The following is a 41,514-nucleotide window of genomic DNA, read 5'->3' as shown; positions in this document are numbered from 1 at the left end:
GGCGCGCAGGGGCGGCGGGGGTAGGTGCGGGTCGTGATGCCTGTGCCGGCTTCACGCCGGGGCGGCTGCCCGCCACGTCCAGCACCCGCTCCACCAGGATTTTCTGTAACTGACTGGAATCCCGCGCGATCTCTTCAAAGTTCTTGGGAAGGAAATCAACGGCGCCGGCCTCAAGCGCATCAAGGGTCACGCGGGCGCCTTCGTAAGTCAGCGACGAGAACATCAACACCGGCACCGGGTGCCGCTTCATGATCTCCCGCACCGCAGAAATGCCGTCCAGAATGGGCATTTCATAATCCATGGTGATGACGTCGGGTCGCAGCTTTTCCGCCAACTCGACCCCTTCCCGGCCGTTGGTGGCAACACCCACAACCTTGATCTGACCGGATGCCGTCAGGATTTCCATCAGACGCTTACGGAAAAATCCGGAGTCATCAACAACCAGGACAGAAACTGTCATCCAATTCTCCTAAACCTTGGTCGCTCCGCGCGCTTCACCCGTAGTGCTGAAGCAGGCTGGGCACATCAATAATCAGGGCAATGCGCCCGTCCCCGGTTATCGTCGCCCCGGCCATGCCCGGCGTACCTTGCAATGCGCGCCCCAGTGGCTTGATAACCACCTCTTCCTGGCCGACTAGTTGATCCACCACGAAGCCGACCTGGCGGGTTCCCATGGCCACAATGACCACATGCGCGTTCTCGGACTCGGCTTCGGACTGGGCGTCTTTGACCAGCCACCGCTTGATGTGGAACAGGGGAAACACCTTGTCGCGAACCACGATGCATTCGCGGCCGTCGACAATGTTGGTTTTGCTCAGGTCGAGGTGGAAGATCTCCACCACATTGACCAGCGGCAGCGCAAACGACTGATCGCCCAGCATGATCATCAGCGTCGGCATGATGGCCAGCGTCAGCGGGACCTTGATGACAATGCGCGAGCCTTTGCCCAACTCCGATTCAACACTGAGCTGGCCATTGAGCTGGCCAATCTTGGTCTTGACCACGTCCATGCCAACCCCGCGGCCGGACACGTCGGAAATCTGGTCTTTGGTGGAGAAGCCCGCCGCGAAAATCAGGTTATAACACTCGCTTTCGGTGAGCCGGTCGGCGGCGTCCTGATCGTAGATGCCTTTCTCCACGGCTTTGCGCCGCAGCACCTCCGGATCCATGCCGGCGCCGTCGTCTTCGATGGACAGCAGGATGTGATCCCCCTCCTGCTCGGCATTCAGGGTCACCGTGCCGCCGCGGGGCTTGCCGGCCTTCTCACGGACATCCGGGGCTTCAATGCCGTGGTCCACCGAGTTCCGCACCAGGTGAACCAGTGGATCGGACAACGCCTCCACCAGATTCTTGTCGAGGTCGGTTTCTTCCCCGTGCATCACCAGGTTCACTTCTTTTTTCAGGTTGCGGGCCAGGTCACGGACCACCCGCGGGAACCGGCCAAAGACTTTCTTGATCGGTTGCATCCGCGTTTTCATCACCGCGGCCTGCAGATCGGTGGTCACCACGTCCAGGTTGGAGACCGCTTTGTGCATGTGCTCGTCTTCACTGGCCGCGCCGAGGCGCTGCATGCGGTTGCGTACCAGTACCAGCTCGCCCACCATGTTCATGATGTCGTCCAGGCGTTTGGTATCCACCCGCACGGTGGTCTCGGCGGCGGGCGCGCTGTCTTTGGCAGCGCCACTGGCCGCCGGCGCTTTCACTTCGGCTTTGGCCGGTTCCGCTGCGGGCGCGGGCTTGCCAGCATCGGCTTTCGGCTGCGCCGCCGCTTCAGCTGGCTTATTGACCTCTGCGGTGGGGCTACCACCCTTGCCATGCAACTGATCCAGCAGGTTCTCGAATTCGTCATCGGAGATCAGGTCATTGCCTTCCGCTGCAGAGGCGGGCTCGGCGCCTGCCGCTTCCTCGTCCGCCGGGGCGCCGGCAAACTGCCCCTTACCGTGAAGCTGATCCAGCAGCGCTTCAAATTCATCGTCGCTAATCTCATCATCACCGGAACTGTCGCCGGCCCGGGGCTGGTCAGCGGACGCCTGATCGTCCTGGGATTGCTTACCCGCCTGGTCATCCCCCAGCGCATCCAGCAGTTGCTCGAACTCGTCGTCGGTAATGTCGCCGTGGTCGGCGTTTGCAGACGATTCCGGTGCGGTGGACGGGGACGGCTCAGACGCCACCCCTGCCCCGCTGTCCGGCCGGGCCAGGGCATCCAGCGCCGCAATCAGTTCGTCCGGGGCCGGCGTCGGGTCTTCGTGATTGCGGACCTGCTCGAACATGGCGTTAACGTGGTCGAGGGCCTCGAGCACCACGTCCATCAGTTCCGCATCCACCTTGCGCTTGTGGTTCCGGAGAATATCGAACACGTTTTCCGCCGAGTGGCAGCAATTCACCAGGGCATCAAGCTGCAGGAACCCGGCACCGCCCTTGACCGTATGAAAACCGCGGAAAATGGCGTTGAGGAGATCGCTTTCGTCCGGGTGTCGTTCCAGATCGACCAACTGCTCGGACAGCTTTTCGAGTATCTCGCCTGCTTCGACCAGAAAGTCCTGCAGGATCTCTTCATCGGCATCAAACGCCATGGGTTACCCTCTTGATTCAGAATCCGAGACTGGACAGAAGATCATCAACATCGTCCTGACCCGCTACTACATCTTCACGCTCTTCCGCCTTGATCTGCGGACCCACGCCCTGTTCGGCCGATATTTCTTTCGCCTCAAGCTCGTGCACGGTGCCGGTAAGCTGGTCCACGTGGCTGGCCATAACCACCAGGCTCAACAAGTGTTCCTCGACTTCCTTGACCAGTGCCGTGACTTTCTGGATCACCTGGCCGGTCAGATCCTGAAAATCCTGTGCCAGCAGGATCTCGGACAGGTTGCCGCAGATGAGATCGGCGTCGCCGGCCAGGGTAACGAAGAAGTTATCGATCCGGCCGTACAGATCCCGAAATTCCGCCGGCTGCATCTCGCGACGACGCAGGCGCTGCCATTCGTCCCGCAGCAGCGCGGCCTCGTCTCGCATGGCGTGGGCACGCGGCATGGCGTCTTCGGCCAGGTCCATGGTGCGGTTGGCCGCCTGCCCGGTTTTCTGAACCACGTATTCCAGGCGGTCGGAGGCGTCCGTCATCATCGACAGCGCTTCCTGCTGCTCGGCGTTACGGGGGTCGATCTGGAAATTGCGAATCGCTTCGTGAAGGCTCCGGGTCAACCGGCCGACTTCCCGGTACAGGCTCTGATCGCGGACCTCACTCAGGTCATTGATCAACGTCATCGCCTGGCCGTATTCGCCGGCATCGATCTGTTCCACCAGGGCATTGGCCTGGGCGCGGAGCTTTTCCTTCACCTCCGGATCAAGATCCTGGGGGTTGTTTTTGCTATCGCTCATGAGAGCCCATCCGACCTCGGGTTACTGAATTCGTTCGAAGATTTTCTCAATCTTCTCTTTAAGCACCGCGGCAGTGAACGGCTTGACCACATAGCCGTTGACGCCGGCCTGGGCGGCCGCCACGATCTGGTCGCGCTTCGCTTCGGCGGTGACCATGAGTACCGGCAGGGTCTTCAGGTTTTCATCGGCGCGTACAGCCTTGAGCAGGTCGAACCCGGACATGCCCGGCATGTTCCAGTCGGTTACCAGAAAATCGTACTTGCCGCTGCGCAGCATCGGCAGCGCGGTGTTACCGTCGTCGGCTTCGTCGGTGTTGGTGAAACCCAGATCACGCAGCAGGTTTTTAATGATCCGTCGCATCGTAGAAAAGTCATCCACAATGAGGATTTTCATGTTTTTGTCCAAAGGGACCTCCAGTTTGTAACACCCGGAATACGTTTTATCTTTCTGCCACAATTGCGGCAGGCCGGCGGTTTAACCGCTTATTGTGTGGTGTTTGGTCCGGTTGTAAAGCGCCGGTTACCAAAAGCTACAGAGCGCCAACCTGAGCACACGTTGGCGCTCTCCGTGATGACGGGTAACAGGGGCGGACCTACGCACCGGAATCCTGCCGCCAACCTGCCAGGCGCCCCTTGAGACGAAGCGCGGCCTGGCTGTGAATCTGGCTGACCCGGCTTTCGCTGACCCCAAGGACCGCACCGATCTCCTTGAGGTTGAGCTCCTCCTGGTAATACAGGCTGAGTACAAGCTTTTCCCGTTCCGGCAACTCGCCGATGGCCTCCGCCAGACTGCGCCGGAATGCATCAGACGTGATGCCATCCAGCGGATTATCACTGGCTTCTGTTTCTTCTATCGGCAGGTCGCCGGATTCATTGAGCTCATCGAGGCTAAAAAGACGACCACTGTTGGCATCGCTGAGGCTGGAATGGTATTCGTCGAGGCTGATGCCCAGCTCCTCCGCAACCTCCTGGTCCTGAGCCTCGCGGCCACAACGGTCTTCGACGGCCTTGATGGCCTGGGATATTCGGCGGGCATTGCGATGGACCGAGCGGGGAACCCAGTCGCCTTTGCGAATCTCGTCCACCATGGCACCGCGGATACGGATACCGGCGTAGGTTTCGAAGGTGGCGCCCTTCGCGGAGGTGTAGCGCTGAGCGGCTTCCAGCAGGCCGATCATCCCCGCCTGCATAAGGTCATCGAGCTGAACCGAGGCCGGCAGGCGGGCCATCAGGTGCAGCGCGATCTTCTTGACCAGTGGCGCGTGCTCCTCCACCAGGCGGGAGGCGCCGCTTTCACCGGTGTTCTGGTAGATTCCGAGGTTTTTCGCCAATGCCATGTGTCCAGCTTTTCGGTGACAGGATCTAACTCAGACTTCGACGAGTCGCTCCACAAAGAACTCGAGATGGCCGCGGGGAGACGTCGGCAATGGCCAATTGTCGACCTTGTCCGCCAGCGCCTTGATCGCCAGCGACGCTTTGGCGCGCGGGTACACCTCCAGCACGGCCTTTTGCCTCTGCACCGCTTTTTTCACCGCTTCGTCGTAGGGCACCATGCCTACATATTGTAGCGCGACATCGAGAAACCGCTCGGTCACCCGGGTCAGCTTTTCGTAGAGGTGACGACCTTCCTGCTCGTTGCGCACCTGATTGGCGAGAATGCGGAAACGGCTGGTGCCGTAATCACGGTTCATCAGCTTGATCAGCGCGTAGCAGTCGGTGATGGATGTGGGTTCGTCACACACCACCAGCAGGAGTTCCTGGGAGGCCCGCAGAAAACTGACCACCGATTCGGAGATGCCGGCTGCGGTATCGACAATCAGCACATCGATCTGATCGCCCAGATCACTGAACGCATTGATCAGACCCGCATGCTCCATGGCGGTCAGCTGGGTCATGCGCTGGGTGCCTGAGGAGGCGGGCACGATCTTGATGCCGCCCGGCCCCGTGACCAGCACATCCCGCAGTTCACATTCACCGGCGAGCACGTCAGAGAGGTTGCGATTGGCGGTGATGCCCAGCAGCACGTCAATGTTGGCCAGACCGAGGTCAGCATCCAGCAACACGACGCGCCGGCCCTTCTGCGCCAGCGCAATACCGAGGTTGACCGACACGTTACTCTTGCCAACGCCGCCCTTGCCGCCGGAGACTGCAATCACCTGTACCGGATGTGGTTTTGTCATACTTGATTATTCTCTCGCCACGTTTGACCGAAGGCTCAGTTGTTATTCAACGGCGCATGCTGCAATGCGGATACGACGTCCTCCGGACTGTCCGGGACCCGGATCAGGCACCCTCTGCTACCGCCTGTTGTTGCTGGAGTGTTTTCAGCCGCTCCACGGCCAGCCGAACCAGCGGTACCGCTTCGGCGTGGTGCAGGTCTTCGGGGATCTTCTGTCCGTCGGTGTAATAGGCTACCGGCAGGCCAGACTCCATGACAAACCCCAGAGACTCACCCAGTGTCAGGGCTTCGTCGATTTTTGTCATCACGCAACCCGCAAGATTTGCCATCTTATAGCAATGCCAGACGGATTTCATGATGCGCGGCTGACTGGTTGCAGAAACCACCAGATGGGTACGAATCCGATGATGGCTGCGGGCCAGCTCGGACAGTTGCTGCTCATAGCCTTTATCGGAGCTGGTCAGGCCGGCCGTATCGATCAGCACCAGGTGGCGATCTGACAGTTCGTCGAGAATATCGTCGAGTGAATGGCTCTCATCCACCACCCGCACCGGCACGTTAAGAATGCGACCGAACACGAACAGCTGCTCGTGGGCGGCGACGCGGTAACGGTCAGTGGTCACCAGGGCCAGGGAATCTGCACCGTGGCGCAACACGTGGCGGGCAGCCAGTTTGCCGATGGTGGTGGTCTTGCCGGAACCGGTCGGCCCTACCAAGGCAAAGACCCCGCCCTGATCCAGCCACTCCTGACGGGCGGTTTTCACGCCGGTGGCAAGCATTTTCAGGGACTGTTTCCAGCCATCTTCCAGGCGACCCCCGTTGTGCCGGCGCGACAGGGAATTGGCCAGTTCGAGACCAAGACCGAATTCCTGCAGACGCTCGGACAGTCGCTGCTGTACCGCATTGGACGCCGGCTTGGCGGGCTCAGGCCGTTGCGCTCCCATCAGATCACGCAGTGAGCTGATTTCAGCACGCATCTGTGCCAGCTCATCCGAGTAGCCGCCACCCGCCACGGCGGACCGGCCGATCTCCAGCTCGGGCTCTGGCGAGGCATCCTCGATCAGCGCCGCGCCGCCGGTATAGCCCGCTCCCACGCTGGCGCGCTTTTCACGCACCTCGCGGATGCGGTCACGGGAACGGCCCAGCTCCTGCTCCAGTCGGCGATGCTGTTCCACCTGCATTTCCGCCAGCCGGGACCCGTTGGTGGCCTCCCGGGCCTGGTCACCCAGGCGCTGGCGCGCCATGTTTTCGTCATAATCCAGTGCCGTCACAATTTCGACGCCACCGTCCACCCGGCGGTTGGAGAGAATCACGGCGTCCGGGCCCATCTGTTCCCGCACCTGTTTCAGGGCTTCTGCCATGCTCTGTGCAAAAAAACGTTTTACTTTCATGATGCCTCGTCCTCCACCGGCAACGCCGTGCCTGCGTTGTCCGCTTTGTCATCCGTTACCGTTACTGGCCCACGGACGCCACAATGGTGATCTGTTTGTTGTCCGGAATCTCCTGGTAGGAAAGCACGTGCAGCCTTTCCACCCCGAAACTGGCGAACTTCGCCAGCACCGGCCTCAGCGGGCCCGACACCAGCAGGATCGCTGGCTTTCCGAGCATCTCCTGGCGCTGGACGCTTTCCTGCAACGAGCGTTGCAGCTTCTCCACCATGTTCGGTTCCAGCACCAGCCCGATGTCTTCCTGACCGCCGGATTGTTGACTCTGTTGCATGGACTTCAGCAATAACTGTTCCAAGTCCGGATCAAGGGTGATAACCGGGATCTCCTGCTCGTTGCCACAGATGCTTTGCACAATCATCCGCCGCAGTGACTGACGGGCCACCGTGGTGAGCAACTTGGGGTCCTGGCTGCGCGGGTGCACATTGACGATGGCCTCGGCAATCGAGCGCATATCGCGGATCGGCACCTCTTCCTTCAACAGGTTCTGCAACACCTTCAGCAGAAGGCTGATGGAAATGGTGGTGGGCACCAGCTCTTCCGCCAGCTTGGGCGACACCTTCTCCAGCTGGTCCAGCCACTTCTGGGTTTCCTCATGGCCGAGCAGTTCGTGGGCGTGCTTCTGCAACACCTGGTTAAGATGCGTCGCCACCACGGTACTGGCATCCACCACGGTGTACCCAAGGGTCTGGGCCTGATCCTTCCGGTCCGGTTCGATCCAGCAGGCGTCCAGACCAAAGGCCGGGTCTTTGCCTTCAATTCCTTCGATCTTGCCGAACACCTGACCCGGATCGATGGCCAGCTCCCGGTCCGGGTGAATCTCCGCCTCGGCCAGGGTGACCCCCATCAGGGTGATGCGATACACGTTGGGCATCAGATCCAGGTTGTCGCGAATGTGTACCGACGGCATCAGAAAACCCAGGTCCTGGGACAGCTTCTTGCGGACACCCTTGATGCGACTCAACAGCTGACCACCCTGGGACTTGTCCACCAGCGGGATCAGCCGGTAGCCCACTTCCAACCCGACGATGTCCACCGTGGCCACATCGTCCCAGCCCAGTTCCCGGTTCTCTCCGGGTGCTGGCAGCGCCTGCCCCTGCTCTGCACCTTCCACCCCGGGCGGCACATCGCGGCCGGCCGGTCGGGCACCGCCACTGCGCACCGGGAAGGCGCCGTCTTCCTCAACGGTCTGCCGCTCCTGCTTCCAGATCAGGTAGGCCGCACCCGCAGCGATTCCGCCCAGACCAAGAAACGCCAGGTGCGGCATGCCCGGAATCAGGCCGAGGATGATCAGAATGACCGCCGCAATACCCAGTGCCTTGGGGGCGCTGAACATCTGCTGCAGAATCTGCCCGCCCATGTCCTGACTGGAGGTTACCCGGGTGACCATGATCGCAGCGGAGGTGGACAGCAGCAGCGAAGGAATCTGCGCCACCAGGCCGTCACCAATGGTCAGCAGGGCGTAGTTCTGCATGGCGGTGCCGAAATCCAGGCCATGCTGCAACATGCCGATGGCCACGCCGCCAATGATGTTGATGGCGAGAATCAACAGCCCGGCCACCGCGTCGCCCTTGACGAATTTGCTGGCACCGTCCATGGAACCGTAGAAGTCAGCCTCCTGGGCGATCTCGCCACGGCGGTGCTTGGCCTCTTCCTGGTTGATCAGGCCGGCGTTCAGGTCGGCATCAATGGCCATCTGCTTGCCGGGCATGGCGTCCAGCGTAAAGCGGGCGCTGACCTCGGAAACACGGCCGGCACCCTTGGTAACCACCAGAAAGTTAATGATCATCAGGATCGCGAACACCACCAGGCCCACGGCGTAGTTACCGCCGATCAGCACCGCACCGAACGATTCGATCACCTTACCGGCGGCGTCTCCGCCTTCGTGCCCGTTGAGCAGTACAATGCGGGTGGACGCCACGTTCAGCGCCAGCCGCAGCAGCGTGGCGACCAGCAGCACCGTCGGAAACGAGGCAAACTCCATCGGCCGCAGGGCGTAGACACACACCAGCAGAATGACGATGGACAGGGTGATGTTGAAGGTGAAGAACACGTCCAGCATGAACGCCGGCATGGGCAGGATCATCATACCCAGCAGCCCCATCAGCATGATGGGAATGCCCAGGTTTCCCCGCGTCAGGGATTTGACGTTATTCAGGACTAAAGCTCTGTCCATGCCTGGAATGTCTCCGCGTGCCTTGCCTGCCGGCAGTCGTTTGGTCGAAATTATGACGCTGACGCATCGTATGCAGGAGTATGGGCAAGATCCGTACCAGCCCTTACGGGATTTCACTTTTCAGTGCCTGACGCGACCTTCCAGATACGGTATCCTTGCGCCATTTACTCCGACACAGCAGACAGACAAAAGGTGACGCCATGCCCATCCACGAGGTCAAACACCCTCTGATCCGCCACAAACTCGGTCTGATGCGCCGCGCGGACATCAGCACCAAGAATTTTCGCGAATTGGCACAGGAAGTTGGCGCGCTGCTGACCTACGAAGCCACCAAGGATTTTTCGCTGCAGGAAAAGACCATCGAGGGCTGGGCCGGCCCGGTGAAGATCGAGCAGATCCAGGGCAAGAAAGTGACCATCGTGCCGATCCTCCGTGCCGGCATGGGTATGCTCGATGGCGTGCTCAGCCTGATCCCCGGCGCGCGCGTCAGCGTGGTGGGACAAATCCGCAACGAGGAGACCCTGGAAGCCAGCACCTACCTTGAGAAGCTGGTGGGCGAACTGGACCAGCGGCTGGCCATGATCATCGACCCGATGCTCGCCACCGGCGGCTCACTGATCTCCACCATTGATCTGCTCAAGAAGGCCGGCAGCACCGAAATCCGAGCGCTGATTCTGGTGGCCGCCCCCGAGGGTGTGGAGAAAGTACTGGAAGCGCATCCGGACGTGTCCATCTATACGGCCTCAATTGACGAGCGCCTGAACGAGAAAGGCTATATCCTTCCCGGACTTGGTGATGCCGGCGACAAAATCTTCGGCACCAAGCAGAAGGACGTCTGAACATGCAGGACCACACCAACGACCCGATCTGGAAACAGGCTGTCGCGGGCTCGCAGATGCTGCTGGTGGCCTTTGGCGCACTGGTGCTGATGCCGCTGATCACAGGGCTTGATCCCAATGTCGCGCTGTTTACCGCCGGTCTGGGTACGCTGATTTTCCACATCGTCACCGGTGGCCAGATTCCCATTTTCCTGGCCTCTTCCTTTGCCTTCATCGCCCCGGTGATTGCCGCCAAGGGCCGTTTCGGCCTGGAAGAAACCCTGGGCGGCCTGATGGCCGCGGGTATTCTCTACATCATCCTCAGTGGCGCCGTGCGACTGCGGGGCACCGGCTTCATCACCCGGTTGTTGCCTCCCGTGGTTATCGGCCCGGTGATCATGGTGATCGGCCTGGGGCTGGCGCCGGTCGCCGTGCACATGGCCTCCGGCCGCACCGGAGACGGCGCAGCGGAACTGGTGCCCTACGACACCGCCATCTGGATCGCCATGATCTCCTTGGTGGTAACAGTGATTATGTCAGTGTGGGCGAAAGGCATTTTCCGCCTGATCCCGATCATGTTCGGTGTGGTTGTCGGCTATGTACTGTCTGCTTTTGCTGGCATCGTGGATCTGACCCCGGTGCGCGAGGCGCCCTGGTTCGCCGTACCCAACTTCGTCGCTCCGGAGTTCAGCTGGGGTGCCATCCTGTTCATGATTCCGGTGGCTATCGCACCTGCCATCGAGCACATCGGCGACATCCTGGCCATCGGCACCGTGACCCGCAAAAACTACCTGGACAAACCCGGCCTGCATCGCACGCTGCTGGGGGATGGCCTGGCCACCAGCGCTGCCTCCATGCTCGGCGGACCACCGAACACCACCTACTCGGAAGTGACCGGAGCGGTAGTACTGACCCGCAATTTCAACCCGAAGGTAATGTGGTGGGCGGCCGTTATTGCCATTGTGCTGGCCTTTGTCGGCAAATTCGGCGCGGTGCTGCAGACCATTCCGGTCCCGGTCATGGGCGGCATCCTCTGCCTGCTGTTCGGCTCCATCGCGGTGGTTGGCCTAAACACCCTGATCCGCCACCAGGTGGACCTGGCCCAGTCCCGTAATCTGGTGATTGTTGCCATTACCCTGGTGTTCGGCATTGGTGGCATGGCCATTGGCCAGTTCGAGGGCATTGCCCTGAGCGCCGTGGTGGCGATTGCCCTGAACCTGATTCTGCCGGGCACGAGGGAAGCCTGGGGCAAGGCGATTTATGAGCAAAAAGCCGACTGACAGTTCGGGCATCAGCTTCACTGCCCTGTATACCGGTGCCGTCTGGCACCGGAACGGGTTGTCTGACGATGCCCTGAGCACCGAACAGGGCCGCTGGCTCTATCACCTGATGAGCCCGTTCGAGACCGCCAGCAAGGCCGCCATCGGTGGCAACATCCGCACGTTCCTGTTGCAACGTCACCTGATCATCGACCACCTGATTGAGCGGGCCATTCGTGAAGACGGTGTCGAGCAGGTCCTGGAAATCGCCTGCGGCATGTCCCCACGAGGCATCCGCCTGCGGGAGAAGCACCCCACCCTGAAAATGGTCGAAGCCGACCTGCCGGATATGGCCGCCCGGAAAGCGGCCAGACTTCTGGCGGCCGGGCGCCTTGGCGACCGCCATCAGGTTACTCCGGTTGATATCCTGGCCGAGGCCGGTGACCACACCCTTGAAGCCGTCGTCGCCCGCGTCTTTGACAACACCAAACCCATCGTGGTGGTCACCGAAGGCCTGACCAGCTACTTCTCCCTGCCGGTCATCACCGAATTCTGGCAACGCCTGGCCAGCGTTCTGTCCGACCGCCCCGGTTCGGTCTATCTCTCCGAAAGCTACCTGATACCCCGCCAGCCGCTGTTGCGAGGCTCCCTGAAAACTCTAGGCGGCCTGTTGGGCTCCATGACCCGCAGCCAGGTCAGCTTCCACTTCGAGGATGACCAGCAGGCCCGGGATCATTTCCTTGGCTGCGGGTTTTCTCCGGTTCGCGTCTACAATCCCAGCGAGTTCTATGGCGCACTGCCCATACCACAGAGCCGCCGTGACCCGATGGTTCGGGTTGTTAGTGCTCGGGTTTGAGCCAGGTCTTTTTTTATCTGTAGCCTGCGGGCTTCGATGAAGGGCATCGGTTGCTGGCCCTGCCAAAAAACCGCTACAAGCACGTCCGTGTGCGCTTCTCTCCGGCCATCCATGGCCTCCGAAATTTTTTGGCAGGGCCAGCAACCAATGCCCGGGTAGCTTTTCGATATATCAACAGGTGCTCGGGGTGGCTGTGGTTGCCCCCTCCCAAAAATGTGCGGAGCCAGGGATGGCGGAGCCCAAGCGCACATGGATGTGCTTGTAGCGTTTTTTGGGAGGGGGCAACCACAGCCACCCTCCCCAACCGTCAGCAGGCTACAACAGAAAAAAACCACCCAACTCAGACATCGCGCCGCATATCCGGTGGAATGGGGAAATTGGGCATGCCGGGCCGTTCGCCGCGCCCTTTGCGGAACTGTCGCAACTGGAATACGTACGCCAGCACCTGGGCGATGGCCATGTACAGGCCATCGGGAATCTCCCCGCCGACCTCGGTGTTGTGATACACCGCCCGACACAGCGGCGGTGTACGCAGGATTTCCACCTTGTTTTCGCGGGCAATCTCCATGATCTTGAAGGCTACTTCGTCGGCACCCTTGGCCACCACAATCGGCGCGGCCATGGATTTCTGATCGTACTTCAGGGCCACGGCATAGTGCGTCGGGTTGGTGATCACCACATCGGCGCCGGGCACGTCCTGCATCATACGGCGCTGGGCCATTTCCCGCTGCAGCTGGCGGATGCGGCCTTTCACTTCCGGCTTGCCCTCAGTGTCCTTGTACTCGTCCTTGACCTCCTGCTTGGTCATGCGCAGTTTCTTTTGGTGGTCGAAGATCTGAAAGGGCACATCGATGGCCGCGATGATGATGGTCGCCGCAGACAGCAGGAAAAACGTCCAGGCCATGGTCCAGAGCACGTGCTCCATGGCCGGTATCAGGGGCTCCTCGGCAATGCTGAGCAAGTCCTCTGTGCGCAGGTTGAGGATCAGCAGCGCCACCGCCATCACCAGCCCGACTTTGAGGATGGCTTTGACCAGTTCGATCAGCGACCGCGCCGAGAACATCTTTTTCAGGCCCTTGATCGGGTCCATGCGATTGAGTTTCGGCGCAATAGCCTTGCCGCTGAACAGCAGGCCGCCAATGCCGATGGAGCCGGCGATCGCTGCGATCACCAGCAGGATCATCAACGGCGCCAGCGCCAGCGCCGCTTCCTTGGCGGAGGCAATCAGCTGCACGCTCATGTGGCGGGTGTCGAAAATAGCCGAGCGCTCGAGCACGAAGCTGTCGCGCATGATGTCTTCCATGGAGGCGCCGAGACTGGCGCCGAAGATCAGCAGGCCGCCGGCGCCGGCCATCAGCACCGCCATGGTGGCCAATTCTTTGGAACGCGCGGTCTGGCCATCCTCCCGGGCTTTCTCCAGCCGTCGGGGGGTGGCCTCTTCGGTTTTTTCCTGACTGTTGTCGTTTTCTTCAGCCATCAGGGCTGCCCCTGCAGGTTCCGCATGAATTCGAAGGTTTCGCGGGTGTACTGCTCAAAGTGTGGCAGAAAATTGGCGTGCAGTACCCAGATGGAGAACAGTCCAAAAATCAGGCCAATCGGAAAACCCAGAGCAAAAATATTCATTTGCGGCGCGGCGCGGGTCATCACACCAAACGCGATGTTGACGATAAACACCGCCGATACCGCCGGCAGCGCCAGCAGCACGGCCGACACGAACATCCAGCTGATCCGGTGGGCCAGCTCCCAGACACCGCCCTGCCCCAGCCCCTCAAAGCCGATGGGTAGGGTGCGGAAGCTTTCGATGAATACCTCGAACATCACCAGATGGCCGTTCATGGCCAGAAACAGCAGAGTAATAGTGATGGTGTAGATCTGCGACAGGACCGGGACGTTCACGCCGTTGGCCGGATCGACCATGGACGCGAAACCCAGCCCCATCTGCATGGCGATCATCTGCCCCGCCACCACGAAGAGCTGCCACAGGGCGGTCACAGCGAAGCCCATACCGACGCCGATGAGGATCTGCTGCAGGGTAATCACCACGGCATCGGCGCTCAGCGCCTCGACCTGGGGCACGGGCGGAATCAGCGGGACAATCAGCAGGGTCATCAGCAGCGCCAACCCAAGGCGCACGCGGGCCGGAACCAGCTGGGTGCCGAAGATGGGGATGACCATCATGAAACTGGCCAGTCGGAACAGTGGCCACAAGTGTTGCCCCACCCACTGGCCGATCAGGTCGGCACTGATTTCGGTCGGCAACATGGCTCAGCCAATCAGAAAGGGAATACTGGTAATCAGGCGCTCGGCGTGATCAAGCAGCTTGGTCAGCATCCACGGCCCGGCAGCAATGATCACAATCAGTGTCACCAGCAGGCGTGGCAGGAAACTCAGGGTCTGCTCGTTGATCTGGGTGGCCGCCTGGAAGGTGCTGACCACCAGGCCGATGGCCAGGCCGGGGCCGATAATGACCGCCGACAGCAGCACGATCATCCACAGCGCTTCCCGCAGAATGTCGATGACGGTTTCCGGTGTCATACGCGACTCCTATATGCCGTAGCTGGCCGCCAGTGTGCCCATGATCAGCGCCCAGCCATCCACCAGCACAAACAGCATGATCTTGAACGGCAGCGAGATGATGATCGGCGACAGCATCATCATACCCATCGCCATCAACACACTGGCGACCACCATGTCGATAATCAGAAACGGTATGAACAGGATAAACCCGATCTGGAACGCCGTCTTCAATTCACTGGTTACAAAAGCCGGCATCAGCACCCAGAATGACACCTCTTCCGGCGAGTCATACTGTTCGTCGGCGATACGCATGAACAGGCCGAGATCGCTTTCACGGGTCTGGCCCAGCATGAATTCACGGAAGGGAACACTGGCCCGCTCCACCGCCTCCAGTGAGGTGATCTCTTCGGCCATGTAGGGCTGCAGGCCAACGCGATTGGCCTCCTCCAGCACCGGCTTCATGATGAAAATACTCAGGAACAGCGCCAGCCCGAGCAGAATCTGGTTGGATGGCGTGGACTGCAGGCCCAACGCCTGGCGCAGGATGGCGAACACCACGATGATGCGGGTAAAGGAGGTCATCATCATCAGCATGGCCGGCAGGAAGGTCAGCGCGGTCATCAGCGCCAGAATCTGCAGGGTAACCGAATACTCTTCCACGCCCTGCTCTTCGCCCGGCGTCATGGTAAACGCCGGGATGCCGGGCAGATCGGCCAGCGCCGTCGGGCTCCAGCCCACCAGCAGCAATAGCGGCACTAACGCCAGGCCGGATTTCAGCAAACGCATGTTCATCGGGTCAGTCATCCTTCGGGGACCGGGATGTCCATGACTTGCCCATCATGCCCTGCAGGCGACGGGCAAATTCGCTGGACGTTGTCTGATCGGGCGTCACTACCGGCTGCTCAAACACCTGGAGGGTACGGATGGTCGATGGGGTAATGCCCACCAGAATCTGCTGGCCGCCGACTTCAATCAGTGCAATCCTCTCCCGCGCACCCAGGGCCATGACCGACACCACCTTGATGGCCTGGTTGTTCATGCCGGTCATGCCATTCATGCGGCGGATGATCCAGGCGCAGCCGTAAATGATGGCAATCACCGCCAGCAGCCCGCCGCCCAGGCTCAGCATGGTCATCAGCGTGTCCGGTGCGCGGCTGCTTTCTTCCCGCGCCGGGGCTTCTTCAGCCGCCGCCAGCACCGGCAGCAGCCAGGCCAGCAGGGCCGTTGCCGCCGGCCGGGCACACCATCCTCTCAGGCTCTGCAGCGCGATCATCTTACTTCTGCAACCGCTTGATGCGTTCGCCGGGGCTGATCACGTCCGTCAGGCGAATACCGAATTTCTCGTTCACCATCACCACTTCGCCATGGGCGATCAGGGTGCCGTTGACCAGCACGTCCAGCGGCTCTCCCGCAAGGCGATCCAGCTCGATGACCGAGCCCTGATTGAGCTGCAACAGGTTCCGGATGGGAATCTGGGTGTTGCCCACTTCCATGGATATGGTCACCGGTATATCCAGGATAACGTCCAGATCCGGCGCCGGGCCGGTGCCCTGCGAAGCCTGGGCGACTTCCTCGAACTCTTCCATCGGCGCGGTGCGAACATTGTCTGCGGCGCTTTCGTCTTCCCCGGAGGTTTCGGTTTCAGCCTCGGCCATGGCCGCCGCCCATTCGTCCTCCACGGATTCGCCCTCGTCGCCGGACTCTTCCATCGCGGCTTCCCACTCAGCTGCCAGCTTCTCGTCTTCGCTGAGTTCCTGATCGTCTTTCTTGTCGTCGTCAGCCATTGCGTCCCACCTTCAGTTGTTTCTTGACCTTGGGCACCGTTGCCCGCTCTTGAATTCGCAGCGCCAGTTTTCCGTCGCGGGTTCCCAGGGTCGCCTTGTAGACCGGTATGCCATTGGCTGTGACGGTCAGGAAGTCCGGTATTTCCACCGGGATGATGTCGCCGGTTTTCATGTTCGCGATGTCGCGCAGTGAAATCCGGCGGCGACACACCGTCGAGTTGACCGGGACATTGACGTCCTTGATGTCTTCCTGAAGGGCGTTCACCCAGCGCTCGTCGACGTCGTCGATGTCGCTCTGAACGCCAGCGTCCAGCACGTCGCGAATCGGCTCAATCATCGAGTAGGGAATGGCCATGTGCAGCTCACCGCCGCCGCCATCAAGCTCGATGTGGAAGGTGCTGACCACCACCACCTCGCTGGGGCTGACGATGTTCGCCATGGCCGGGTTCACTTCCGAACTGAGGTACTCGAAATCCACCTTCAATACCGCGTGCCAGGCTTCCTTCATGTCTTTGAAGACCTGATCCAGCACCATCTGCACAATCCGGGTTTCCGTGGGGGTGAATTCGCGGCCCTCGATCTTGGCGTGACGGCCCTCGCCACCGAAGAAATTGTCCACCAGTTTGAATACCAGCTTGGCATCCAGAACAAACAGGGACGTACCGCGGAGCGGTCGGATCTTGCAGAGATTCAGGCTGGTCGGTACATACAGGGTGTGAATGTACTCGCCGAATTTCATGATCTGCACGCCACCGGTGGATACGTCGGCGTTGCGGCGCAACAGGTTAAACAGGCTGATGCGGGTGTACCGGGCAAAACGCTCGTTGATCATCTCGAGGGTAGGCATGCGCCCACGGACGATCCTGTCCTGACTGGCCAGGTCGTAGGACTTTATACCGGCCTCGTCGGTTTCCTCATAGGTATCGATATCGCCATCGTCCACACCGTGGAGAAGGGCATCGATTTCATCCTGTGACAGTAAGTCCTGCATACGTTTTCCTGCCCTGACAAGCCACCCGTTTCCGGGGCCCTATTGCACCTTTCTCGGCGCTCTTCTCAGTACTCTTCCCAGCACTCTTTGCGACAATCTGCGCGGCACGCTATTGCACGACAAAATTCCGGAACAACACCCCTTTGAGCGGGGCCTCTCCCTCCTGCTCCAGCACCTGGTTGATGGTCGCCAGCATGCTGCTCGCCAATGCCGCCCGGCCCTGTGGCGTTTGCAATTCCGTGAAGTCGCTGTTGCCCAGCAGACTCACCAGCTGACTGCGCACCAGCGGCAGATGCAGCTCTGCGGCTGCCAGTGTCTCGGGGGTGTCTGCCTCGAGGGAAACATAAACCTGCGCGTAACGCTGGCGACCGCCGTTTTCTGCCTGCACGGTGGTGACCAGTGCCTTATCGATGTTGAGGTACACACTTGGCTGGAAGACCTCTGCCTCTTCCTGTGGGGCCTCGTCGTTCCCGGTCACTCCCGGCAGCCCGCCACCCAGGAACCACAGCGTCCCTACCACAGACAGCCCCACTGCCAGCACAACCACCAGCACCAACAGGATAATCAGTTTGAGCTTGCCTTTCTTCGCTGGCGGCGCCGCGGGAGTATTATTTTCAGCCATAAACCTAGATTCGCCAGTAATCCGTCATCCGGATGGTGTATTGGGTCCTTACGGTATGATCAAGCAAAGGTTGGGCCAAAAGGCCGGACTGCCTGATACAGACCAGCAGTTTAGCGTTGTGCGGAGGGATGGGCAAAGGGCAATCGGGAACGGGGCCAACAGGCCCCGTCATGGTATCAGGCGAAGATATCGACCTCGCCTTTCCAGGTTAGGTCCAGTTCACCGGCAACACCATCCAGATCGTCGCTATCGGCGGCCGCCAGCTCCGATTCCCCGGCGCTGGAACGTTCACCCTCCCCGCCAGCGTCCTGCCCATCGGCCTGCTGCTGCGGCGAATCGGCAACGTCAAACTGCTCCAGCGACAGCCCGTGTTCACTGAGCATGTCGCGCAGACGATGGCTGTGCAGTTCCAGTTGATCACGAACCGCCGGGTTGGCAGCGTGAACGGTGATATTGGCCTGTTCCTGCTGGACCTGGACCCGCACTTCCATCGGCCCCATATCCGGTGGCGTCAGATGGATTTCCGCCACAGAAAGCTTGTTTGCGGTCAGCCAGGTCAGCTTGCCCACCAGCTTGTCACCCCACTCCGCGTGCCCCACGGGTACATCCACAGAGGTCGCATAACCGCGAAGCCCGGTGGCCGTGTCAGGGGCCAGCTTCCCGGCGGCGTTGGCCAGCTGCTGGCCGGTGGCGTCCGCCAGCGTCTGAATGCGCCCGGACGCCAACAGCGAGGTGCTGTCCTGAGGGCGGCCCGATTCGCCGGTCAGCGCACTCAGCGCTTCAGAAAACTGAAAACCGATCGATTGGCCGTTCGCTTTACCGGTAGCCTCAGCGGGCTGACCGGGGATAACCCCTTTCATGCCCGGCAACCCTGCAAGCACCCCGGCCAGCCCCTGCATCCCGGGTGTCTGGCTGCCGGCAGCGGTCGTGCCCCCTGCCGCACCCGCAGCCGGCGCCATCAGCGCCTGCAGATCGGCGAATGTCAGTGTGGTCAGTTCGTCCGGCAAGTCCACCTCGGCGACCCCGCCAGTGGCGAGCTCCGCGTCGTCGGCGTCCGCCATCGTGGTGCCGCTTTCCGCCGCCGGATTGGTCTTCGCCTCGTCCTTGCGACCGCTGCGGTCCGCGTTTGCGCTTTTCTTGTCGTCAACCGCCCGTTCCGGCCGCTCGTCGGGCCGGGAACGAGCCTGCTCGGTGGCGTCCGCCCTGGCCCTGCGATCGGCCTGTTTCTGATCGAGGCGCTTCTGTTCCGCGCGGGAGACTGAATCAAAATGACTCTCTCCGGATTTTTCGCCGCCCGCCGGCTTCTTGCTGCCGGTTTCGGGCTGCGCGCCGGGAGCCGGGGTTGGTGGTAGAACCATCTGGGACATGGCAACCTCTTGCCGCTTTTCAGGTTTGGAATGCAAATACCGTCTCGTTTCCTGAGTTACAGCAAAAGCGATGCCACTCTCCCCTCACCGACCGCTCAATCCGCCAGAAAGCGTTCAAGCCCCTGTCGAACCTGGCGAAACTCTGACTCGATGCTTGCCAGCAATGGCTCCAGAGCAGACAGGCGGGACGCCCTTCCGGCCTCTTCCACCTCCATGCATAAGGCGCCGAGCCGCGGCGCGCCGATATTGAGACAGCTGCCCTTGAAACTGTGTGCGGTTCTGGACAGGGCGTCGGCATCCCCTTCGTCCAGCGCTGAACGTAACGACGAGATACGCTCGGCAGAATCGCTGAGGTAGGTGTGAATCAGTACATCAAACTCCTCATCCATCACATCCTGAAGCTCAGCCAGGGCTTCTTCATCAAGGTGTGGTCTGTCATTCATGACTAACCCCCGGTTTGTGAACGGCCGCATCGTCGGTCTTGCCGGCCTCTGAAAAATGCCAATCATATACAATTTCAACGTGGTTGCCCCGTTCCCTGAAGGTCAACGGGCCCGCCAGACGGTGCAGCAACATGAGGCCACGGCCGGCGTACCCGTGGCCGCTGCCAGATGGCTGGCGGTGCTGGTGGTAATCAAAACCGTGCCCGCTGTCCTCACAGACCACAACCAGCCGGCCACCATAGTCGGTCATGGTGTGGGTGAGGCTGAAACGAATGTAGTGCTCGCTGATATCGTTAAGCCGCCGTTCACGCTCCTCGTAATAGCGGCCGAAGCCTTCCGCCGTTGCCTTCCACTCCGAGGGCAGGCCTAGAATGCCATGCTCCAGCGCGTTGGTGTAAAGCTCCGACAGCAGGGTGTAGATTTCGCCGCTGCGCCGCCGCAGCCCCGGCACCTCCATGCAGATGTGCAGCAGCAGGGGCAACGGGCTGAACTGCCCCAGCGTGCGGTCGCGGATTTCATAGGTGCAGCGCCACTCCGCCGGCCCCTCGAGGGCCGACAACTGCAGCCGGTCAGAAAGCCCCTCCAGGGCACCGCCCTCGGCCATTTGCAAGGTCACCAGCGTCAGGTCGTCCTGCTCCAGGCGACCGCCGGAAAACTCACAGAGCCTATCGATCACCGCTTCAAAGGGCGTCTGACCGTCACGCCGGCCCTGCAGCGCCGCCGATACTCCGGCGTCGCCGAACATGTCGCCGTCCGCACTTGCGGCTTCCAGCACGCCGTCGGTCATAAACATCAGGGTGTCGCCGGGGCTGGTTTGCAGAATGGCCATGGCCGCGTCAAAACGGTGGCTGTCGAGCACCCCAAGGGGCAGGTGGGCCGACGGCATCGCCAGCCGTTCGCCATCACCGCGGATAATCCAGCCATCGGGCAGCCCGCCATTCCATACCTGGACCTGGTTCAGCGCAAAGTCCGCCTGTATCAATGCGGCACAACAGAACATGCCGGCAGGCAGAATACGTTTCAGCTTCTGGTTTATCTCACGCAGCACATCGCTGGCACTGAACCCCTTGGACGTCATGCCGTAGAAGATCTCGGCCACCGGCATCGCGCCGATCGCCGCCGGTAGCCCGTGGCCGGTAAAGTCGCCGATCAGAATCTGGATGCCGCCGTCGGGCCGTGGGCAGGCGAACAGGATGTCGCCGTTGAAGATCGACATCGGCGAGGCGTGGTAGCGGATGCTGCCGGCGTCCAGGCAACCGGTATGGGCGACATTCTCAAACACACGCTTGGCCACCTCCTGCTCCTCGGTCAGCTTGCGATGCTGCTCGTGGATCAGGTCGCGCTGATGGCTGAGGGTTTCATGCATCAGCCGCATGCGGTTGAAGGCGTTGATTTTCGCCTCGATGATCACGCGATTGTAGGGTTTGGTGAGAAAGTCGTCCCCCCCGGCCTCCAGGCATCGGGCGAGCGCGTCGGCATCGGACAGTGAAGTCAGGAAAATGAGCGGTACCAGCCGCTCGCCCGCCAGCGCCTTGATCTGCCGCGCCGCCTCCATGCCATCCATCCCGGGCATGACGGCGTCCAGCAGAACGATCTGGGGGCTGGCGTGCCGGAACCGCTCAACCGCTTCACCGCCGTTGGCGGCCTCGACCACCTCGTGGCCAAGTCGCCGCAGCATGGCTTGCAGAATAAGGCGGTCGCTGTCGCTGTCGTCGGCAATCAGGATTCTGAGTGGCTGGTTGCCGGATTGTGCGTCCTCCACATCGCGCCTCCCGAGGGGTTAACGTCGCCGGTCAGCGAATGGCAAACAACTGCTCAAAATTGGAGATGGCAAGGATACGGCGCACATCGCTGTTGCAGTTTTCGATGAGGATGCTGGCATTGTCACCGCCGGCATAGTCGCGCAGAAGTAATAACATGCCCAGCGCGGAACTGTCGAGGTAGGTGGTATCAGACAGGTCAACCACGTAGCCTTTCACCTCCTGATCACCATGCTCGTAGGCGTCACGGAAAGCCTGATGGGTGCTGAAATCAAAGCGCCCCTCAATTTTGATGGTCAGGGTGCGACCGTCTTCGCTGCGACGCGTCTGAATAGGCATTCCTGATCCTCCGTGGGAAATGACCGATTGGGCTTCTCACCGATAAGAATAGCTCACAAGCACCGATTTGCATCCAGCATTGATGGTCAAATCGAAACGCCACTAACGGCGACGGCGAACAAAGGCGCGACCCGCCGCCTCATCCGCCAGCTTCTGCTCCTTCAGGTCGCGCTCACGTTGCTCCTGCGACCGGCAGGACTCAATGTATTTCTCCATCCCCCGCCGTCGTTCCCAGGCGGCCTGCCATTCACGGCGGGCTTCCTCAAGCCGTTGCTCCAGCAGTTCCAGTTGCCTGTGCTGCTGGCGCAGAACCTGGTCCAGCTGGGAGATGAACGCCTGCCAGGCCTGCAAGCGGGTCACCGACACCACGCCCTGCTGGTTGCTTCGAATCTGATCGCGGTATTCCTGCTGGTAACGGTCCAGATCATTGATCTGTTGCTGCTGGGCCTCGACCTGTCTGCGCGCCTCGCCCATTTTCTCCAGGGCTTCCTGTTCCTTGCGCTCTTCCAGGGTCAGGACCACCGCCAGTCGGCGCGAACGCAGCATTATTCAGCCCCGCCGCCGTGACTGGGTACGCTGGACTTCAAGCGGTCCGGCGACCGCCGTTCCGGCACCACCGCCAGCAGCTGTTCGATGCTTTCGGCCAGGGGCGAGCTCTCGTTCAGGCCCTGTTGCAGGAACTGCCGCATGTTGCCGATGTGGGTCATGGCGAAGTCGGTTTCCGGGTCGGAGCCCTTGACGTAGGCGCCAACGCTGATCAGATCCCGCGCCTGTTGATAGCGGGAGTAGACCTGCTTGAACCGCTGAGCACGGGCAAAATGCTCCAGTTCGGTAACCTGGGGCATCACCCGGCTGATGGAGGCTTCCACATCGATGGCGGGGTAATGTCCCTCCTCGGCCAGACGGCGGGACAGCACAATGTGCCCATCCAGAATGGCGCGGGCGGCATCGGCGATGGGGTCCTGCTGATCGTCCCCCTCGGTCAGCACCGTGTAAAACGCGGTGATGGAGCCGCCGCCGGGGCGGCCGTTGCCGGTGCGCTCCACCAGCTGGGGCAACTTGGCGAACACCGAGGGCGGGTAGCCCTTGGTGGCAGGCGGTTCGCCCACGGCCAGGGCAATTTCGCGCTGGGCCTGGGCATAGCGGGTAAGCGAATCCATCAGCAGCAGCACACGTTTGCCCTGATCGCGGTAATACTCGGCAATGCGGGTGGTCAGCATGGCCGCACGCAAACGCATCAGCGGGGAATCGTCCGCCGGCGACGCCACCACCACCGAGCGGGCAAGGCCCTCGTCACCGAGAATGTCCTCGATGAATTCCTTGACCTCGCGGCCCCGCTCACCGATCAGCCCGACCACGGTGATATCGGCATCGGTGAACCGGGTCATCATCCCCAGCAACATACTCTTACCGACACCGCTGCCGGCAAACAGACCCAGGCGCTGGCCCTGACCGACGGTCATCAACGAGTTGATGGCGCGGATGCCCACGTCCATCGATTTCCGCACGGGCGCGCGGTCCAGTGGGTTGATGATGTCGCCACTGAGGGACACCCGGGCCTCGGCGTGCAACGGCCCCTTGCCGTCCAGCGGCTCACCACTGCCATCCACCACCCGGCCCAGCAACTGCGGCCCGACCGGCACGCGGCTGGCAACGGACAGCGGCACTACTCTTGCGCCGGGACGCAGACCCTCAATGGCGGTCAGGGGCATCAGATAGACGCGATCGTCCTCGAAGCCGACCACTTCCGCTTCCACACTGCCAGTACCCTGCCCCTGAATGACACAACGATCCCCCACCACCATGGGGCAGCCGACGCATTCCAGGGTCAACCCCACCATGCGGGTCAGCCGGCCGGACAGCTCGGGTTCCGGTTCCTGATCGAGAAATCCCTGAAAACGGTCGAGGCGATCAGCCAGGTTTCTGGTCATCGCCTTCGTCCTCGTCTTGGTCGCCGGCACTGCCATCGTCGGTGTCGTCCTCTGACGCCAGTACGTCCCGGTGGAAGTCGGTGAGATCGTCCATCATTGCGTCCAGCCCTTCGCTGTCGCCGCTCTCATCGTGACCAAGCTGCTGATCCAACATGCTCTGGACGGCTTTCTGAAAGCGTTTCTCCACGGTGAAATCCACCAGACTGTGGCGGGTCTCCAGCTTGCAGCCTCCCGGCAGGATGGTGTCGTCTTCAATCACCGAACTGGTGGCCTCAAAGCGCCCGGCCACCTCGTTGACCCATTGGGCGTCGTCCGGATGGACGTGAATGCGAACGTTGTCGCTGGTGGAAGGCAGTGCGGCCATCGCCTTGCGCACCACCTGCTGAATCTGTGAGGAATCCATGGAAAGTTCACGGTACAGCACGGCACGGGCGAGCACCGTGGTGAGATTCACCAGGGCCGTTTCCAGCTCGTCTTCGTGACGACGGATCGGTACCAGCAATTCACCCAACAGGTGTTCCAGTCGGTCGATGCGAGATTCCATTTCTTTGCGGGTCTGCTCCAGCCCCGTGGCCTCGCCCTCGGCGCGGCCTTCGGCAAAACCGGCCTCGAGGCCCTCCTGATGACCCTGCTCCCGACCTTCGCTGAACCCTGCCTGATACCCTGCATCACGGCCTTCGGCATGACCATCTTCCCGCGCGGCCTGGCGAATGGCTTCTATATCGGCGGCGGTCAGGGGTTTGACGTCTCGCTCTTCCTCCCGCGCCACCTCATTGCCACGGGCATCAAGCAGGGGCAGCTCCCAGCGTTCATACGCCGTGAGCTGTTCCTTGGGAATGCGGTTGAGGCTCTTATCGGAGTCTTTCATCACATCATTTCTTCGCCGGCGCCACCGAGGGTAATCTCACCGGCCTCCGCCATGCGCCGCGCAATGGTAATGATGTCTTTCTGGGCCGCTTCCACTTCGCTGACCCGCACCGGCCCCTTGGCCTCCAGATCATCCTGCAGCAATTCCGCGGCCCGCTTCGACATGTTCTTGAAGATCTTGTCCTGAACGCCGTCGTCGGCCCCTTTCAACGCCACCACCAGCACCTCGGACGACACTTCGCGCAGCAGCGCCTGAATGCCGCGGTCGTCGATGTCTTTGAGGTTATCAAAGACGAACATCAGATCCTCAATGGTGGACGCCAGATCCGGGTCCATATCCTTGATGGAGTCCATCAGCCCGCCCTCAATGCTGCGATCCATGAAGTTCATGATGTCGGCCGCGCGCTTGACGCCGCCAATGCGACTGGTCTGGGCCGCGGAGCCGCCGGAGAACTGCTTCTCGAGAATGTTGTTAAGCTCCTGCAGCGCCTGGGGCTGAATGCTTTCCAGCGAGGCCACGCGCATCATCACGTCAAGGCGCACCTTGTCGTCGAGGGTACCCAGAATCTCCGCTGCCTGATCCGGGTCCAGATAGGAAATCACGATGGCCTGAATCTGTGGGTGCTCGTAGCGGATGATATCCCCTACCGCACGGGGCTCCATCCACTTCAGGGTATCCAGGCCAGTGGTGTTGCCACCGATCAGGATGCGATCGATCAGACTGGAGGCCTTGTCGTCCCCCAGCGCCTGGGTCAGCATGCTGCGGATGTAGTCGTCATTCCCGACGCCGAGGCCGGTCTGGCCGCCTACGGCGTCGACAAACTGATTGAGCACGAAGGTTACGTCGTCCTTGCTGACGTCCTTCATCTGCGCCATGGCCACACCAACCCGCTGAACCTCTTTCGGCCCCATGTGCTTCAGCACTTCCGCGGCGTCTGCCTCGCCCAGGGACATCAGCAGGATCGCGGCCTGCTCAACCCGGGGAATCTTGCGTTGCGGTTTTTGCGGCGCCTGCTGGGCCATTTCCGCCGGACGGTTGCTTTCTTCAGTCATCGACATTCACCCACTGGCGCATCACCTGAGCCACCCTGGCCGGGTCTTCGGCAATCAGGCCTTTCAGTGCATTCAACTGCCTATCATAGCTGTCTGTGGCACCCGGCAAAAGCAACTCGTCCTGGGTCGACATGGCCTGGCGCAGAGCGTCGCCACCCTCAACGCCTTCCAGTGCACCATAGCTGTCGTCATCGGAATCGTCACGGCGCTCGTTGCGGCCAGCACCGGACAGACTCTTGAGGGTCGGACGCAGCAAGCCAAGCACCAGAACCAGGATGACCAGCCCGGCCAGCACCTGCTTCATCAGATCCCAGAACCAGGGCTGTTCCCAGAAACCCGGCGTCTCGAACTCGATCTGCTCCTCGGCCGCAAAGGCGGTGTTCATCACCGTGACGCTGTCACCCCTTGCGGCGGAATAGCCCACGGCATCGCGCACCAGCATGTTCAGACGCTGCAGTTCCTGTTCCGGCCAGGGCTCGTAGCTGACCTCGCCGGTTTGCGGGTCCACCACTTTCATATCGTCTACCGCCAGCGCCACGGTCAGGCGCTTGACCCGGCCCAGTTCCTGGCGAATGTAGCTGACGGTACGGTCCATTTCGTAATTTCGGGTGGCCTCGCGGCGCACATTGACCGGCTGCGGCGCGGGCTCTCCGTCCTCGCCTTCCACCTGCTCGGGCACCTGCGCGTCGGCCGGGGGCTGGTTCGCCAGCGCGCCGGGAATGCCGCCGACACCGCCACCGGTGCGCTCTTCGGTCATTTCCCGCTCACTGCGAATAGCCTGTTGCTCGGGATTGAACAGCTCTTCCGCCTGTTCCACCGACGAAAAATCGAGATCGGCGGTCACTTCCGCACGAAAGCGCCCGTCACCCACGATCGGTCCCACCAGCGACGCCAGCCGGCGGGTCAGCCGCTCTTCCACGCGCGTGGTGTAATCATACTGATCCTTGATCTGGCGGCTGGTGCTGTCTTCTTTGCGCCCCGTCAGCAGGTTGCCGCTCTGGTCGACCACGGTGACGTTTTCTTTATTCATCTCCGGAATGCTGCCGGCCACCAGGTTGACGATGGCGGCAATGTGTTCTTTCTCGGGTTTGCGGCCGGCAAAAACGTCCAGGAACACGGAGGCGGTCGGCGTGCGGGCGTCACGAACGAACACCGAACGCTCGGGAATGGCCAGGTGAACCCGCGCGGACCGGACCCCACGCATGGCGGCGATGGTGCGCGCCAGCTCACCCTCAAGGCCGCGGCGGAAGCTCACGGTTTCCATAAACTGGGAGGTGCCGAGACCCCGGTCCTGATCCAGCAGCTCATAGCCCATGGTCTGCTCGTCGGTCACCCCTTCGGCGGCCAGCCTGAGCCGGGCGTTATACACTTCGTCCGAAGGCACCAGCAGCGCGCCGGTGCGGGGATCCATGCGATAGGTGATGCCGCTCTGGTCGAGAATCGAGGTAACGTCCTGGGGGTTGTACCCGGACATGTCGCCGACCACCGGCTGATAATTGGGCTCCTGAGCCCACAGCACAACCGCCACGCCCAGCGCAACGCTGGCGGCCAGCCCGACCATCAGGCCCACCTGACGCAGCAGATTCAGACGGTTGAACCCGAACATCAGGTCACTGCGACCTTCATTGTCGCTGCTTTCCGCCGCTGCCGGCATGTTGGCGTTTTCTGCAGATACGCTGGCCATGAGGTTGCTCCGCTATTATACCGGCATGTTCATGATGTCTTCGTAAGCCTTCACCACCCGGTTACGTACCTGAGTGAGGGCTTCGAAGGAGACAGAGGCTTTTTCCGAGGCAATCATGACGCGGGTGATGTCCACATTGGGATCACCCATGTCGTACGCGGTACGCATATCACTGGAGGTCTGCTGCAGCTCATTCACGCTACCCACGGCCTTGCTGAGCATGTCGCCAAAACTCGGGGTTTCGGAGCTTTTTTCGACCCGCTGCGGCCCATCGATCCGGCCGCGAATATCGTTGTCCTGCTCCACGCGCTGGTTCTGCATCATCTGCGAACGCATGTTGCGGATTTCCGACAGCACGTTGTTTATATCTGCACGTTCGACCATAACTGACTCCCCGGAGTGGCGTGTCTGAACACCATCCACTGAATTCTCATTCTGTTACCCGGGTAAAAGCAAAGTGCAGGCCAACACGATTTATTTCTTTTTTTTCATTACTTTAGATATAGGACAAAGCAAGAATCAGGCAGCGGTGACGGGGATTTGACAGAAAAAAAGGCACCCGTAGGTGCCTTGCAAGACGTATCCAAGCAGTATGGAGACCACGCTGATCAGGCCATGGCCAGCTCTGAATCCAGGTCAATGCCGGCATCGCGCATCTGGGCCAGCTTGTAGCGAAGGGTCCGAGGGCTGATACCCAGTTGCTCGGCGGCCCGGTTACGGCGACCGCGCTCCTTTTTCAGCGTGCTGATAATGATACGGAACTCCTGCTGCCGCAGATCATCGCCCAATGACGCCGCGCCAGCGTCGTCGGCTTCCATGGGCACAGGGGCCGGCTCGGCGCTCTGCGCGGATTCGGTCAAGGCCAGCGGGTCCGCCACACGCTCTGTAATGCCAAGGGAAGCCGGGCCCGGGGCTGGGCCGCTGCCATCGACCCGTCCGGTGATGCCAAGCTCCAGGCACAGATCGCCGGCGTGGATGACATTGCCCTGGTGCAAGACCAGTGCGCGCTGGATCGCGTTATCCAGCTCCCGCACATTACCAGGCCAGGGGTGGCTCATCAGCGCATTGCGGGCATCTTCAGCAAAACCGATGCCGGTGAGCTTCATCTTGCGGCAGTGTTTTTTCAGCAGCGCGGTGGCCAGCGGCATGATATCCAGCACCCGCTCCCGCAGGGGCTGCCAATGCATGGGAAACACCGTCAGCCGGTAGTACAGATCCTCACGGAACTTGCCTTCGCGGACGTAATCCCCGAGATCCCGGTTGGTGGTTGCGACCACGCGTACATCCAGGGCAATGGTCTTGCGCCCACCGACCCTCTCCACTTCCCGCTCCTGCAACACCCGCAGCAACTTGGATTGCAGGCCCAGATCCATCTCGGAAATCTCATCCAGCAGGATGGTACCGCCGTTAGCCTGCTCGAATTTACCCGGCGACGAGGCCACCGCGCCGGTGAAGGCGCCTTTTTCGTGGCCAAAGAGGATCGCCTCGAGCATGTTCTCGGGAATGGCGGCGCAGTTAATCGCAATAAATGGCTGATCCGCGCGCGGTGATTGCTGGTGGATGTACCGCGCCAGCACTTCCTTGCCCGTGCCGCTTTCGCCGGAGATCATCACCGTGGAATCACTGCCGGCCACTTTCGTCGCCAGCTGGAACATGCGCTTGCTGATCGGATCTTCCGCCACCGGCTCATCACCGGTTCGGGAACGGACGCCACCCACTACTTTGGTCACCGCTTCCACCAGAACCTGGGGCTCGAACGGCTTGACCAGATAGTCAATCGCGCCGGATTGCATGGCGGAAACCGCATGGCTGATCTGGCCATAGGCGGTGATCAGCATCATCGGCAGCCCCGGGTACAGGCGCTGAACCTCTGCCAGCAACTCATGGCCGGACAGCCCGGGCATATTTACGTCGCTGACCACCATATCCACCGGAGATTCCGCAAGGCGGGCCAGTGCCTGTTCCGCGTTCGCCGCTTCGCGCACGCGGAACTTTGCCAGCTCGAGCGTCGTTACCAGCGCTTCGCGCAGATCGTGGTCATCTTCAACTATCAGAATCTGGGCTTTGGCCATGGTTGCCTCCAATGACTGTTCGTTATTTTCCAACCAGCGGCAGGGTCAAGGTCGCCACGGCTCCGCCCTGCTCCGGCGACTCAATGGCAAAGCGCCCCTGATGCGCCTTGACCACCGCCTGCACCACGGCCAGACCCAGTCCGGTACCGTGGGACTTGGTGGTGTAAAAAGCTTCCATCAGCTGAGTGGCCTGATCCGCCTCGAACCCGGGGCCGTTATCGGCCACCCGGATCACCAGCTCTCCGCCAGCCGGGAAGAGCTGAACCACCACGGCGGTAGCGCCGGACTCGATACTGTTGTTCACCAGATTGGAGCAGGCCCCGACCAGCGCATCGCGGTTGCACATCAGCCGGCTGTCACTGACATGACTGTCGAGGCGCACGTCCACACCCGGTGCAAGCTTGAGACCGTCCAGGGCCGAACCGATGGCGCTGACCAGAGTTTCTGCAGAGAGCTCCTCTGCCAGCCGGGTTTCGCCACGGGCAAATATGAGCATGTCCCTTACCTGCTGCTCCAGGTGAGTCAGGCGTGACATCAGGCGGCTGGTGCAGCGCTGGCGCATCTCTTCGTCCAGATCGTCCTGGCTGAGGTGACCACCGTAGAGAATGGCAGCCGACAACGGCGTGCGAATCTGATGGGCGAGCGACGCCACCATCTTGCCCATCGCAGAGAGACGCTGGGCGTGCGCAAGCTGGGCCTGCAAGTGGCGGGTTTCCGTCAGGTCGGTCAACAGGATCAACTGACCCGGCTGGTTTTCCATTGTGCGGATTTCAATACTGACGCGACGGCCGTCCTTGAGGGACACTTCATGACCGTCGTCGCGGCGCGGCGCAAAGCAGCGGCGAATCACATCGACCCAGCGCTCGCCGTCCAGCGGCTCACCGAGCAGACTGATGGCAGCCGGATTGGTCTGGGTAACGACGCCTTGCTTATCCAGTACCACAACGCCTGCGGGCAGCGCGGTGAGCAGCGTGGATAACCGGTCCGCGAGCTGTTCTTTCTCTTCCAGCTCCTGCTGGCGCTGCAGCGATTCCGCGGTCAGTTCGCCAGACAGCTGGTTTACACGGGACTCGAGGGTGCGATAGGAGTCGGTAATCTGACGCGACATCTGATTGAACAGATCCAGCGCCGACCCCACCGCTGCGTCGTCCTGCTGTGGAAACAGGGCCGTGACCTTGTCGTTAACATCCGCCGCCGCATTGGCCTGGGCCGTGTTGGCGGAAGGCTGAACAACAAATTGTAGCTGACTCATAAACGCGTCCCCTGACTCACCCGGGCACCGGGTCAAACTCTTTCGATGGTTTGTTTGCAGGGGGATAAGCCAGCATCATGCCAACTTGGTTTTTTGCTTTATTTTCAGTAATGAAGGAAACGTAATTTTCGTGAAACGACGGTTTTATGTCGGTCTGAAGCGGTTAACGGCGATGGGGCTACGAAGCTTTGACGCGGGATTCAGCGGCTGCCCCGGGGCAAGCCCCCGGGCCGGCACCGCTGCTGAAACATCGTTCTTCAGGAATCTTCCGATTCCTCTTCCTCACGCAGGCCGTACTTGCGCACTTTCTCCACCAGTGTGGTCCGGCGTATCCGCAATTTCTCGGCCGCGCGAGCCACCACGCCCCCGGCTTCGTCCAGGGCTTGCTGGATCAACTGCTTCTCGAGGTTCGACAGATAATCCTTGAGATCGATACCGTTGACCGGCAGCAGTGCCGGGGCATCCAGTCCGATCAGCCCGGGCACGCTGGAAGGCATGCCGGAATCCTCTACCGGGCGGTTCTCGTCGTAGTCGTCCACGTAGCGGAACTTCTTGGGCAGTTCCTGAACACCGATCACGCCATAGGGGTGCATGATCGCCAGACGCTCAACCAGGTTCGCCAGCTCCCGGACGTTGCCGGGCCAGTCGTGACGGCACAGGCTCATGATGGCGGCGGAATTCAGGCGCAGGGATCCGCGCTTCTCCTTTTCCATCCGGGAAATCAATTCATTGATCAGCAACGGAATGTCTTCTACCCGCTCCCGCAGTGCCGGCATTTCAATGGGAAATACGTTGAGGCGGTAGTAGAGGTCTTCGCGGAAGTCGCCCGCTTCGATCATGTCTTCGAGGTTCTTGTGGGTCGCGGCGATGATGCGCACATCGGCAGAGATGGTGCGGTTACTGCCCACGCGCTCAAAGGTACGCTCCTGCAGAACCCGCAGAATCTTCACCTGCATGTTCAGGGGCATGTCCCCGATCTCATCGAGGAACAGGGTGCCGCCCTCGGCCATTTCAAAGCGCCCGACCCGAGAGGTGATGGCGCCGGTAAACGCGCCCTTCTCGTGGCCGAACAGTTCGCTTTCCAGCAGCTCACCCGGGATGGCGCCGCAGTTGACCGGAACAAACGGCTTCTCACGGCGAGCGGAGTGGTAATGCAGATTGCGCGCGACCACTTCCTTGCCGGTGCCGGATTCCCCGGTGATCAGCACGCTGACCTCCTTGTCCGCCACCTGCTGCATCAGCTGGCGCACCGTTTGTACCCGGCGGCTGGTACCCACCAGACTGCGAAACAGCTGCAGACCTCGCTGCTGGCCGCGCTCCTGGGAGTGGGTAAACTGGTCCCGGTAAATCTGCGCGCGGTACAGGGAGTCGACGAACTTGGTGTAATTCAGCGGCCAGCTCATGCGGGCAATGATGCGGCCGAGAACGTCATCTGCCACGCCCTTGAGCGCCGGGTCGCCAACCATCAGTACCGGTACGCCTTTGAGCTTGCCGCACACCTCGGTCACGTTTTCACGGATGCTGGCACTTTCACCGTCCAGCAAGGCCACCGCTACCGAAGCCAGAGCCTCGTCATCGCCATTGGCCAGCAGCGCCCCGGCCTCATCGCCAGCCAGCACCTGCTCTTCACCAATGAAATCCAGGATGGTGACGATATCGCGACAGCGTAATTCATCATCACTCAGCACCAGCACTTTGTTGTTCTTAGACATCCACTAGAATCTCTCGAAGGATTTGTGCGGTATTTAAGACTGTAAGAGCGCGAGAGTCAATTTTATGACGCTATTTGGGACGGTTTGTTGAAACGTTTTGATAGGCTCTTGCTGCACTGCGGTTACGGTTGACACCTTTCAGCGCCTGTTCCGCTTCACTCCTGGCCTCAGACGCTCCCGCGCTTGCCGCATCGCAGAAGGTCTGTAGTCGGGCCAGCCGCTCCCTGACCAGCTCGGCGTCGAGCTCCCCCGACTCCAGCTGGGCCATGACCGGCTCAACCGTTGCGCGGACCTCACTGTTCAGTTCCGCCAGACGATCCCAGTCGCGGTCGTTCAGCGACTCTTCCAGCGCGTGAATCAGATGATCCAAGGCTTGCATGTGTGGCGGGGTCGCGGCCATAGAGTCAGTCCCCTGTTGTCATGGTGGTGGCTCGATGGCGGCGCGGTCACCCCGCCCGGCAGGCAGTTATCGGCGCGCCGCCCGACGAGCGGCAGACGCGCTGAACTGGTTGCCACGGAAACCGGGCGCAAAGTCGTACGCTGCGAATCCGTCGTCAAGACCATCGATGTAATAACGTTCTGACTTCAGATCATACGTCATTTCCATCGTGGTCCAGAACACCGGTTCACTGTAGAAACTAATATTGTGAGCCTCGGACACGCGCCACAGGTTGCCCTCGGCGTCGTATTCCTCGGACGCCAGGATCTGCCAGCTGTCCTCATCCACGTAGAACACGCGACGGGAATAGATATGGCTGATCCCGGTTCGTAGCGTCGCCTCGATCACCCATGCCCGATGCAGCTCATAGCGGGCCAGCTCCTGATTGATGTGGCCCGGGCGTATGACGTCTTCCGGCTTCACGTCGGCATCGTGCAGCTTGTAGGCGTTGTAAGGCAGGAAAACCTCTCGCTTGCCTTTCAGCTCCCAGTCGTACTGGTTGGGCGCACCGTTGTACATGTCTTTCTGGTCCACCGAACGCAGGGACGAAGAGTTCGGCAGATCGGTCTCATACGCGAGATTGGGCGAGCGCCGCAAGCGGCGGGAACCGGAATCATAGCGCCAGGCCAGACGCGGTGAACGAATCTGATCGAGGGTTTCATGCACCAGTGTGATGGTGCCCGCGAGGTTGGACGGCGCAATGGTATCGGTCTTCAGGTAGAAGATCTTGTTGTCAATATCGGCGAGATCTGCGCCACGGCGACTGTAGGCGATGAAGTAATCGTAGTCGTTCACCACCTGGTTGAACGACCCGTTCACCTGCGGCGTTGCCGACGCGCTACGAAACGCGATTTCTTCACCCCGGTAGCGAAGGATGTGATTCCAGATCACCTCCAGACCGTTTTTGGGGATCGGGAAGGGGCTGGTCATGATGGTGTTGCGCACACCGTTGCCATTATCCAGCAGCTCCGCAGACACCGCGTTCTCGCGGAACTTGCCGTACACGTGCTCCGGGTAGGCGGCGGTGCGACGGGTCTGATACACCGGCATGAAGAAATCCGGGCCATACTGCTCGACCATCGCGATGTGGCCGTCGGTGAGCTTGTCACGGTACAGGTCCAGATTGCTGGCGTTGATCACGAACAGGGGCTTGTCGTCGGGGAACGGGTTGGTCTCTACCTCACCGCGGCGCCAGTCCACGGGCGGGGTGACCAGACCACCGGTCCATTCCGGAATGCTGCCGGAAGCATTGGCGGCCTTTTCGGCGCCGACAGGAGTCAGCTCATTTCCCAGCTTCTGGGCTTCCGCCCCAGACACGGCTGCTGCTGCACCACCAGAGGACGCCAGCAAGGCCAACGCAATCCCCGTAACTATATGCTTACGCATCCCCAAGTCACCTCCCTTAATTGTTCAAATCCCGTTCAGCGGGCGGCCTTTTTGCCAAATTCAAACGACCGTTTCAAGTGAATGTTTGTGTTTTCTTGTTAAACCCATAGGTACCAACACGAGGGAGGAAATCCGCGGCTGAAAATGGTAGACTGACGAATCAATCTGAAGAACACCCTTTTTCATGCGTCGGCCGACCGACGTGGTTGGCAGGTAATCATGGCGTCACAGTGGTACTCACTGGTTTCTCAAAAGCTGTTCATGGCCAGAACGCTGACGGGCCGGGCCGATAGCGGGCAAGCCGGGGATGAGTCGGCGCTGGAGCGTGAGGCACTGATCCAGGGGGCGATTGAGCTGACACTGCGAGCCCGGCGCCTGCTGCTGGTGATGATTGCCCGCTTCTACCAGCACAGAAATAGCGAGCCGGAATCCCTGGAAGCGCTGATCCAGCTGGTTGGCGAAGAGGTACCGGAAACCGAGGCGTTACAGGCGCTGGCCGGGGAAGCTGGCAGCTGGTGGCAGCACCTGGATCAACTGGACGCTGCGCAGGGCAGACCACCGGCAACCCGTAAAACGGTAAGCGCGGAGAACATCATTGCGATCGCCGCGGCATCAGGCCCTGACCGGTCTCCATCGGCACTCTACGCATCGCTGAACGCGCTGAAACAATTTGCTGATACCCTGGAGGAACGCCACAGCGAATGGTAATTCGCACGGCAACCGGGGTGGAAAACAACTTAAAGGCTATGTGAATGTCACCATCTTTTTTTGAAATCGTACAACTGAGTGATGGCGATTATGCGTTGCGCCGTATCGATGACGATGCCGCCCCACTGGTGCGCATTTCGTTTTCATCAGAAGCGCGCGAGATGATGGAAGATCGCGATATGTCGGTGGCCAAGGCGATGATCGCCGCCGGCATTGAAGCTGTAGGCAACGTTGCGCACGACATCGACTGGGAAGACGAAGAACTGGACGCGCAGGAAGCTCAGCCGTCCTACACACTTCACTGAGCAAAAACTTGCCAGCGCACTCAGCGCTGGCGCAGCACCACACCGTGGCTGTTTCCTCGGGCGGATGCTTCCTGCAGTGCCTGCAGCGCATCACGGCCCAGCTTGCGGGTCCACATGACAACGGCGTGGCAGGTACCGGCGCTGAGCGCTCGCTCGGCCAGATCACGTGCCGGATAGTCCGCCGTCGACCGCAACACCAGTAACTCACCGGCCACTATGCCGTGCATTTTCTGCCACTTGCTGACCAACGCCTGGGGCGGGTCAATCCAGGCAAGCCAGCGTTTCTCCTGGTTAAGCTGCGTCAACATGGGCAGCAACAACTGGAAATTCTCAACCTGCCCCTCCGGCAGAATGATCTCGGTCACATTGCCAGCGGCAGGCTCAGTACGGCGCGACCGCGCCGCGCCGGCCCGGACAACAGCGGACTTTCCCGGGGCCTGGTAGCCGAACGCCGGCCGTGCATAGGCCAGATTCTGGTTAAAGCTGAGTTGTTCCATGACGCGCCTCGCCTTCTGGTTAACCGTGATGGATCAGTGCATGTCCGACCGGCGGATGACACCAACCCCAAGCCCTTCGATAAAAATTTCCTGCTCCCGCAGGTCAACTTCAATCGGGGCAAACTCCTCGTTTTCCGCAATCAACAGAACTTTCGCGCCTTCCTTGCGGAAGCGCTTTACCGTGACTTCGTCACCAACCCGGGCTACCACCACCTGACCGTTGTGTACGTCCTGGGTGCGGTGAACCGCCAGCAGATCGCCATCAAGAATGCCAATGTCCTTCATGCTCATACCGCGTACGCGCAGCAGGTAGTCTGCCGAGGGTGAGAAAAAGTCCGGCTTCAGGGTGCAGTGATCTTCGATGTGCTCCTGGGCCAGGATCGGGCTGCCTGCAGCCACCTGACCGATCACCGGCAACCCCAGATCCTCCTCTGCTTCCGGCAGACGAATGCCGCGACTGGCTCCGGGAACCATTTCAATGGCCCCTTTGCGTGCCAGCGCCCGCAGGTGCTCTTCTGCGGCGTTAGCCGACCGAAAACCCAGTTCTGCGGCGATTTCCGCCCGGGTCGGGGGATATCCGGTTTCATCCACATAGCGGCGGATGATGTCCAGTACCTGTCCTTGCCTTGCTGTCAGCTTCATGGGATCGCCTTATCAGTCCTGTTTTTATATACAGTGAATTGACTATATACAGTGTTTTATCCAGTGTAAAGATCCGTTCCTGACTTTTTTGTCAGCCAGCGGCTGGTTCGTGCACCCAAGCGCTGTGATAAGGTAGGTGCAACCTATTGTGGAGGCACAGGAATGAGCGAATCACAGTCATGCAGGATGCCAGACATTCTGAGAACCGCAGCCGGTGAAGAGCGGCGGGTGGGCGTTGAGATTGAGCTTTCGGGGCTGAGTTACGGCACTCTGGTGGATTTGAGCGGCAATTTGTTGTCGGGCAAGGCCAGGGAAGCGTCGCGCTATGTGGCGGAGCTGGATACGGACTTGGGCACCTTCACCATTGAACTGGACTCCGACCCGATCAAGGATCTGGACTTGCAGGATGAGCGTCTGCCCGAGTCTGTGCGGGAGCTGGGCGGCCAGGCGATGGACGTGATAGACGCCGCTGCCGAGAAGATCGTTCCCCTGGAAATTGTGAGCCCGCCGCTGCCCTTCTCGTCCCTTGAGCGCATCGAAACCCTGTGCGAAGAACTGCGCAAGGCCGGCGCTCTGGGCAGCCGCGAAGCCATCTATTATGCCTTCGGACTCCAGCTGAACCCGGAACTTCCAGACCTGGAGGCCCCCACGCTGGTTCGGTACCTGCAGTCCTTTGCCGCGCTTTATGACTGGTTGAAAGCCCGCCACCAGATCGATATCAGCCGCAAGTTCACCAGTTACATCGAGCCCTGGAGCAGCACCTACACCGATAAACTGATGGAAGATGACTACGCGCCGAATTTCGAACAATTGATGCGGGACTACCTGAAGTACAACCCCACCCGCAACAAGGCGCTGGATCTGCTGCCATTGTTCGCCCATATCGACAGTGAGCTGCTGGCGGAGTTTGTGGAGGACGAACGCATCAAAAGCCGCCCCACCCTGCACTATCGGTTGCCGGACTGCGACATCGATAATCCGGAATGGCATTTTTCGACGGTATGGAACGACTGGGTGGTACTGGAGCAGCTGGCCAACAACGCCGGCGATCTGGCCGAACTGCGGGACGAGTTTCGCAAGAGCCGGAAACTGAGCCTGAAAAACCTCACCCAAAGCTGGCCGGACACCTGCGAACGGTGGCTGCACGCCAAGGGTTATGTCTGAGCAAGCCGGCGAAGCCCCCGAGCTTCCGGGCCTGACCATTGGCATCAGCGGTCCCGTGCGTCGCAGCCTGGCCCATCGGCTGATCAATCTGGGCCTGAAACTGCACGGAGCCCGCACCCATTACATCCGCCCGGGATCGAAGGTGGATGTGTCACTGCTGGACGGCCTGGTGCTGTCCGGCGGCACCCACGTTGATCCGTCGCTCTATGGTCAGCGCTCAACCGTGACTGCCCGCTATGATGCCCGCCGCGACCAGACCGATCAGCGCTTACTGGCCGAGGCCCAACGCCTGAGGCTGCCGGTACTGGGTATCTGTCGGGGAGCCCAGTTTATCAACGTGTTCCACGGTGGGTCGCTGTGCCAGAACGTTACCCCGCTGCGGGTCAATACCCGCCACCGCCCGCTGCTGCTGCCGATGCAGACGGTGCGGCTGGTAGACAACACCCGTCTGGCCCGCCTGATGGACAGCCCGGTCATCGGTGCCAACCGGATACACAGTCAGGCGATCAAACGCCTCGGTCACGGCCTGAGGGTGGTGGCGCTGGACAACGACCGGTTTGTGCAGGCTATCGAGAGCACCGGTGAGCAGTGGTGGATGGGGGTTCAGTGGCATCCCGAGTACCTGCTGTACCATCCCGGACACCGCCGCATTTTCAGCCACTTTGTACATGCCGCACGTGAGCGTAAGCTGATGCGACTGGATGAGGCCGATTCCCTGCCCACAGCCTGATGTTATCCCATCGATAGAACGGAGATCTGACATGTTTACATCCCTGAAGAAACACCTGATTCCCGGCCTTGCCGCTGCCCTGCTGCCACTGGCAGCCCACGCCGGTGAAGTCACACTGTCAGGCGAGGGCGCAGTGACCTACACCCCGGACAGCGCCCGCCTGACATTCACCGCCAGCGCCGAAGACAAACTCGCTGCCAATGCATCCGATAAGGTCAACGGGTTGATGCAACAATGGCGCGACGCCATCGATCCGTACCGGGATCGACTGAACGACTACAGCGACGCCAACCTCAACCTATACACCCGTACCCTTCCCATCCAGGAACGCGGTGAGGAACCGGAACAGCGCGCGGTGGCCTCGCAAACAGTCAGCTTTACGATTGATGATCTGACGCTGCTCAACCCGCTGCTCGCGCAGGCGCAGGAACTGGGCATGGATTATCACCTTGGCAATGGCAGCTTCTACCATTCCGAGGAAGCAGATCTTCAACGACAGGCCCTGGCACGAGCGATCGCCGATGCGCGCTCGCGCTGCGAGTTTGTTGCCAACGAGCTCGACATGTCCTGCGGCGAGGTGGTCACCATCAACATCAACGGCGGCCACCGGCCAGTCCCGATGATGATGTCCGAAGCGAAATCCGCCGGCGACGCGGTGTCCCGAATCGGCGACCGTGAGTTGCAGGCCAGCGTCAGCGCCACGTTCACGCTGGACTAGAAATCCCGCGTGTAAAAGATATCCAGGGAAGCCGCCAGGCCACTGGCCGCTTCCAGATAGAAATAACGCCCCAGATCATAGCGCAGCGCCACCGTGGTAATGGGCTCGAAGATGCCGACGCCATACCGCAGGCTCAGCTCGTCAGTAATGTAGCCGCTGGCCACCACCGAGGCTTCATCACCGGCGCCCTCCGCCTCCAGGGTTAGCTCGCGGATGCCCAGCTCCTCACCCAGCCCCTGGGTGAGCTTGCTGGCCTGCGTTAATCCCAGCGAAAGCGCCGCGCGGCTCATTTGCCCCTCTTCACCCCGACTCTGCGGGGCTCGACCGAGAATCACGTAAGAGAGCGCATCGCTCTGCGGCATGGACGGCTCCGAAAACACTTCGGTTTCCGGCTCACTGACCGGCCCGGTCAGGCGGATGCCAGCCACCACCGTGTCCACTCGTCGGATCGCCTCTATATCCAGGTAAGGTTCGGTCAGCGGCCCAACGAATACAATGCGCGCCCGGCGAAGCTCGAGCTCCTGGCCGTAGGCCTCGTATTGGCCATCAACCAGTTGCAGCGCACCGCGGGTGTCCATGTCGTTGCCAATACGCAACGTACCTTCCAGATCACCGGTTACGCCGAAGGCATCGAACGTCACAGTGTCTTCACCGACCACCACGGTGACATCCATATTGATTGACTGCAGTGCAGGCTCCTCGGGCTCGGCACCGACGATGACCTCGTCTTCCGACACCGATACGGCCTGCTCAGGCAGGGTCCGCACTTCGATATCACCCCGTGGTACGGCCACCTGCCCGCGAACCGAAAGGGCTCCGTCCCGGAACGCGATGGTAATATCCGGCGCCACCTCGACCCTGGCGTAGGGATCGTAGGTGACTGGCAGACGCTCGCCGGTCACGGTGACCTCCAGCGCAGGCGGTCCGGACCAGTCCAGGTTACCTTTGAGCTGGCCGGTACTCCGGTCGTTACTGGTCCAGCGCCCTGTCAGGCCGGCGGAATACCCATTCAGCCGCAGGGCCAGCGCGACATCATTCAACGGCATCGGAATGGAAGGATCGACGAAGCGACCGCCACTGAGGGCGATCTCACCATCCACTGCGGGCTTCATCAGCGGTCCGGATAACCGACCTTCACCGTTGAGCTCGCCCTGCACTTCCTCCAGACCGGCAATTCCCCCCGCAAGAGCGATATCCAGCCCGGTCAGCGAGAAACCGCCCGACACTGTCCGCTCCGGTGCGGCGGGATCGACTGACAAGTCGAGGCCGAACTCCCCGAGCTCGGGGCCGGCAAGCCGCAGCTCAACTTCGGCCACCTCCGGCTTCATTTGCAGATTCACTGTCAAGGTATCGTGGGCGAGGGTCTGCCACTCGTCCCGCACCAGGAGTTCGAAATCGCCGGCGCCGGCGTCCAACGTTATAACCCCATCCGGCCCCTGATCGGTCATGGCCAGATCCACGGTGGCATCGATGCTGGCGCCCCAGCGCAGGGTCTCCGGCAGCAATGGCCGCAAAGCAGATGCGGGGAAATCCTCGATCCGGTAGGCCACCGCCGGTTCCGGCAACAGTGACTGGTCCTCACCGCAGACAGAGCTGTCCTGCCAGCGCCAGCAGTGAGCGCCCAGAGTGAGCGAGCCATCGGCGCCATAGGTAAGCTGCGCCGGCTGATCCAGTGTCCAGGTCTGGGAAACCCCGGGCAGCGCCAACTCGCCGCGTTCGAGAGCGCCCTGCCAGCTGTTCCATGCGTTGCTCACCGCTCCGGACAGGGCGACGTCGAGGTTGGCGTCCTCGTGCTGAGCGCGAACCGTCAGCCGGTGGTTATCCGGCGAGCCACTCAGCCCCAGGGCCAGTGCCGCCAGGCTCTGCTCGCCGATCCGGAGATCCTGCGCCCGGGCCGAGGCGTCCACGGACCGGCCGCCGGCAAGCTCGGCATCCAGTTCGACGACTTCCACTGCCAGGTCGTCCCGCCACGCCAGATCCGATGCCCGCAGGTTCAGCACGCCCCGGGGATCCTCGGGGGTACCGCCGGTCACCGACAGCGAAGCCACCAACTGTCCCGCCAGTCCGGGCAGGAAAATTTCGGGATCCGGCAGGTTAACGGTGAGCTCTCCCTGCAGCGTTTCACCCCATTGGCCGGCGCCGTTAATCCGGTTGTCGCCCAACTCCGCGACTAACTGAGACACGGTCCAGGTACCTGCCGCGACATCCAGCTCGCCCCGGGTAACGGCGGTTTCCTGCTGCCACTGCCCGGAGATGTCCCAGTCCGCGGTCAATTCCGGCTCGCCATTATCATCCAGTCGGCCGCGGGTGTTGATGCCGCCGTCGAGACTGGCTTCCAGAGCCGGCACCCAGTAGCCGGGATTGAATTCGTCAAGGTTCAGTTCGGCGTCCCAGCGGATGCGATTGGCAAACCCGATCTCCGCC

General features: G+C 61.0%; 42 protein-coding genes. 8 read left to right on the top strand and 34 right to left on the bottom strand.

The window, feature by feature from the left end; genetic code table 11:
• The 8 genes from DYI22_RS16805 to flhA all read right to left on the bottom strand — a co-directional run.
• Positions 1-460 (bottom strand): response regulator (locus DYI22_RS16805; protein WP_213479213.1); only part of this gene is annotated, 460 nt, incomplete at its 3' end.
• A gap of 34 nt (positions 461-494) precedes the next feature.
• Positions 495-2,573, bottom strand: a complete 2,079-nt coding sequence (locus DYI22_RS16800) for a chemotaxis protein CheA (protein ID WP_213479212.1) — start codon at positions 2,571-2,573, stop codon at positions 495-497.
• A gap of 16 nt (positions 2,574-2,589) precedes the next feature.
• Positions 2,590-3,375, bottom strand: a complete 786-nt coding sequence (locus tag DYI22_RS16795) for a protein phosphatase CheZ (RefSeq protein WP_213479211.1) — start codon at positions 3,373-3,375, stop codon at positions 2,590-2,592.
• Positions 3,376-3,396: 21 nt separating this feature from the next.
• The gene (gene cheY / locus DYI22_RS16790; RefSeq protein WP_048495094.1) at positions 3,397-3,780 is read right to left on the bottom strand and encodes a chemotaxis response regulator CheY; all 384 of its coding nucleotides are present in this window, start codon (positions 3,778-3,780) and stop codon (positions 3,397-3,399) included.
• A gap of 187 nt (positions 3,781-3,967) precedes the next feature.
• Positions 3,968-4,711, bottom strand: a complete 744-nt coding sequence (locus tag DYI22_RS16785) for an RNA polymerase sigma factor FliA (protein ID WP_213479210.1) — start codon at positions 4,709-4,711, stop codon at positions 3,968-3,970.
• A gap of 30 nt (positions 4,712-4,741) precedes the next feature.
• Complete coding sequence (locus tag DYI22_RS16780; RefSeq protein ID WP_213479209.1) at positions 4,742-5,554, bottom strand: MinD/ParA family protein; 813 nt, start codon at positions 5,552-5,554, stop codon at positions 4,742-4,744.
• Between the two features lie 103 nt (positions 5,555-5,657).
• A complete protein-coding gene (flhF, locus tag DYI22_RS16775) occupies positions 5,658-6,944 on the bottom strand; it encodes a flagellar biosynthesis protein FlhF (RefSeq protein ID WP_213479208.1) in 1,287 nt (428 codons plus the stop codon).
• 61 nt (positions 6,945-7,005) lie between these two features.
• Positions 7,006-9,174 carry a flagellar biosynthesis protein FlhA gene (gene flhA, locus DYI22_RS16770; RefSeq protein ID WP_213479207.1) on the bottom strand — a complete coding sequence of 723 codons (2,169 nt, stop codon included), beginning with the start codon at positions 9,172-9,174 and terminating at the stop codon, positions 7,006-7,008.
• Between the two features lie 200 nt (positions 9,175-9,374).
• On the opposite strand from flhA, the gene upp reads away from it, so the two are divergent.
• From upp to DYI22_RS16755, 3 genes are read left to right on the top strand one after another with little or no spacing between them, the layout of a single operon-like run.
• Positions 9,375-10,013, top strand: coding sequence for a uracil phosphoribosyltransferase (gene upp, locus DYI22_RS16765; protein WP_213479206.1), 639 nt, complete (start codon positions 9,375-9,377; stop codon positions 10,011-10,013).
• Between the two features lie 2 nt (positions 10,014-10,015).
• Positions 10,016-11,272: a uracil-xanthine permease family protein gene (locus DYI22_RS16760; RefSeq protein WP_213479205.1), complete on the top strand. Its 1,257-nt coding sequence runs from the start codon at positions 10,016-10,018 to the stop codon at positions 11,270-11,272.
• Positions 11,253-12,107: a class I SAM-dependent methyltransferase gene (locus tag DYI22_RS16755; RefSeq protein ID WP_213479204.1), complete on the top strand. Its 855-nt coding sequence runs from the start codon at positions 11,253-11,255 to the stop codon at positions 12,105-12,107. The genes DYI22_RS16760 and DYI22_RS16755 overlap by 20 nt, the downstream gene beginning before the upstream one ends.
• A gap of 340 nt (positions 12,108-12,447) precedes the next feature.
• On the opposite strand, the gene flhB is transcribed toward DYI22_RS16755, so the two are convergent.
• The 23 genes from flhB to DYI22_RS16640 form a co-directional block, all read right to left on the bottom strand.
• Positions 12,448-13,584 (bottom strand): flagellar biosynthesis protein FlhB, encoded by a 1,137-nt coding sequence (gene flhB, locus DYI22_RS16750; RefSeq protein WP_213479203.1) that lies wholly within the window; start codon positions 13,582-13,584, stop codon positions 12,448-12,450.
• Complete coding sequence (fliR, locus tag DYI22_RS16745; protein WP_213479202.1) at positions 13,584-14,369, bottom strand: flagellar biosynthetic protein FliR; 786 nt, start codon at positions 14,367-14,369, stop codon at positions 13,584-13,586. The genes flhB and fliR overlap by 1 nt, the downstream gene beginning before the upstream one ends.
• 3 nt (positions 14,370-14,372) lie before the next feature.
• A complete protein-coding gene (fliQ, locus tag DYI22_RS16740) occupies positions 14,373-14,642 on the bottom strand; it encodes a flagellar biosynthesis protein FliQ (RefSeq protein ID WP_213479201.1) in 270 nt (89 codons plus the stop codon).
• Between the two features lie 9 nt (positions 14,643-14,651).
• Complete coding sequence (fliP, locus tag DYI22_RS16735; protein WP_323132933.1) at positions 14,652-15,416, bottom strand: flagellar type III secretion system pore protein FliP; 765 nt, start codon at positions 15,414-15,416, stop codon at positions 14,652-14,654.
• Between the two features lie 4 nt (positions 15,417-15,420).
• Entirely contained in the window at positions 15,421-15,897 is a 477-nt protein-coding gene (gene fliO / locus DYI22_RS16730; protein WP_213479200.1) for a flagellar biosynthetic protein FliO, read from the bottom strand.
• Between the two features lies 1 nt (position 15,898).
• On the bottom strand, positions 15,899-16,408 hold the full coding sequence (gene fliN, locus DYI22_RS16725; protein ID WP_213479199.1) for a flagellar motor switch protein FliN: 510 nt from the start codon (positions 16,406-16,408) through the stop codon (positions 15,899-15,901).
• Positions 16,401-17,399, bottom strand: a complete 999-nt coding sequence (gene fliM / locus DYI22_RS16720; RefSeq protein WP_213479198.1) for a flagellar motor switch protein FliM — start codon at positions 17,397-17,399, stop codon at positions 16,401-16,403. The genes fliN and fliM overlap by 8 nt, the downstream gene beginning before the upstream one ends.
• A gap of 109 nt (positions 17,400-17,508) precedes the next feature.
• Positions 17,509-18,021: a flagellar basal body-associated FliL family protein gene (locus tag DYI22_RS16715; protein ID WP_213479197.1), complete on the bottom strand. Its 513-nt coding sequence runs from the start codon at positions 18,019-18,021 to the stop codon at positions 17,509-17,511.
• Between the two features lie 176 nt (positions 18,022-18,197).
• Entirely contained in the window at positions 18,198-19,388 is a 1,191-nt protein-coding gene (locus DYI22_RS16710; protein WP_213479196.1) for a flagellar hook-length control protein FliK, read from the bottom strand.
• 95 nt (positions 19,389-19,483) lie between these two features.
• Positions 19,484-19,831, bottom strand: coding sequence for an Hpt domain-containing protein (locus DYI22_RS16705; RefSeq protein WP_213479195.1), 348 nt, complete (start codon positions 19,829-19,831; stop codon positions 19,484-19,486).
• Positions 19,824-21,593, bottom strand: coding sequence for a SpoIIE family protein phosphatase (locus DYI22_RS16700; protein ID WP_213479194.1), 1,770 nt, complete (start codon positions 21,591-21,593; stop codon positions 19,824-19,826). Before DYI22_RS16700 ends, DYI22_RS16705 begins: the two co-directional genes overlap by 8 nt.
• A 31-nt stretch (positions 21,594-21,624) precedes the next feature.
• On the bottom strand, positions 21,625-21,930 hold the full coding sequence (locus DYI22_RS16695; RefSeq protein WP_213479193.1) for an STAS domain-containing protein: 306 nt from the start codon (positions 21,928-21,930) through the stop codon (positions 21,625-21,627).
• Positions 21,931-22,032: 102 nt separating this feature from the next.
• Positions 22,033-22,476 (bottom strand): flagellar export protein FliJ, encoded by a 444-nt coding sequence (gene fliJ / locus DYI22_RS16690; RefSeq protein WP_213479192.1) that lies wholly within the window; start codon positions 22,474-22,476, stop codon positions 22,033-22,035.
• The gene (gene fliI / locus DYI22_RS16685) at positions 22,476-23,861 is read right to left on the bottom strand and encodes a flagellar protein export ATPase FliI (RefSeq protein WP_213479191.1); all 1,386 of its coding nucleotides are present in this window, start codon (positions 23,859-23,861) and stop codon (positions 22,476-22,478) included. Before fliI ends, fliJ begins: the two co-directional genes overlap by 1 nt.
• Complete coding sequence (locus DYI22_RS16680; RefSeq protein WP_213479190.1) at positions 23,842-24,729, bottom strand: flagellar assembly protein FliH; 888 nt, start codon at positions 24,727-24,729, stop codon at positions 23,842-23,844. The genes fliI and DYI22_RS16680 overlap by 20 nt, the downstream gene beginning before the upstream one ends.
• Entirely contained in the window at positions 24,729-25,751 is a 1,023-nt protein-coding gene (fliG, locus tag DYI22_RS16675; protein WP_228301102.1) for a flagellar motor switch protein FliG, read from the bottom strand. The genes DYI22_RS16680 and fliG overlap by 1 nt, the downstream gene beginning before the upstream one ends.
• Before the next feature lie 22 nt (positions 25,752-25,773).
• Positions 25,774-27,465 carry a flagellar basal-body MS-ring/collar protein FliF gene (fliF, locus tag DYI22_RS16670; protein ID WP_213479188.1) on the bottom strand — a complete coding sequence of 564 codons (1,692 nt, stop codon included), beginning with the start codon at positions 27,463-27,465 and terminating at the stop codon, positions 25,774-25,776.
• Positions 27,466-27,480: 15 nt separating this feature from the next.
• Positions 27,481-27,849, bottom strand: coding sequence for a flagellar hook-basal body complex protein FliE (fliE, locus tag DYI22_RS16665; RefSeq protein WP_213479187.1), 369 nt, complete (start codon positions 27,847-27,849; stop codon positions 27,481-27,483).
• A gap of 224 nt (positions 27,850-28,073) precedes the next feature.
• Entirely contained in the window at positions 28,074-29,537 is a 1,464-nt protein-coding gene (locus tag DYI22_RS16660; protein ID WP_213479186.1) for a sigma-54-dependent transcriptional regulator, read from the bottom strand.
• A gap of 22 nt (positions 29,538-29,559) precedes the next feature.
• Positions 29,560-30,789 carry a sensor histidine kinase gene (locus tag DYI22_RS16655; protein ID WP_213479185.1) on the bottom strand — a complete coding sequence of 410 codons (1,230 nt, stop codon included), beginning with the start codon at positions 30,787-30,789 and terminating at the stop codon, positions 29,560-29,562.
• 257 nt (positions 30,790-31,046) lie between these two features.
• On the bottom strand, positions 31,047-32,501 hold the full coding sequence (locus DYI22_RS16650; RefSeq protein WP_213479184.1) for a sigma-54 dependent transcriptional regulator: 1,455 nt from the start codon (positions 32,499-32,501) through the stop codon (positions 31,047-31,049).
• Positions 32,502-32,571: 70 nt separating this feature from the next.
• Entirely contained in the window at positions 32,572-32,901 is a 330-nt protein-coding gene (locus DYI22_RS16645; protein ID WP_213479183.1) for an SOS cell division inhibitor, read from the bottom strand.
• A 66-nt stretch (positions 32,902-32,967) separates the two neighbouring features.
• Positions 32,968-34,326 carry a DUF1329 domain-containing protein gene (locus DYI22_RS16640; protein ID WP_213479182.1) on the bottom strand — a complete coding sequence of 453 codons (1,359 nt, stop codon included), beginning with the start codon at positions 34,324-34,326 and terminating at the stop codon, positions 32,968-32,970.
• A gap of 219 nt (positions 34,327-34,545) precedes the next feature.
• On the opposite strand from DYI22_RS16640, the gene DYI22_RS16635 reads away from it, so the two are divergent.
• Together DYI22_RS16635 and DYI22_RS16630 are read left to right on the top strand one after the other, a co-directional pair.
• Positions 34,546-35,034 carry a DUF6586 family protein gene (locus DYI22_RS16635; RefSeq protein WP_213479181.1) on the top strand — a complete coding sequence of 163 codons (489 nt, stop codon included), beginning with the start codon at positions 34,546-34,548 and terminating at the stop codon, positions 35,032-35,034.
• A gap of 44 nt (positions 35,035-35,078) precedes the next feature.
• Positions 35,079-35,339 carry a hypothetical protein gene (locus tag DYI22_RS16630; RefSeq protein ID WP_213479180.1) on the top strand — a complete coding sequence of 87 codons (261 nt, stop codon included), beginning with the start codon at positions 35,079-35,081 and terminating at the stop codon, positions 35,337-35,339.
• 20 nt (positions 35,340-35,359) lie between these two features.
• Here the strand turns inward: DYI22_RS16630 and DYI22_RS16625 are convergent, their stop codons facing one another.
• Entirely contained in the window at positions 35,360-35,836 is a 477-nt protein-coding gene (locus tag DYI22_RS16625; protein WP_213479179.1) for a cell division inhibitor SulA, read from the bottom strand.
• A gap of 33 nt (positions 35,837-35,869) precedes the next feature.
• Positions 35,870-36,478: a transcriptional repressor LexA gene (gene lexA / locus DYI22_RS16620; protein WP_213479178.1), complete on the bottom strand. Its 609-nt coding sequence runs from the start codon at positions 36,476-36,478 to the stop codon at positions 35,870-35,872.
• A gap of 162 nt (positions 36,479-36,640) precedes the next feature.
• Between lexA and DYI22_RS16615 the strand changes: the two genes are divergently transcribed.
• The 3 genes from DYI22_RS16615 to DYI22_RS16605 are packed head-to-tail and all read left to right on the top strand — an operon-like array spanning position 36,641 to position 39,090.
• Entirely contained in the window at positions 36,641-37,642 is a 1,002-nt protein-coding gene (locus DYI22_RS16615; RefSeq protein ID WP_213479177.1) for an amidoligase family protein, read from the top strand.
• Entirely contained in the window at positions 37,635-38,372 is a 738-nt protein-coding gene (locus DYI22_RS16610) for a gamma-glutamyl-gamma-aminobutyrate hydrolase family protein (protein ID WP_213479176.1), read from the top strand. The genes DYI22_RS16615 and DYI22_RS16610 overlap by 8 nt, the downstream gene beginning before the upstream one ends.
• A 31-nt stretch (positions 38,373-38,403) precedes the next feature.
• Positions 38,404-39,090, top strand: a complete 687-nt coding sequence (locus tag DYI22_RS16605) for an SIMPL domain-containing protein (RefSeq protein ID WP_213479175.1) — start codon at positions 38,404-38,406, stop codon at positions 39,088-39,090.
• On the opposite strand, the gene DYI22_RS16600 is transcribed toward DYI22_RS16605, so the two are convergent.
• Positions 39,087-41,514, bottom strand: a 2,428-nt coding sequence (locus DYI22_RS16600) for a translocation/assembly module TamB domain-containing protein (RefSeq protein ID WP_213479174.1), incomplete at its 5' end; no start/stop codon positions are given. The two genes, DYI22_RS16605 and DYI22_RS16600, sit on opposite strands and share 4 nt — an antisense overlap.

It is taken from the genome of Marinobacter lipolyticus, assembly GCF_018424605.1.
Classification (GTDB): domain Bacteria; phylum Pseudomonadota; class Gammaproteobacteria; order Pseudomonadales; family Oleiphilaceae; genus Marinobacter; species Marinobacter lipolyticus_B.
This window is presented reverse-complemented; position numbering and strand designations above follow the sequence as displayed.

Excerpts from the sequence above, each read along its gene's own strand:
- DYI22_RS16800 (WP_213479212.1), bottom strand. The coding sequence starts at position 2,573 with ATGGCGTTTGATGCCGATGAAGAGATCCTGCAGGACTTTCTGGTCGAA.
- DYI22_RS16795 (WP_213479211.1), bottom strand. The coding sequence starts at position 3,375 with ATGAGCGATAGCAAAAACAACCCCCAGGATCTTGATCCGGAGGTGAAG.
- DYI22_RS16785 (WP_213479210.1), bottom strand. The coding sequence starts at position 4,711 with ATGGCATTGGCGAAAAACCTCGGAATCTACCAGAACACCGGTGAAAGC.
- DYI22_RS16780 (WP_213479209.1), bottom strand. The coding sequence starts at position 5,554 with ATGACAAAACCACATCCGGTACAGGTGATTGCAGTCTCCGGCGGCAAG.
- flhF (WP_213479208.1), bottom strand. The coding sequence starts at position 6,944 with ATGAAAGTAAAACGTTTTTTTGCACAGAGCATGGCAGAAGCCCTGAAA.
- flhA (WP_213479207.1), bottom strand. The coding sequence starts at position 9,174 with ATGGACAGAGCTTTAGTCCTGAATAACGTCAAATCCCTGACGCGGGGA.
- upp (WP_213479206.1), top strand. The coding sequence starts at position 9,375 with ATGCCCATCCACGAGGTCAAACACCCTCTGATCCGCCACAAACTCGGT.
- DYI22_RS16760 (WP_213479205.1), top strand. The coding sequence starts at position 10,016 with ATGCAGGACCACACCAACGACCCGATCTGGAAACAGGCTGTCGCGGGC.
- DYI22_RS16755 (WP_213479204.1), top strand. The coding sequence starts at position 11,253 with ATGAGCAAAAAGCCGACTGACAGTTCGGGCATCAGCTTCACTGCCCTG.
- flhB (WP_213479203.1), bottom strand. The coding sequence starts at position 13,584 with ATGGCTGAAGAAAACGACAACAGTCAGGAAAAAACCGAAGAGGCCACC.
- fliR (WP_213479202.1), bottom strand. The coding sequence starts at position 14,369 with ATGTTGCCGACCGAAATCAGTGCCGACCTGATCGGCCAGTGGGTGGGG.
- fliQ (WP_213479201.1), bottom strand. The coding sequence starts at position 14,642 with ATGACACCGGAAACCGTCATCGACATTCTGCGGGAAGCGCTGTGGATG.
- fliP (WP_323132933.1), bottom strand. The coding sequence starts at position 15,416 with ATGAACATGCGTTTGCTGAAATCCGGCCTGGCGTTAGTGCCGCTATTG.
- fliO (WP_213479200.1), bottom strand. The coding sequence starts at position 15,897 with ATGATCGCGCTGCAGAGCCTGAGAGGATGGTGTGCCCGGCCGGCGGCA.
- fliN (WP_213479199.1), bottom strand. The coding sequence starts at position 16,408 with ATGGCTGACGACGACAAGAAAGACGATCAGGAACTCAGCGAAGACGAG.
- fliM (WP_213479198.1), bottom strand. The coding sequence starts at position 17,399 with ATGCAGGACTTACTGTCACAGGATGAAATCGATGCCCTTCTCCACGGT.
- DYI22_RS16715 (WP_213479197.1), bottom strand. The coding sequence starts at position 18,021 with ATGGCTGAAAATAATACTCCCGCGGCGCCGCCAGCGAAGAAAGGCAAG.
- DYI22_RS16710 (WP_213479196.1), bottom strand. The coding sequence starts at position 19,388 with ATGTCCCAGATGGTTCTACCACCAACCCCGGCTCCCGGCGCGCAGCCC.
- DYI22_RS16705 (WP_213479195.1), bottom strand. The coding sequence starts at position 19,831 with ATGAATGACAGACCACACCTTGATGAAGAAGCCCTGGCTGAGCTTCAG.
- DYI22_RS16695 (WP_213479193.1), bottom strand. The coding sequence starts at position 21,930 with ATGCCTATTCAGACGCGTCGCAGCGAAGACGGTCGCACCCTGACCATC.
- fliJ (WP_213479192.1), bottom strand. The coding sequence starts at position 22,476 with ATGCTGCGTTCGCGCCGACTGGCGGTGGTCCTGACCCTGGAAGAGCGC.
- fliI (WP_213479191.1), bottom strand. The coding sequence starts at position 23,861 with ATGACCAGAAACCTGGCTGATCGCCTCGACCGTTTTCAGGGATTTCTC.
- DYI22_RS16680 (WP_213479190.1), bottom strand. The coding sequence starts at position 24,729 with ATGAAAGACTCCGATAAGAGCCTCAACCGCATTCCCAAGGAACAGCTC.
- fliG (WP_228301102.1), bottom strand. The coding sequence starts at position 25,751 with ATGGCCCAGCAGGCGCCGCAAAAACCGCAACGCAAGATTCCCCGGGTT.
- fliF (WP_213479188.1), bottom strand. The coding sequence starts at position 27,465 with ATGGCCAGCGTATCTGCAGAAAACGCCAACATGCCGGCAGCGGCGGAA.
- fliE (WP_213479187.1), bottom strand. The coding sequence starts at position 27,849 with ATGGTCGAACGTGCAGATATAAACAACGTGCTGTCGGAAATCCGCAAC.
- DYI22_RS16660 (WP_213479186.1), bottom strand. The coding sequence starts at position 29,537 with ATGGCCAAAGCCCAGATTCTGATAGTTGAAGATGACCACGATCTGCGC.
- DYI22_RS16655 (WP_213479185.1), bottom strand. The coding sequence starts at position 30,789 with ATGAGTCAGCTACAATTTGTTGTTCAGCCTTCCGCCAACACGGCCCAG.
- DYI22_RS16650 (WP_213479184.1), bottom strand. The coding sequence starts at position 32,501 with ATGTCTAAGAACAACAAAGTGCTGGTGCTGAGTGATGATGAATTACGC.
- DYI22_RS16645 (WP_213479183.1), bottom strand. The coding sequence starts at position 32,901 with ATGGCCGCGACCCCGCCACACATGCAAGCCTTGGATCATCTGATTCAC.
- DYI22_RS16640 (WP_213479182.1), bottom strand. The coding sequence starts at position 34,326 with ATGCGTAAGCATATAGTTACGGGGATTGCGTTGGCCTTGCTGGCGTCC.
- DYI22_RS16635 (WP_213479181.1), top strand. The coding sequence starts at position 34,546 with ATGGCGTCACAGTGGTACTCACTGGTTTCTCAAAAGCTGTTCATGGCC.
- DYI22_RS16630 (WP_213479180.1), top strand. The coding sequence starts at position 35,079 with ATGTCACCATCTTTTTTTGAAATCGTACAACTGAGTGATGGCGATTAT.
- DYI22_RS16625 (WP_213479179.1), bottom strand. The coding sequence starts at position 35,836 with ATGGAACAACTCAGCTTTAACCAGAATCTGGCCTATGCACGGCCGGCG.
- lexA (WP_213479178.1), bottom strand. The coding sequence starts at position 36,478 with ATGAAGCTGACAGCAAGGCAAGGACAGGTACTGGACATCATCCGCCGC.
- DYI22_RS16615 (WP_213479177.1), top strand. The coding sequence starts at position 36,641 with ATGAGCGAATCACAGTCATGCAGGATGCCAGACATTCTGAGAACCGCA.
- DYI22_RS16610 (WP_213479176.1), top strand. The coding sequence starts at position 37,635 with ATGTCTGAGCAAGCCGGCGAAGCCCCCGAGCTTCCGGGCCTGACCATT.
- DYI22_RS16605 (WP_213479175.1), top strand. The coding sequence starts at position 38,404 with ATGTTTACATCCCTGAAGAAACACCTGATTCCCGGCCTTGCCGCTGCC.